At 71.0% G+C, this 56,784-nt stretch carries 53 protein-coding genes (2 of these 53 cut by a window edge); 18 read left to right on the top strand and 35 right to left on the bottom strand.

Translation table 11 applies throughout. The features are described 5' to 3' along the window. The 3 genes from infB to nusA form a co-directional block, all read right to left on the bottom strand. On the bottom strand, positions 1-2,537 hold the 5' portion of the coding sequence (gene infB / locus KY498_RS16280; protein WP_191008810.1) for a translation initiation factor IF-2. Its footprint begins 238 nt before the window's first position; 2,537 of the gene's 2,775 nt are visible here — the first part of the coding sequence; the start codon lies at positions 2,535-2,537; the stop codon falls past the left edge of the window. A gap of 92 nt (positions 2,538-2,629) precedes the next feature. Then, entirely contained in the window at positions 2,630-2,881 is a 252-nt protein-coding gene (locus KY498_RS16275; RefSeq protein ID WP_060960481.1) for a YlxR family protein, read from the bottom strand. 64 nt (positions 2,882-2,945) lie between these two features. Beyond that, on the bottom strand, positions 2,946-3,932 hold the full coding sequence (gene nusA, locus KY498_RS16270) for a transcription termination factor NusA (RefSeq protein WP_060960482.1): 987 nt from the start codon (positions 3,930-3,932) through the stop codon (positions 2,946-2,948). A 108-nt stretch (positions 3,933-4,040) separates the two neighbouring features. On the opposite strand from nusA, the gene KY498_RS16265 reads away from it, so the two are divergent. Next, positions 4,041-4,670, top strand: coding sequence for an acetate uptake transporter family protein (locus tag KY498_RS16265; RefSeq protein WP_191008811.1), 630 nt, complete (start codon positions 4,041-4,043; stop codon positions 4,668-4,670). Positions 4,671-4,732: 62 nt separating this feature from the next. Continuing rightward, on the top strand, positions 4,733-5,233 hold the full coding sequence (locus KY498_RS16260) for a pyridoxamine 5'-phosphate oxidase family protein (protein WP_060960483.1): 501 nt from the start codon (positions 4,733-4,735) through the stop codon (positions 5,231-5,233). Between the two features lie 18 nt (positions 5,234-5,251). Here KY498_RS16260 and KY498_RS16255 read toward each other — a convergent pair whose 3' ends face one another. Beyond that, on the bottom strand, positions 5,252-6,307 hold the full coding sequence (locus KY498_RS16255; protein ID WP_101306606.1) for a TIGR00730 family Rossman fold protein: 1,056 nt from the start codon (positions 6,305-6,307) through the stop codon (positions 5,252-5,254). A 97-nt stretch (positions 6,308-6,404) separates the two neighbouring features. Between KY498_RS16255 and KY498_RS16250 the strand changes: the two genes are divergently transcribed. Further along, on the top strand, positions 6,405-7,754 hold the full coding sequence (locus KY498_RS16250; RefSeq protein WP_191008812.1) for an HNH endonuclease signature motif containing protein: 1,350 nt from the start codon (positions 6,405-6,407) through the stop codon (positions 7,752-7,754). Positions 7,755-7,794: 40 nt separating this feature from the next. Here the strand turns inward: KY498_RS16250 and KY498_RS16245 are convergent, their stop codons facing one another. The 3 genes from KY498_RS16245 to KY498_RS16235 are packed head-to-tail and all read right to left on the bottom strand — an operon-like array spanning position 7,795 to position 11,254. Next, positions 7,795-9,552 carry a proline--tRNA ligase gene (locus KY498_RS16245; RefSeq protein ID WP_101307253.1) on the bottom strand — a complete coding sequence of 586 codons (1,758 nt, stop codon included), beginning with the start codon at positions 9,550-9,552 and terminating at the stop codon, positions 7,795-7,797. Between the two features lie 29 nt (positions 9,553-9,581). Beyond that, the gene (locus tag KY498_RS16240; RefSeq protein WP_061782487.1) at positions 9,582-10,784 is read right to left on the bottom strand and encodes a hypothetical protein; all 1,203 of its coding nucleotides are present in this window, start codon (positions 10,782-10,784) and stop codon (positions 9,582-9,584) included. Continuing rightward, positions 10,775-11,254, bottom strand: coding sequence for an RNA polymerase sigma factor (locus tag KY498_RS16235; RefSeq protein WP_060960487.1), 480 nt, complete (start codon positions 11,252-11,254; stop codon positions 10,775-10,777). Before KY498_RS16235 ends, KY498_RS16240 begins: the two co-directional genes overlap by 10 nt. Before the next feature lie 117 nt (positions 11,255-11,371). On the opposite strand from KY498_RS16235, the gene KY498_RS16230 reads away from it, so the two are divergent. Next, positions 11,372-12,820, top strand: a complete 1,449-nt coding sequence (locus KY498_RS16230) for an RNB domain-containing ribonuclease (protein ID WP_191008813.1) — start codon at positions 11,372-11,374, stop codon at positions 12,818-12,820. A gap of 39 nt (positions 12,821-12,859) precedes the next feature. Here the strand turns inward: KY498_RS16230 and KY498_RS16225 are convergent, their stop codons facing one another. Further along, on the bottom strand, positions 12,860-13,552 hold the full coding sequence (locus tag KY498_RS16225; protein WP_191008814.1) for a hypothetical protein: 693 nt from the start codon (positions 13,550-13,552) through the stop codon (positions 12,860-12,862). Between the two features lie 220 nt (positions 13,553-13,772). On the opposite strand from KY498_RS16225, the gene KY498_RS16220 reads away from it, so the two are divergent. After that, entirely contained in the window at positions 13,773-14,447 is a 675-nt protein-coding gene (locus KY498_RS16220) for a GntR family transcriptional regulator (RefSeq protein WP_082808090.1), read from the top strand. Then, a complete protein-coding gene (locus KY498_RS16215) occupies positions 14,444-15,481 on the top strand; it encodes a 1-aminocyclopropane-1-carboxylate deaminase (RefSeq protein ID WP_060960490.1) in 1,038 nt (345 codons plus the stop codon). The genes KY498_RS16220 and KY498_RS16215 overlap by 4 nt, the downstream gene beginning before the upstream one ends. Here the strand turns inward: KY498_RS16215 and KY498_RS16210 are convergent. Further along, positions 15,435-15,962, bottom strand: coding sequence for an Lrp/AsnC family transcriptional regulator (locus tag KY498_RS16210; RefSeq protein WP_060960491.1), 528 nt, complete (start codon positions 15,960-15,962; stop codon positions 15,435-15,437). The two genes, KY498_RS16215 and KY498_RS16210, sit on opposite strands and share 47 nt — an antisense overlap. Positions 15,963-16,076: 114 nt before the next feature. On the opposite strand from KY498_RS16210, the gene KY498_RS16205 reads away from it, so the two are divergent. Continuing rightward, complete coding sequence (locus KY498_RS16205; RefSeq protein WP_191008815.1) at positions 16,077-17,273, top strand: PLP-dependent aspartate aminotransferase family protein; 1,197 nt, start codon at positions 16,077-16,079, stop codon at positions 17,271-17,273. A 19-nt stretch (positions 17,274-17,292) separates the two neighbouring features. On the opposite strand, the gene KY498_RS16200 is transcribed toward KY498_RS16205, so the two are convergent. Further along, positions 17,293-18,360 carry a hypothetical protein gene (locus KY498_RS16200; RefSeq protein ID WP_060960493.1) on the bottom strand — a complete coding sequence of 356 codons (1,068 nt, stop codon included), beginning with the start codon at positions 18,358-18,360 and terminating at the stop codon, positions 17,293-17,295. A 112-nt stretch (positions 18,361-18,472) separates the two neighbouring features. After that, complete coding sequence (ispG, locus tag KY498_RS16195; protein ID WP_060960504.1) at positions 18,473-19,603, bottom strand: flavodoxin-dependent (E)-4-hydroxy-3-methylbut-2-enyl-diphosphate synthase; 1,131 nt, start codon at positions 19,601-19,603, stop codon at positions 18,473-18,475. A 231-nt stretch (positions 19,604-19,834) separates the two neighbouring features. Here ispG and KY498_RS16190 point away from each other — a divergent pair, with 231 nt between their 5' ends. After that, positions 19,835-21,751, top strand: a complete 1,917-nt coding sequence (locus KY498_RS16190) for an anthranilate synthase family protein (RefSeq protein ID WP_191008816.1) — start codon at positions 19,835-19,837, stop codon at positions 21,749-21,751. 18 nt (positions 21,752-21,769) lie between these two features. Here KY498_RS16190 and KY498_RS16185 read toward each other — a convergent pair whose 3' ends face one another. Further along, positions 21,770-23,083, bottom strand: a complete 1,314-nt coding sequence (locus KY498_RS16185) for an RIP metalloprotease (protein ID WP_191008817.1) — start codon at positions 23,081-23,083, stop codon at positions 21,770-21,772. A gap of 71 nt (positions 23,084-23,154) precedes the next feature. Here KY498_RS16185 and KY498_RS16180 point away from each other — a divergent pair, with 71 nt between their 5' ends. The 5 genes from KY498_RS16180 to pflA all read left to right on the top strand — a co-directional run bounded on the left by KY498_RS16180 (position 23,155) and on the right by pflA (position 29,718). Continuing rightward, complete coding sequence (locus tag KY498_RS16180; protein WP_223848953.1) at positions 23,155-23,745, top strand: hypothetical protein; 591 nt, start codon at positions 23,155-23,157, stop codon at positions 23,743-23,745. 87 nt (positions 23,746-23,832) lie between these two features. Beyond that, positions 23,833-24,534 carry a DUF1775 domain-containing protein gene (locus tag KY498_RS16175; RefSeq protein ID WP_191008818.1) on the top strand — a complete coding sequence of 234 codons (702 nt, stop codon included), beginning with the start codon at positions 23,833-23,835 and terminating at the stop codon, positions 24,532-24,534. A 130-nt stretch (positions 24,535-24,664) separates the two neighbouring features. Then, positions 24,665-26,314, top strand: coding sequence for a Mur ligase family protein (locus KY498_RS16170; protein WP_191008819.1), 1,650 nt, complete (start codon positions 24,665-24,667; stop codon positions 26,312-26,314). Between the two features lie 194 nt (positions 26,315-26,508). Next, positions 26,509-28,770, top strand: coding sequence for a formate C-acetyltransferase (gene pflB, locus KY498_RS16165; protein ID WP_101306617.1), 2,262 nt, complete (start codon positions 26,509-26,511; stop codon positions 28,768-28,770). Positions 28,771-28,791: 21 nt separating this feature from the next. Continuing rightward, complete coding sequence (pflA, locus tag KY498_RS16160) at positions 28,792-29,718, top strand: pyruvate formate-lyase-activating protein (RefSeq protein WP_060960499.1); 927 nt, start codon at positions 28,792-28,794, stop codon at positions 29,716-29,718. 156 nt (positions 29,719-29,874) lie between these two features. Here the strand turns inward: pflA and dxr are convergent, their stop codons facing one another. Together dxr and KY498_RS16150 are read right to left on the bottom strand one after the other, a co-directional pair. Beyond that, positions 29,875-30,957: a 1-deoxy-D-xylulose-5-phosphate reductoisomerase gene (gene dxr, locus KY498_RS16155; protein ID WP_060960500.1), complete on the bottom strand. Its 1,083-nt coding sequence runs from the start codon at positions 30,955-30,957 to the stop codon at positions 29,875-29,877. A gap of 29 nt (positions 30,958-30,986) precedes the next feature. Next, the gene (locus tag KY498_RS16150) at positions 30,987-31,943 is read right to left on the bottom strand and encodes an FKBP-type peptidyl-prolyl cis-trans isomerase (RefSeq protein ID WP_061782506.1); all 957 of its coding nucleotides are present in this window, start codon (positions 31,941-31,943) and stop codon (positions 30,987-30,989) included. A gap of 94 nt (positions 31,944-32,037) precedes the next feature. Between KY498_RS16150 and KY498_RS16145 the strand changes: the two genes are divergently transcribed. Then, positions 32,038-32,871 (top strand): 1-acyl-sn-glycerol-3-phosphate acyltransferase, encoded by an 834-nt coding sequence (locus KY498_RS16145; protein ID WP_191008820.1) that lies wholly within the window; start codon positions 32,038-32,040, stop codon positions 32,869-32,871. Here KY498_RS16145 and KY498_RS16140 read toward each other — a convergent pair. Next, on the bottom strand, positions 32,840-33,343 hold the full coding sequence (locus KY498_RS16140; RefSeq protein ID WP_191008821.1) for an OsmC family protein: 504 nt from the start codon (positions 33,341-33,343) through the stop codon (positions 32,840-32,842). The genes KY498_RS16145 and KY498_RS16140 overlap by 32 nt on opposite strands. Positions 33,344-33,405: 62 nt before the next feature. On the opposite strand from KY498_RS16140, the gene KY498_RS16135 reads away from it, so the two are divergent. Further along, positions 33,406-34,431 carry an asparaginase gene (locus tag KY498_RS16135; protein ID WP_191008822.1) on the top strand — a complete coding sequence of 342 codons (1,026 nt, stop codon included), beginning with the start codon at positions 33,406-33,408 and terminating at the stop codon, positions 34,429-34,431. On the opposite strand, the gene KY498_RS16130 is transcribed toward KY498_RS16135, so the two are convergent. The 5 genes from KY498_RS16130 to KY498_RS16110 form a co-directional block, all read right to left on the bottom strand. Next, complete coding sequence (locus KY498_RS16130; protein WP_191008823.1) at positions 34,312-37,230, bottom strand: FtsK/SpoIIIE domain-containing protein; 2,919 nt, start codon at positions 37,228-37,230, stop codon at positions 34,312-34,314. The genes KY498_RS16135 and KY498_RS16130 overlap by 120 nt on opposite strands. 66 nt (positions 37,231-37,296) lie before the next feature. After that, positions 37,297-38,085: a PP2C family serine/threonine-protein phosphatase gene (locus KY498_RS16125; protein WP_101306622.1), complete on the bottom strand. Its 789-nt coding sequence runs from the start codon at positions 38,083-38,085 to the stop codon at positions 37,297-37,299. 21 nt (positions 38,086-38,106) lie between these two features. Next, positions 38,107-40,056: an ABC transporter ATP-binding protein gene (locus tag KY498_RS16120; RefSeq protein WP_191009558.1), complete on the bottom strand. Its 1,950-nt coding sequence runs from the start codon at positions 40,054-40,056 to the stop codon at positions 38,107-38,109. A 35-nt stretch (positions 40,057-40,091) separates the two neighbouring features. Then, positions 40,092-41,825, bottom strand: a complete 1,734-nt coding sequence (locus KY498_RS16115; RefSeq protein ID WP_101306623.1) for an ABC transporter ATP-binding protein — start codon at positions 41,823-41,825, stop codon at positions 40,092-40,094. Between the two features lie 133 nt (positions 41,826-41,958). After that, the gene (locus KY498_RS16110; RefSeq protein ID WP_191008824.1) at positions 41,959-42,627 is read right to left on the bottom strand and encodes a DUF5684 domain-containing protein; all 669 of its coding nucleotides are present in this window, start codon (positions 42,625-42,627) and stop codon (positions 41,959-41,961) included. Positions 42,628-42,804: 177 nt separating this feature from the next. Between KY498_RS16110 and KY498_RS16105 the strand changes: the two genes are divergently transcribed. Further along, complete coding sequence (locus tag KY498_RS16105; RefSeq protein ID WP_191008825.1) at positions 42,805-43,275, top strand: DUF4282 domain-containing protein; 471 nt, start codon at positions 42,805-42,807, stop codon at positions 43,273-43,275. A gap of 13 nt (positions 43,276-43,288) precedes the next feature. Here the strand turns inward: KY498_RS16105 and KY498_RS16100 are convergent, their stop codons facing one another. The 13 genes from KY498_RS16100 to prmC form a co-directional block, all read right to left on the bottom strand. Beyond that, entirely contained in the window at positions 43,289-44,041 is a 753-nt protein-coding gene (locus tag KY498_RS16100) for a YaaA family protein (protein ID WP_101306625.1), read from the bottom strand. Between the two features lie 88 nt (positions 44,042-44,129). Then, positions 44,130-44,393, bottom strand: a complete 264-nt coding sequence (locus KY498_RS16095; RefSeq protein WP_060958887.1) for a F0F1 ATP synthase subunit epsilon — start codon at positions 44,391-44,393, stop codon at positions 44,130-44,132. A 1-nt stretch (position 44,394) separates the two neighbouring features. Next, complete coding sequence (gene atpD, locus KY498_RS16090; protein ID WP_060958888.1) at positions 44,395-45,849, bottom strand: F0F1 ATP synthase subunit beta; 1,455 nt, start codon at positions 45,847-45,849, stop codon at positions 44,395-44,397. A 24-nt stretch (positions 45,850-45,873) separates the two neighbouring features. Beyond that, positions 45,874-46,788 (bottom strand): F0F1 ATP synthase subunit gamma, encoded by a 915-nt coding sequence (locus tag KY498_RS16085; protein WP_191008826.1) that lies wholly within the window; start codon positions 46,786-46,788, stop codon positions 45,874-45,876. A 29-nt stretch (positions 46,789-46,817) separates the two neighbouring features. Then, a complete protein-coding gene (atpA, locus tag KY498_RS16080) occupies positions 46,818-48,458 on the bottom strand; it encodes a F0F1 ATP synthase subunit alpha (protein WP_061782495.1) in 1,641 nt (546 codons plus the stop codon). A gap of 15 nt (positions 48,459-48,473) precedes the next feature. Beyond that, positions 48,474-49,262, bottom strand: a complete 789-nt coding sequence (locus KY498_RS16075) for a F0F1 ATP synthase subunit delta (RefSeq protein WP_061782496.1) — start codon at positions 49,260-49,262, stop codon at positions 48,474-48,476. Then, on the bottom strand, positions 49,262-49,798 hold the full coding sequence (locus KY498_RS16070; RefSeq protein ID WP_060958892.1) for a F0F1 ATP synthase subunit B: 537 nt from the start codon (positions 49,796-49,798) through the stop codon (positions 49,262-49,264). Before KY498_RS16070 ends, KY498_RS16075 begins: the two co-directional genes overlap by 1 nt. A 26-nt stretch (positions 49,799-49,824) precedes the next feature. Beyond that, positions 49,825-50,058 (bottom strand): ATP synthase F0 subunit C, encoded by a 234-nt coding sequence (gene atpE, locus KY498_RS16065; RefSeq protein WP_060958893.1) that lies wholly within the window; start codon positions 50,056-50,058, stop codon positions 49,825-49,827. A gap of 49 nt (positions 50,059-50,107) precedes the next feature. Then, the gene (atpB, locus tag KY498_RS16060) at positions 50,108-50,977 is read right to left on the bottom strand and encodes a F0F1 ATP synthase subunit A (RefSeq protein WP_101306628.1); all 870 of its coding nucleotides are present in this window, start codon (positions 50,975-50,977) and stop codon (positions 50,108-50,110) included. A 45-nt stretch (positions 50,978-51,022) separates the two neighbouring features. Beyond that, on the bottom strand, positions 51,023-51,559 hold the full coding sequence (locus KY498_RS16055; RefSeq protein ID WP_101306629.1) for a hypothetical protein: 537 nt from the start codon (positions 51,557-51,559) through the stop codon (positions 51,023-51,025). After that, positions 51,556-52,743: an MraY family glycosyltransferase gene (locus tag KY498_RS16050; RefSeq protein ID WP_060958895.1), complete on the bottom strand. Its 1,188-nt coding sequence runs from the start codon at positions 52,741-52,743 to the stop codon at positions 51,556-51,558. Before KY498_RS16050 ends, KY498_RS16055 begins: the two co-directional genes overlap by 4 nt. Then, complete coding sequence (locus KY498_RS16045) at positions 52,740-53,438, bottom strand: L-threonylcarbamoyladenylate synthase (protein WP_061782497.1); 699 nt, start codon at positions 53,436-53,438, stop codon at positions 52,740-52,742. The genes KY498_RS16050 and KY498_RS16045 overlap by 4 nt, the downstream gene beginning before the upstream one ends. A gap of 156 nt (positions 53,439-53,594) precedes the next feature. Next, positions 53,595-54,491, bottom strand: coding sequence for a peptide chain release factor N(5)-glutamine methyltransferase (gene prmC, locus KY498_RS16040; RefSeq protein WP_191008827.1), 897 nt, complete (start codon positions 54,489-54,491; stop codon positions 53,595-53,597). Positions 54,492-54,667: 176 nt separating this feature from the next. Here prmC and cysK point away from each other — a divergent pair, with 176 nt between their 5' ends. Together cysK and epsC are read left to right on the top strand one after the other, a co-directional pair. Then, positions 54,668-55,606, top strand: a complete 939-nt coding sequence (gene cysK, locus KY498_RS16035; protein WP_191008828.1) for a cysteine synthase A — start codon at positions 54,668-54,670, stop codon at positions 55,604-55,606. Between the two features lie 8 nt (positions 55,607-55,614). Further along, positions 55,615-56,220 carry a serine O-acetyltransferase EpsC gene (epsC, locus tag KY498_RS16030; RefSeq protein ID WP_191008829.1) on the top strand — a complete coding sequence of 202 codons (606 nt, stop codon included), beginning with the start codon at positions 55,615-55,617 and terminating at the stop codon, positions 56,218-56,220. Positions 56,221-56,227: 7 nt separating this feature from the next. Here the strand turns inward: epsC and KY498_RS16025 are convergent, their stop codons facing one another. Both KY498_RS16025 and prfA read right to left on the bottom strand, forming a co-directional pair. Next, on the bottom strand, positions 56,228-56,632 hold the full coding sequence (locus KY498_RS16025) for a phage holin family protein (protein ID WP_060958900.1): 405 nt from the start codon (positions 56,630-56,632) through the stop codon (positions 56,228-56,230). Between the two features lie 45 nt (positions 56,633-56,677). After that, positions 56,678-56,784, bottom strand: the 3' portion of a protein-coding gene (gene prfA, locus KY498_RS16020; RefSeq protein WP_060958901.1) for a peptide chain release factor 1. Its footprint extends 970 nt past the window's final position; the window shows 107 of its 1,077 coding nt (coding positions 971-1,077); its start codon lies beyond the right edge, outside the window — the gene reads right to left on this strand; its stop codon occupies positions 56,678-56,680.

Here is a 56,784-nt window from a genome sequence, read left to right as displayed (position 1 = left end):
TTGCCGAACTTCGAGGAGCGGAACACCTCGCGGATCTCGGCGACACCCGACTGCACCTCTTCGAACTCCGGCTTGAGCAGGCCCTTGAGCGACTGCTCGACGTCGTCGATCGCGTTGTAGATGACCGAGTAGAAGCGCACGTCCACGCCCTCGCGGGCGGCGCGCTCGCGCGCCTTCGTGTCGGGGCGGACGTTGAAGCCGATCACGATCGCGTTGTCGATCGTGGCCAGGTTGATGTCCGACTCCGTGATGGCGCCGACGCCGCGGTGGATGATGCGCAGCTGCACCGAGTCGTCGACCTCGATCTTGAGGAGCGACTCCTCCAGCGCCTCGACGGCACCGGACACGTCGCCCTTGATGATGAGGTTGAGCGACTCGACCTTGCCCTCTTCGAGAGCGCGGGTGAAGTCCTCGAGCGAGATGCGCTTGCGGGCCTTGGCCAGCTGGGCGTTGCGCTCGGCGGCCTCGCGCTTCTCGGCGATCTGGCGAGCCGTGCGGTCCTCCTCGGTGACGATGAACACGTCACCGGCACGGGGCACGGAGTTCAGACCCTGCACCTGGACGGGACGCGAGGGGTAGGCCTCGTCGACCGCGTCGCCGTTCTCGTCGATCATCGCGCGGACGCGGCCGTAGGCCGTGCCGGCCACGATCGCGTCGCCGACGCGCAGCGTTCCCGACTGGATGAGCACGGTCGCCACCGAGCCGCGGCCCTTGTCGAGCTTCGCTTCGATCGCGACACCGCGGGCGGCCTTGTTCGGGTTCGCCGTGAGGTCGAGTCCCGCGTCGGCCGTCAGCAGCACGGCATCCAGCAGTTCCTGGATGTTCGTGCCCTGGCGTGCGGACACGTCGACGAACATGACGTCGCCGCCGTACTCCTCGGCCACGAGGCCGTACTCGGTGAGCTGCTGGCGCACCTTGGCCGGGTTCGCGTCGGGCTTGTCGACCTTGTTGACCGCGACCACGATCGGCACACCGGCCGCCTGGGCGTGGTTCAGGGCCTCCACCGTCTGCGGCATGATGCCGTCGTCGGCGGCGACCACGAGGATGGCGATGTCGGTCACCTGGGCACCACGGGCACGCATGGCGGTGAACGCCTCGTGACCGGGGGTGTCGATGAAGGTGATCGCGCGCTCGATGCCCTCGTGCTCGGTCCACACCTGGTACGCACCGATGTGCTGGGTGATGCCGCCGGCCTCGCCCGCCACGACGTTCGTCTGGCGGATGGCGTCGAGCAGTCGCGTCTTACCGTGGTCGACGTGACCCATGACGGTCACGACCGGAGGACGGATCTCGAGGTCGTCCTCGCTCTCCGCCTCCAACTCGGCCTCGAGGTCGAGACCGAAGCCCTCGAGGAGCTCCTTGTCCTCGTCCTCGGGCGAGACCATCTGGATCTTGTAGCCGAGTTCGGCGCCGAGCACCTCGAAGGTGGCCTCGTCCAGCGACTCGGTCGCGGTGGCCATCTCACCGAGGTTGAAGAGGATCGTCACCAGCGTGCCGGGCTGCACGGTGTAGCCGCGCAGGGCCTCGAGCTTGTCGGCGAAGTCGGCGATCGACGCGCCGCGACGCAGGCGGATGATCTCGCCGTTGCCCTTCTGGACGTTGACGCCGCCGACGACGGGCGCCGACCGCATCTCGAATTCCTGCCGCTTCGCACGACGCGACTTGCGCTGCTTGCTCTTGCCGCCGCCCTTGCCGAAGGCACCCGCGGTGCCACCGCCGGGACCACGGCCACGACCACCGCCGCCACCGGGACGACCCGCGAAGCCGCCACCGGGCGCTCCGGGACCGCCGGTGCCGCCGGGACGCTGGAAGCCGCCGGCACCGCCGGGACGACCGGGACCGCCGGGACGCTGCTGGAACGGCGCGCCGGGACGACCGCCGCCTCCGGGACGACCGGCGCCGCCGGGACGCGGGGCGCCGGGGCGGGGAGCGCCGGGGCGCGGAGCCTGCGGGCGCGGGATGTTGCCGGGCGTCGGACGCTGACCCATCCCCTGCGCGGACGCGAACGGGTTGTTGCCCGGACGCGGGCCGGCGGGACGCTGGCCCATCCCCTGCGACGAGGAGAACGGGTTGTTGCCGGGACGCGGAGCGCCACCGGGGCGCGGCGCCTGCGGCGTGGCCGCACCGGGCGCGGCGGCGGCCGGCGTGGCGGGCGTCGGAGCCTCGGCTGCGGCGGCGGCCGCCGGAGCCGGAGCGGCCGGCGCGGCGGGCGCGCTGGGCGCCGGTGCCGCCGGAGCGGATGCCGCGGGCGCCGCCGGAGCGGGAGCCGCCGGCTTCGCCGGGCCGGGACGCGCCGCGGGGCGCGCGCCGGGGGTCGGCGCACCGGAGGCCGCACGAGGGGCGGCCGGGGCGGCGTCATTGGACTTCTTGGCGGCGCCGTCGGCCTCGAGGGCCGCGCGGAGCTTGCGCGCCACGGGGGGCGCGATGGTGGATGAGGGGCTCTTGACGTATTCGCCGAGCTCCTTCAGCTTCGCGAGGGCGACTTTGCTGTCGACGCCGATCTCGGAGGCGATTTCGTGCACGCGTGGGTTTGCCACAATTCTCCTGTCTGAGGTCTCCCCCGGACAGGGCAGACCGTTACTTGCGGACGGGTCTCATTTCGAGCCGTTCACTTTGTGTCCATAGCCGTTCAGCCGTTTCGCTGGTGGGTGTTCTGAAAGGTCTGCGTGTCGAGCGGGCCCGACACACGCAATGCTCGTCCGAAGGCGCGGCGCCGGATGGCGGTATCCACACACCCGTGCGTGTCGTGCACCCACGCGCCCCGCCCGGGAAGGACGGCCTTCTCATCGGCGATGAGGACACCGTCTCGCTCCACCACTCGCAGGAGGGCGGACCGGAGGTCGCGCGCGCGGCATCCCACGCACGTTCGAACGGCTTCCATCCTACCCCCACTCGCCGCGTCGGGATTTCGGCGCGGTCGCGGCGCCCCCTCGCTCACCCTCGCGTCACGACTCGAGGATCGAATCCGGCTGGATGTCGATCTTGGCGCCCGTGAGCTTGGCCGCGAGGCGGGCGTTCTGCCCCTCCTTGCCGATGGCGAGCGACAGCTGGTAGTCGGGGACGAGGGCGCGGACCGCCTTGGTGCCGGCATCCAGCACGAAGCTGGAGGTGACCTTCGCCGGAGACAGGGCGTTCGCGACGAACTTCGCCAGCTCGGGGTCGTAGTCGACGATGTCGATCTTCTCCCCGCCGAGCTCCTCCGTGACCGCGCGCACACGCCGGCCGAGCTCGCCGATGCAGGCGCCCTTGGCGTTGATGGCGGGATCCTTCGCCGTCACCGCGATCTTGGTGCGGTGACCGGCCTCGCGCGCCAGCGACGTGATCTCGACCAGACCGGAGGCGATCTCGGGGACCTCGAGCGCGAACAGCTTGCGCACGAGACCCGGGTGGGTGCGCGAGACCGTGATCTGCGGCCCCTTGGTGCCCTTGGACACGGAGGTGACGTAGACGCGCAGCCGGGAGCCGTGCGGGTACTGCTCGCCCGCGACCTGCTCCTCGGGCGGAAGGATCGCCTCGACCGTGCCGAGGTCGACGTGCACCATCCGCGGGTTGGGGCCCTGCTGGATGACGCCGGCGACGATGTCGCCCTCCTTGCCGCGGAACTCGCCCAGGATCGCATCGTCGGCGATGTCGCGCAGACGCTGGCCGATCACCTGCTTGGCCGCGAACGCGGCGATGCGTCCGAAGTCCTCGGGGGTGGACTCCTCCTCGCCGATGACGACCCCCTCCTCGTCGCGGAGCGGGATGAACACGGCGACGTGCCCCGTCTTGCGGTCGAGCTCGGCGCGGGCGCCCTCGGGCAGTTCGCCGGTGGGCGAGGTGTGCTTGGCGTAGGCGGTGAGGATCGCCTGCTCGATGATCCCGACGAGTTCGTCGAACGGGATCTCCTTCTCGCGCTCGACCGTTCGCAGCAGTCCCAGATCGATGTCCACAGGTGCCTCCCTATTCAGCTCTCGACGCGAGGTCACCCTCGGTCATCTGCACGATTTTAGCCGATCGTCCCGCGGCGGCGGACGTGCGCGGACGTGCATACTTGCCAGATGGATGCCGCCTCACCCGCCGTCGACCGAGCGATCCCGCAGCCGCGGCGCGCCGATCCCGGTCTGATCGGTCTGCTCGGGTTCGTGATCGCGACCTTGACCGCGCAGCTGGCGCACCTCGGCGTTCAGAACGAGAGCGCCGTGTTCTGGGTCGGCGCGGTCTTCGGCGGCGTCGTGCAGGTCACCGCGGGCATGCTCTCGTACTTCATCGGCGACGACTTCCACTTCATCGTGTACAACGCGTTCGGGTGGTACTGGATCTGCATGCCGGGGTTCCTCCTCGGCGGGGAGCTGGGCTTCTTCGAGGTGTCGGGACCGGCGCGGCCGCTCTTCTCCATGATGTTCGCGGTGCTCGCACTCGGCTTCATGTTCGCCGGGGCGATGCACAACACCGCCCTGCCGCTGACCTTGTTGTTCGTCGCGATCGGGCTGGCCCTGGAGTCCGTGGGCTCCTTCGCGTCCTCGCCCGCGCTCGGCACGGTCGGTGCCTGGTTCCTGCTGGGCGCCTCCGCGCTCGCGTTCTACCTGCTGATCGAGAAGTTCGCCTGGCGGACGATGGGACGCCGTGTCGTCCCCCTCGGGCGGCCGTGGATCGCGCCGCACGATGGGCACGGCGACCCGGAATCGTGAGCGCGGCAGCGGCGTCTGTCAAGGCCCTGGGGCGTCATCCCGACGGCGGGCAGGGTCGAGTCATGACCGAACTCACTGGAATCGAGGCGCGCGACCGCGTCAAGGAACTCGTCGAGGACATCGACATCACCATGCTCACGACCGTGGACGCCGACGGGCGCCTCGTCAGCCGTCCGATGAGCACCCGCGAGATGGACGACGACGGCGTGATCTGGTTCTTCACCTCCGACGAGACGAAGAAGGCCGACGAGGTCGAGGCGGACCACGACGTGAACCTCGCCTACTGCGACGCCAAGGGCATGCGCTACGTGTCGGTGGCCGGTCGCGCGACGATCGTGCACGACCGCGCACGGATGGAGCAGCTGTGGTCGCCGTCGCTGGACATCTGGTTCGAGGAGGGCCTGGACACCCCCGACATCGCACTGCTGACGGTGACTCCGATCGTGACCGAGTTCTGGGAACCGGCGCACGGCACGCTCGCGATGGCCGCCGGCATGCTCAAGGCTCTCGTCACGCGGGAGACGCCGGACGACACCATGAACCACGGCAGGCTGGTCCGCTGACGCGCACCTCGAGCCGACTCAGGCCGGGCGCGCCTCGGCGGGGGCGCTCGGCAGCGCGTTGACGGCGCGGATGAGGTGGTGCAGCTCACCCACGCGCCGCTGCGCGTAGCGCATGACGAGACGGGGCGCGGCGACATCGTCGTCGTCCTCCCGCTCGGCCTTCAAGGGACCGCGGCGTTCGATCACGCCTTCGGCCAGCAGCGATCCGAAGCGAGCGTTCAGCGCGTCCACCTCCGCGTCGGTGGGCTCCGCACGCAGGCGGAGCACGAGCCGACGGCCGACCCACCGCAGCGAGACGTAGTTGCGGTAGAAGCCCGTGAGCTCGTCCACGGCGGCATCCACGGAGTCGGTCACGACCACCCGGTCGAGGTCGTCCGGAGAGATGACGCCCTCGGGGATGAGCTGGTCGTCGGCGAAACGCTGCAGCCCGTGCCAGAAGCCGCCGCCGGGACGGTCCAGCAGCACGATCGGCGTGGGCGCGGCCTTGCCGGTCTGCTGCAGCGTCAGCAGCTCGAACATCTCGTCGAGCGTGCCGAAGCCGCCGGGCATGCACACGAAGCCGCTGGACTCCTTGACCAGCATGAGCTTCCTCGTGAAGAAGTACTTCATCGCGACGTTGCGGGCGTGCGCGGCGATGATCGCGTTCGGCTTCTCCTCGAACGGCAGGCGGATGGAGACCCCGAGGGAGTGCTGCGGGCCCGCGCCTTCGGCCGCCGCCTGCATGATCCCGGGGCCCGCCCCCGTCACGGTCATCCATCCGCGGGCGGCGAGCGCCGCGGTGAGCTCGACGGTCAGGCGGTAGAGCGGCGAGTCGGGGGCGGTGCGGGCCGAACCGAACACGGTGACCTTGGGCACACCGCGGAAGGGCGCGAACAGCTCGAAGGCCGCGCGCATCTCGGTGAGGGCGGCCGAGGTGATCTTGAGGTCGAGGCGGTCGGCGCCGTCGAGCCCCATGCCCACGCCCGTCGCGAGGATGCGGGCGATGAGATCGGCGTCGGTCGTGATGCCGGCGTCGTCGAGCAGCCGGCGGATGCCGTCGGTGACGGTGGACGGGAGCGTGGAGCGATCTGACATGGCTCCAGCCTGACATCCCGGACGCAGTTCGGGTGAACGCGGCGAGAACGTCTCCTTCCCTCTTCCCACATTCGAATCTTTGTTCTAGGATCGACGTATGGACGATGACATCGAGACGGAGCCCTATCCCGGGTACTGGTCGGATGTCGCGGCCTTCGAGACGGCACTCCTCCCCCGCGATCCGGTCGATCAGGTGGCCGACATCGCCACTCTCGTGGCGGTGCACACGGCCGAGCAATACGTGTGCGTCGCGGCCGCCCGCCGCGATGCGATGGCGACGGCCTCCTCCCGTGCCTGCGCCGACGAGATGATCGACCGCTCGCTGCGCCTCGAGCTCGCCGCCGCGCTGCGCATCACCGAGTACGCCGCGGGCGACCTGGTGGCGCGCTCGACGGCGCTGGTCGAGCGCTACCCGCGGGCGCTCGAGGCGTTGGGGGCGGCGCGCATCACCGATCAGCACGCGCGATTCTTCGTCGACGTGCTGGATGCCGCGGATCCGGCGGTGCGCGCACGGCTCGTCGATCGAGCGGTTCGGCTGGCCGAGGACCTCCCCGCGGGGACGTTCCGGCGTCGCCTGCGCGACCTCGTCGCGGCCGAGGCGGTGCAGACCCTCGCCGAGACGCACGAGCGCGCCCTCGCGCAGCGCCGCGTGCACGTCGTCCCGGCCGCCGACGGCATGTCCGTCCTGACCGCGCATCTGCCCAGCGTCGAGGCCCACGCGATCTTCGACCGGCTGACGCGGATGGCCGCGGCGATGACCGGGCGCCGGGCCGTCCCCGACGCGTCCGCCGACGCCACGCCCCCACCCGCCGACGACCGTTCCCTCGACCAGGTGCGTGCCGACGTCCTCTGCGATCTGCTGATCGACGGTCGCTGCGACGGCCACTCCCCCTCGGCGCGGGGAATCCGTCCGACCGTGGTCGTGACCGTTCCGGCGCTGTCCTTGCGGGAAGACGCGCACGGCGCCGGAGAACCGGCGCAGGTCGAGGGCCTCGGTCCGATCCCGATCGAGCGGGCCCGCGAGCTCAGCGGCGGCGCCAGGGGCTGGATGCGCGTGCTCACCCATCCCGAGACCGGCGCCGTGCTGTCCGTCGGGCGCCGCAGGTACGACCCGCCGCCCGAGCTCCGGCGCCTCGTACGGTGGCGGGCCGAGCGCTGCATGGCACCCGGGTGCGTCATGCCGGCCTCACGGTGCGAGATCGACCACACGCTCGCCTGGTCCGAGGGCGGAGCGACCGCGGCGGACAACCTCGCTCCCCTGTGCCCGGGCCATCACAAGGTGAAGCATCACGGCGGGTGGACGGTGGTCCAGGTTCCCGACAGCGGAGGCGTCCTGGAGTGGACCTCGCCGTACGGCCGACGCTACCTCGTGGAGCCGGAGCGTCGAACCCCGGTGTTCCGACCCGTCGCCGAGCGTGCGGACGACACCGGACCACCACCGTTCTGACCCGCGGCCGCGGGTGGGGGGTGTCGGTGCCGGCGCGCCGTCAGCGCACCGACAGGCGGGCGACGGCGTCGGCCGCCGAGACGAGCGTGCGCTCTCCGGACCGGCGATCCCACAGCTCGACCTCGCCGTCGGCCGCCCCGCGGCCGACGATGACGATCTGCGGAACGCCGACGAGCTCGGCATCGCCGAACTTCACACCCGGCGACACCTTCGGCCGATCGTCGTAGAGCACGTCGAGTCCCGCACCCTCGAGGTCGGCCGACAGCTTCTCGGCGAGCTCGAAGGCCACGGCATCCCGCCCCGTCGCCACGACCTGCACGTCGAACGGCGCCACGGATGCCGGCCAGATGAGGCCCTTGTCGTCGTTGTTGAGCTCGGCGATGATCGCGAGGATGCGGGTGACGCCGATGCCGTAGGAGCCCATCGTGACAGTCACGAGCTTGCCGTTCTCGTCGAGCACCTTGAGACCGAGCGCGTCCGCATACTTGCGCCCCAGCTGGAAGACGTGGCCGATCTCCATGCCGCGGGCGAGCTCGACCGGGCCGGAGCCGTCGGGCGCCGGGTCGCCGGCGCGCACGGTCGCGACCTCGACGTACCCGTCGGCGGCGAAGTCGCGACCGGCGACGAGCGAGTGCACGTGCTTCTGGTCGATGTTCGCGCCGGTGATCCATCGCGTGCCGTCCACGACGCGGGGGTCGAGGACGTAGCGGATGCCGGTGGCCGACTCCTCGCCCAGGATCGCGCCCTGGGGCGACCACGGCCCGATGTACCCCTTGACCAGCAGCGGGTGCTTCTCGAAGTCCTCGGGCGTGGCGGGCTCGACCTCGGCGGGCGCGAACGCCACCTCGACGCGCTTGTCGTCGACGTCGCGGTCGCCGGGGAGGCCGACGACGACGAGCTCGCGGGTGCCGTCGAGGTGCGTGAGAGCGAGGACGACGTTCTTGAGGGTGTCGGCGGCGGTGTACTCGCCGTCGAGCACGGCGTTGGTGTGCGCCACGAGCGTGTCGATCGTGGGCGTGTTCGGGGAGTCGAAGATCACCGGCTCGCCGAACCCGTCGAACGCGATGGGCTCGGGCGCCAGGGTCTCGAACGCCTCCACATTGGCCGCGTAGCCGCCGGCCGAGCGCACGAACGTGTCCTCGCCGATCGCCGTCGGGTGCAGGAACTCCTCGCTGCGCGAGCCGCCCATCGCCCCGGCATCCGCCTGGACGATGACGTACTCCAGCCCCAGGCGCTGGAAGATGCGCTCGTAGGCGTCGCGCTGGGCCATGTAGCTGGTGTCGAGCCCGGCGTCGGTGTAGTCGAAGGAGTAGGCGTCCTTCATCGTGAACTCGCGGCCGCGCAGGAGACCCGCACGCGGGCGGGCCTCGTCGCGGTACTTGTCCTGGATCTGGTAGATCGTCAGCGGCAGGTCTTTGTAGGAGCCGTACAGGTCCTTCACCAGCAGCGTGAACGCCTCTTCGTGGGTGGGGGCGAGCAGGTAGTCGGCGCCCTTGCGGTCCTTGAGGCGGAAGATGCCGTCGCCGTACTCCTCCCAGCGCCCGGTCGCCTCATAGGGGTCGCGCGGCATGAGCGCCGGGAAGTGGACCTCCTGCGCTCCGGCCGCCGTCATCTCCTCACGGATGATGGTCTCGATGCGGGCCTTCACGCGCAGGCCCAGCGGCAGCCACGCGAAGATCCCCGGCGCCTGACGGCGGATGTAGCCGGCGCGCACGAGCAGGCGGTGGCTCGTGACCTCGGCATCCGAGGGGTCTTCGCGAAGCGTGCGGAGGAAGAAGTTCGACAGACGGGTGACCACGAGCGTCAAGCCTAGTCCGCAGCCACTGGCTATCCCCTCGCACCCTTCATCGCTGCCAGGAGGGCGGCGGCGGCGGCCAGCGGATCTGGTGCGCTGAAGACCCTCACGACGTTCACACCGTCCGACGCGTAGACGTTGCTCAGCGGAGAGGTGGTCTCCGACCGCGTCGCCACTGCGGCGCGAGCACCGTCGACGTTCACCGGCACGACATCACCGACCGGATCCGTCGCGGTCGCGATCCGCTCCCAATCCCAGGCGCCGCCCGGATACAGCATGATCATCATGCTCGATCCCGATGCCGAGTCATCAGAGGGCCGCCAACCGCATTGGAGGCCAAAACCCTGCGCACCGGCAACCCGAGAGTCGACATCGGCGCTTGCCTCGCCACCAAATCCCGTCTGATAGCCGGATGATCCCAGGAGCTGAGCCAACGGAATCTTCGTTGCAAGATCGTCGCACGTCACTTGTGGCCACCACTCGTCGGTTCTCGTCGCCGCAGACGGGGCTCCGGCGCGCGCGAGTGCGTCGAACAGCAACGGCGTCAGCGCGTCGAGCCGTTGACGCACAGCGGCCTCATCGAACTCTCCGTCGACGAACTGGTACACATCGCCCGAAACTGTAGCCAGAAGCCAGGTCTTGTCATCCTCCACGGCTTTTCGGCATCCTGTCGAAAGCCACGGCACCGGCTCACAAAGAGCCGATTCGTACGTGCTCCGGAGACTGCTATCTACGACCGAAGACGGCATTGCCGAGACGCGGAGAGTGGTGCCGTCAGCGAAGCGCCAGTCGCACGTGATCCCCCCAGCCGTTCGCACGTCGACAAAGAAGTAGCTGCGCGCTTCCGCGGTGGCTTCGGACCCCCACGCAGCCGAGAGGGCGACGGTGCTCATCACCGCGGCGCAGTCGTCATCGAAAGCGATGGACGGCGACGATGAAGCAACGGGTGGCATGCTGCCCGATGCCGACGGCGACGGTTCCGGCGTCGGCGCACGCGTCGCCGAGGGCGAGGGCGAGGGCGACATGGTCTCGATCGGCGTGGTCACCCGGTCGGGCTGCCGCAGCGTCGTGAACGCGACCGCCGTGACGACGACGGCAACCAGAGCGGCGGCGGCGACGCCGGCGACGATGCGCGACCGCCGCGCGCGTGCTGCCCGCAGACGACCGACGCCGGTGACCACACTCTCGCGGAGTTCGGCGTGCTCGCGCGGGGTGAGTTCTTCGTTCAGGTCCACGATGCCTCCAGTGCCGCCATCCCGTCCCGCAGTCGGCCCTTCGCGCGAGACAGCCTCGATTTGACGGTGCCGACGGGGATGCCGAGTGCATCCGCCGCCTCACGCTCCGAGTAGCCCTCCAGCACCACGAGGACCACGACGCTGCGCTCCACGCCCGGGAGCTGGGCAAGAGAGGCGAGCACGCCGCTCTCATCCGGCGCCACGGGGGGATCGACGGCCGCCGCCGCGGGCGTCCGTGCCAGCAACGCACGGTAGCGCCGGCGAGATCGCTCCACGTTCCGGGAGGTGTTGACGACGGTGGTCAACAGCCAGGGCAGCGGAGAGCCGTCGACGAGGCGCACGGCGGCCTTCTTCCGCCACGCCTCGAGGAAGGCGATCGCCACGGCATCCTTGGCGTCCTCCCGATCGGCGAGCAGACGACACGCCTGACGGAAGAGACGGGCCTCGTGGAGATCGAAGAGGTCGCGCATCGCCGTATCGTCACCGGCGCACAGCCTCCGCCATGCGTCCGCATCGTCATTGCTCACACTGTGTAGTGTCCAGCACCGGCCGAAAGGTTCGCGCCCGTCTCCACCTACACTGGGCGCGTGGTCCAGCGTCGCTCCCGGCTCATCGGCAGCTCCATCGGGGGTCAGCTCGCCGCGTCGCTGCAAGCCCTGCGCCGCGCGCTCGATCTCCCGGACGGCTACCCCGCTGATGCGCAGGCCGAGGCGGAGCGTGCCGCCGACACCGTGCCGGTCGCGCCCTCGGCATCCGGGCTGGCCGATCTCCGCGACATCCCCTTCCTCACGATCGATCCCGCCGGATCCACCGACCTCGACCAGGCGCTGCACCTCGAACGCACCGCGAGCGGGGCGATCCTGCACTACGCGATCGCCGACGTCCCCGCGTTCGTGAGCGCCGGCGGCGCGCTGGATGCCGAGACGCGCCGCCGCGGCCAGACCCTCTACGCTCCCGACGGCCGCATCCCGCTGCATCCGGGGGTGCTCGGCGACGGCGCCGCCTCGCTGCTTCCCGGGCGAGTTCGCCGCGCGTTCGTCTGGCGATTCGTCCTCGACGACGGCGCGCGGCCCGTCGAGACGACCCTCACCCGCGCGGTGGTGCGCTCGCGGCGGCAATGGTCGTACGTGGACGCGCAACGCGCGATCGATGCGGGCGACGCGCCGGCCACGCTCCTGGCGCTCCCCTGGTTCGGTGCGGCGCGCGCCGACCGCGAGCGGGAGCGCGGCGGCGCGAGCCTGAACCTGCCCGAGACCCGCGTCGTCTCGCCACCGGCCGGAGAGCCCGGGGAGTACGCCCTCGATCGCAGCGACGGGGTACCGCTCGAGGACTGGAATGCCGATGTGTCGCTGCTGACGGGCATGGCCGCGGCGCAGATCATGATCGACGGTCGCATCGGCATCCTGCGGACCATGCCGCCCGCCGCCGCGGAGGATGTGGCGTCCTTCCGCTCACAGACCGTCGCGCTCGGGATGCCATGGGCACCGGAGGTGGCGTACGGGGACTATCTCCGCGGTCTCGACCGCTCCCCCGTCGCACGGGTGGTCCGCGAGTACGCGGCAGCCCTGTTCCGCGGCGCGGGCTACACGACGTTCGACGGCGACGTGCCGACCGAGACGATGCAGGCGGCGATCGGCGCTCCGTACGCCCACACGACCGCGCCGCTGCGGCGCCTCGTCGACCGCTGGTCGCTGGTCATCTGCGACGCGCTCGCGAACGGCCGCGAGGTGCCCGAGTGGACGCGTTCGTCGCTGGCCGGGCTGCCGTCAGCGATGGCGCGGAGCGCCGCCGTCGCGGGCCGTCTGGACGCGGGGTCGATCGATCGCATCGAGGCGGCGCTGCTCGCCGGGCACGAGGGAGAGGTGTTCGACGCGCTCGTGCTGAACGTCCGCGGCACGACGGCCCGCGTCCAGATCGATCGGCCTCCGGTCGAGGCGACGGTCACGGGCCTCGACGCCGCCCCCGGGACGAGCGCCGCGCTCCGGCTTCTCGCGGCATCCGTCCCGGACGGGACCATCGCGTTCGCACCCGCCTGAGACCCGCGGTCATCCGCGGCAGGCGGGGCCGCGCGACGGTCAGGAGTCGAACGGGACGAGTCGATTGCTCTGCAGCGTCTGCAGCGTCGGGGTGAGCGCGCGCCCGAAGGTCTGGGGATCGGCGAGACCGTCGTGGTGGGAGGTCTCTGCGATGTGGCGGAGCCCCTCGACGGCGTCGCGGTCGTTCGCACCGCACACGTGGAGGAAGGCCCGGGTCCCCGCGGCGAACACCGGGGGTCCGTCGATGCGGTCGAGATCGAGCCAGGAATCGGCCACGAGCATGAACGATGCGGTCAGATCCGGTTCGCTCCGCAGATGGAGACGGAACTGCCCGGCTCCGCCCTCGGTGAGCAGACCCCCCACGGCCATCCGCAGCCGGGCCAAGGCGCCGGCGCGGGCGAGCTCGGCGGTCAGGCCCCTCGCGGCGAGCGCGTTGCGCGTGAGGGTCACATGCCGATCGCCCTCATCCAGCCCGAGCACAGCGAAGAGCCCGGACCCTGCAGGCTCGGACCAGGGCAGGTCGTCGTCACCGGCGCCGCGCTCGAGGAGGGCCGCGGTGATCTGCGCCTGATCTTCGGCGCTGCGCAGCAGCAGGTTGACAGCGGGGAACAGTGCGGTCGTCCCCGCAGCTTCGTCGAGCAGGACGAGTACCCGTTCGTCACCGTTCCTCGCTTCGACGAGCTTCACCGCCGGCGGCGACGCGGAGGGGCGCTTCCGGCGGAACAGACTCATGGGCCCATGCTATTCAGAACGGCTCGTCCGTCTCTCCGACCGCACCGGCCGCGGTGACGCAGGTCCGCCCCTCCGTGGGCCGCGGGGGCGCGATTCTCGGTGGCTCGTGCTCCTGTGCGATGTCCGTCGTGCGGAGGGGTCAGAGACGGCGCCGCGGAGCAGGGGACGAGGTCATGCCCATCGCGGCAGCCAGAGAGCGCGATGCGATATATTGCATATCGTGTCTCTCTCGCTCACGCCCGTACCGCGCGCCCTCCTGCGCGACGACGTGCACGCCCGCTTGCGCGACGCCATCGTCGACGGCACGCTCGCGCCCGGCGAACAGCTGCGCGACGTCGAGCTGGCCGAACGACTCGGCGTCAGCCGGACGCCCGTGCGCGAGGCGCTGCTCGAGCTCGCCCGCGCCGGACTCGTGACGGCCACGCCCGGCCGCTCCACCGTCGTCGCCCCCCTCGACCCCCGAGCGATCCGCGATGCTCAGGCCGTCGTCGGCGCTCTCCACGCCCTCGCCGTGCGGACGGCCGTGCCGCTGCTGACGGCGGCGGATCTGTCCGCCATGCGCGACGCCAACGCGGCGTTCACCGCCGCGCAGCGGGCCGGCGACACCGACGCCGCCCTCGCCGCGGACGAGCGCTTCCATCGCGTCGCGCTCGATGCCAGCGGCAACGCGGCCGCCGTCGCGGTCATCGCCCAGTACGAGCCGGTCCTGCGTCGCGTGGAGCGGCTGCGGTTCGCCTCGCACGAAGGAGCAGAGTCGGCCGCTCGGCATGAACGACTCATCGCGCTGTGCGCCGACGGCGACGCCGACGGGGCTGCCCGCCTGGCCGAGCAGACGTGGCAGAGCCTCGGCATCCCGACCACCCGGACCACCCCGATCGAACAGGACCCCGCATGAAGCTGCACGAGTTCCCGCGCCACCCGCTCACGTTCGGCCCCAGCCCGTTGCAGCACCTGGCGCGGCTCAGCGATCACCTCGGCGGTGCGCAGATCTGGGCGAAACGCGAAGACGTGAACAGCGGCCTCGCGTTCGGCGGCAACAAGGTACGCAAGCTCGAGTACATCGTCCCCGACATCCTCGCCTCCGGCGCCGACACGATCGTCTCGATCGGCGGCTACCAGTCCAACCACACCCGACAGGTCGCGGCCGTCGCGGCGCACCTCGGGCTGAAGGCGCGGCTCGTGCAGGAGAAGTGGGTTCCGTGGGACGACCCCACCAACGACAAGGTCGGCAACATCCTGCTCTCGCGCATGATGGGCGCGGACTCGCGCCTCGACGACGCCGGGTTCGACATCGGCATCCGCGATTCCTGGAAGCAGGCCCTCGCCGAGGTCGAGGCGGGCGGCGGAACGCCCTATCCGATCCCGGCCGGCGCGAGCGAGCACCCGCTCGGCGGCCTCGGTTTCGCGAACTGGGCGTTCGAGGTCGCCGAACAGGAGAAGCAGCTCGGGGTGTTCTTCGACACGATCATCGTGTGCACCGTGACCGGCTCCACCCACGCGGGCATGATCGCCGGGTTCGCGGCGCTGGAGGAGGCCACCGGGGTGAAGCGCCGCGTGCTCGGGATCGACGCGTCCGCCACGCTCCAGAAGACCCGGGACCAGGTGGCACGCATCGCCCGCCACACCGCGGAGCTCATCGAGCTCGGCCGCGACCTCCGCGACGACGAGATCCAGGTGCTGGAGGGCTGGGCGGGCGAGCTGTACGGCATCCCCGTCGACTCGACGATGGAGGCGATGGCCATCGGCGCGCAGCTGGAGGCGATGATCACCGACCCCGTCTACGAGGGGAAGTCTCTCGCGGGACTCATCGATCTCGTCGGCTCGCGCGACATCCCGGCGTCGTCGACCGTGCTCTACGCGCACCTGGGCGGACAGCCGGCGATCAACGCCTATCACTCGCTGTGGGACCCGACGGTCGCTCCCCGGTGACGCGAGCGAGCGGCCCGACGCCCTCGCGCCGCTCGAAGACCAGGTGGGTCTCGGTCGTGCGCACCGACTCGTGCACGGTGATGTGCTGCAGCACGATGTCACGCAGCGCCGCGGCATCCTCGACCGCGACGTGCACGAGGAAGTCGTCCTCGCCCGCGACGTGGAACGCCTCGATCACTCCGGGCGTCGCGACGATCGCATCGAAGAGCCGGCCGACGCCCTCGCGGGTGTGACGGCCGAGCCGGACGCGGATGACCGCCTGCAGCGGCAGACCGAGGGATGCCGGGTCGACGAGCACCCGCACGCCGGTGAGCACGCCGCGCGAACGCAGCGTCCGCACGCGGTACGCGCACGTCGACTCGGCGATGCCGAGATCATCGGCGAGCGCCTTGTTGGAGCGCCCGGGAGCGCGCACGATCGCCGCGAGCACACGGAGGTCGAGCTCGTCCAGAGCGGATGCGGCGCCTTGTGATTCCGGCAAGGGCGGCTCCTCACGGTCGCGCGGGATTGATGACAGCGGCACAATTCGATCACCCGATTGCTCTTTCCGCAATCACGCAGGCGGTCTGCCGCTCTTTCCTTCATACTCGCGGGCATGACGCACCCCGACACCCTCGCCGTCCACGCCGGTCGTGACGACTTCGCCGCCCTCGGCGTGCACACTCCGCCGCTGGACCTGTCATCCACGTACCCCCTGCCGGACGTCGAGCGCGGCGGAGACTCCTACGAGGCGCTGGCCACCGGGGGCACGCCCATCGACGGGGGCAGCCACGTGTACGCGCGGCTGTGGAACCCCACCGTGGCGCGCTTCGAGGAAGCCCTCGCGGCACTCGAGCACGCCGAGGCCGCTGTCGCGTTCGCGTCCGGGATGGCCGCGCTCACCGCCGCCGTCCTCTCGCACACGGTGTCCGTCGGTCGCCCGCACGTCGTGGCGGTGCGACCGCTGTACGGCGGCAGTGACCATCTGCTGGCGACGGGCCTGCTCGGCACCGACGTGACCTTCTGCTCCGCGGACGAGGTCGGAGCGTCGCTGCGACCGGACACCGGTCTGGTGATCGTCGAGACGCCCGCGAACCCCACCCTGGACCTCGTCGACATCGCCGACGTGGTCGCGCAGGCGGACGGCGTGCCGGTGCTCGTGGACAACACCTTCGCCACCCCGGTGCTGCAGCAGCCGCTCCACCACGGCGCGGCGATGTCGCTGCACAGCGCGACGAAGTACCTCGGCGGCCACGGCGACGTCGTCGGCGGGGTCATCGCCTGCGGCCCGGAGTCCGCGGCGGCCCTACGACGCGTGCGCGCCATCACCGGCGGCATCCTCCATCCGCTCGGCGCGTATCTCCTCCACCGCGGGCTGCCGACGCTGCCGCTGCGCATGCGCGCTCAGCAGGGGTCGGCGGCGCACATCGCTCGGCATCTGCAGGAGGACGATGCGGTCGTCGACGTCTTCTACCCCGGACTGCACGGTGATCCGCAGGGACTCCTGGCGCGCCAGCAGCACGGCGGCGGCGCGATGCTCGCTCTGCGCCTGCGGGACGGCTACGACGCGGCGGCACAGGTCGCGGCATCCCTGCGCCTGTTCACCCACGCGGTGTCCTTGGGCGGCGTCGACTCGCTCGTCCAGCATCCCGCGGCGCTCACGCACCGCCCCGTCGCGCCCGAGGCGCGCCCCGCCGCCGACATCCTGCGACTGTCGATCGGACTCGAGCACGTCGACGACCTGATCGCCGATCTGTCGCGGGCCCTGGCGCGGACGCGCGAGGGCCTGCGGGCGGTGAGCGTCGCGCGCTGACGCCGCCCGCCGGCCGCGCTCAGCCCTGGCTCAGTGCGGCGATCACGGACGCCGTCGCGTCGGCGGTTCGGGGCGCCTCCGCGACCTGGATGAGGTTGATCCCGTCGGTGGCGGCCACGAACGAACTCTCCGGACGAATGGCGCCGGTGCCCTCGATCGCCTGCTGCGCACCTGCGACGACGACGGGCGTCACCGGTGTCCGCGACGACAGGTCGTTCTCGAGTTGCTCCCACTCATCCGCGGCGCCGGGATAGGCGGTGATGACGATCGCCGTCATCCCCTCTGCGGACGACGAGTACCACTTGCAGTCGATCATCGTCCCGCGCGCGATCGCCAGCTCCGACGCGATGTCGGTGGCGAATCCCGACGGATACCCGGACTCGAAATCGGCTGAGTCGAGAATGCCCGCGAGATCGAGTCGGCTCCCCAGGTCCTCACAGGTGGGCGCCGCCCACCATCCCGCGCTCGGGGTCGCAGCTCGCGGAGCGGGCGATGCCGCCAGGGACTCCTGGAAGAGCGGGGCGAGCTTTCCGGCGTCCTCGCTCAATTGAGCCTTTGACGCCGACCCCTCGACGCCCACTTCGCCGTCGATCGTGACCAGGAGCCAGGTCGTGTCGTTGCGGACCGCGATCCGGCACCCCCAACCGTCGTAGAGGTATCCCTCGCAGACCACGCTGCCGTAGCGGGACTGGGTGGTTTCCGGGACGACATCGACGGGAGCGGCAAAGCTGCGCACGGCCGAACCGCTCCCCGTCCGCCAGACGCATTCCAGGCCCCCGAGCGTACGCACGCCGGTCGAGGTCTCCTCGGAAGCCTGCCCGAGCTCTCTGCCCAGAATCGAGGAGAGCCGCGCCGCGTCCACGACGGAGGCGCAGTCGCCTCCGAAAGCGGGGCGCGCGGTCGTGTCGATCGCCGAGCTGGGGGTGGGGCTCTCGGGCGCGGAGGCCGCAGCCTCGCTGGTCGAAGGGGAGCTCGCGACAGAGCCGCCGGACGCACAAGCCGGCAGCGACACGACGGTCGCCGCCAGCGCGATCAGAAGTGCCGCGCGCCGGACGACGTCCTTGGTAAACGTAGGAAGGGGGGCCATGAACCCATCGTGGCACGCGCACGATTCGTCGCTCGAACGGAGCCCACAACGATCTGGTCACGCCCATGCCGATGGCGGCATATGGTGCGCCGCCGAGGAAGGGGGACCGCCGTCAGGCCGTGACGACCTGCGCCGTTCCGAGCGGGGCGTCGGGGCCCATCTCGTCGGCGATGCGGTTGGCCTCTTCGATCAGGGTGGCCACGATCTCGGCCTCCGGGACGGTCTTGATGACCTCGCCCTTGACGAAGATCTGTCCCTTGCCGTTGCCGGACGCGACGCCGAGGTCGGCCTCGCGCGCCTCACCGGGGCCGTTGACGACGCAGCCCATGACGGCGACGCGCAGCGGCACGGTCATGTCCTTGAGGCCTTCGGTGACGTCGTTGGCGAGGGTGTAGACGTCGACCTGCGCCCGCCCGCACGACGGGCACGAGACGATCTCGAGCTTGCGCTCGCGGAGGTTCAGCGACTGCAGGATCTGGTGACCCACCTTGACCTCTTCGGCCGGCGGCGCCGACAGCGAGACGCGGATCGTGTCGCCGATGCCCTCGCCGAGCAGGATGCCGAAGGCGGTCGCGCTCTTGATCGTGCCCTGGAACGCGGGACCGGCCTCGGTCACACCGAGGTGCAGGGGCCAGTCGCCCCGCTCGGCGAGCATGCGGTAGGCCTTCACCATGACGATCGGGTCGTTGTGCTTGACCGAGATCTTGAAGTCGTGGAAGTCGTGCTCCTCGAACAGCGAGGCCTCCCAGACGGCGCTCTCCACGAGCGCCTCCGGAGTCGCCTTGCCGTACTTCTCCAGCAGCCGCTTGTCGAGCGAGCCGGCGTTCACGCCGATGCGCAGCGACACACCGGCATCCTTCGCCGCCTTCGCGATCGCGCCGACCTGGTCGTCGAACTTGCGGATGTTGCCCGGGTTCACGCGCACCGCGCCGCAGCCCGCGTCGATGGCCTGGAAGACGTACTTGGGCTGGAAGTGGATGTCGGCGATCACGGGGATCTGACTCTTCTTCGCGATGATGTGCAGCACATCCGCGTCATCCTGGCTCGGGACGGCGACGCGCACGATCTCGCAGCCGGATGCCGTGAGCTCCGCGATCTGCTGGAGCGTGGCGTTGATGTTGGTCGTGGGCGTCGTGCACATCGACTGCACGCTCACGGGCGCGTCGCCTCCGACGAGCACCTTCCCGACCTTGATCTGACGGCTCTTGCGGCGCGGGGCGAGGACGTCCGGCACACGCGGCATCCCGATGTTCACTGCTGGCACTGCACCAGCCTACGCCGCACGGGCCGCGCGGGGGCGGTGCGAAGAGGCGCACCGTTGGTTCTGATATCGTGACCGCATGTTCGCGAACACCTCCTGGTGGCCCACCCGCTGAGGCGGTGTGCTCGCGACCCACGACCACAGACCGCCCTCGAGGCGGTCTTTTCGTTCCCGGACGAACCCAGCCCGCCCGACCTGAAGAAAGGCCCGGCGATGACCCCGAGCCCCGCCCTCCTGGAGTCCGTGCTGCGCGCGGATCGCCCCTTCGCCCTGATCGCGCGGGATCCCGACACCGTCGAGCTGCTCGTCGGCGATGTCGTCGACGTCGCCCTGCTCGCCGACATCCCGCTGAGGGATGCGACCGGCGCCCCGCGAGAGGTGCTGGCGCTGGTGCCCTACCGGCAGGTCGTCGAGCGCGGCTTCGCGTGCCACGACGACGGCGCGCCGTTGCGCTGCCTCGTCGTCGAGGAGCACACCACGCTCCCCCGCGCCGACGTGCTGGCGGCGCTGCCCACCGCGGCGGTGCCGCTGGCCGACGCCGGGTTCGACATCTCCGACGACGAGTACGCCGCGATCGTGCGCACCGTCATCGCCGATGAGATCGGTCGCGGCGAGGGCGCGAACTTCGTCATCCGGCGCGACTTCACGGCATCCGTCGACACCGATGCCCTCACCGCCGGCCTGACCTGGTTCCGCGCTCTGCTCGAACACGAGCGCGGCGCCTACTGGACCTTCCTCGTCTCCACCCCCGGCCACCTCGCGGTCGGGGCGAGCCCGGAGGCGCACGTGAGCGCGCAGGCCGGGGCTCCCACCGGGCCCGGCCACAGCACGGTGACGATGAACCCGATCTCCGGCACGTTCCGCCACCCGGCCGGCGGGGCCACGGCAGAGACCCTGACGGAGTTCCTCTCGTCCACCAAGGAGACCGAAGAGCTCTTCATGGTGGTCGACGAGGAGCTCAAGATGATGAGCGCCGTCTGCAGCGACGGGGGCCGCATCACCGGTCCGCATCTCAAGGAGATGTCGCGGTTGACGCACACCGAGTACATGCTGCGCGGGACGAGCACGATGGATCCGCGGGACATCCTGCGCGAGACGATGTTCGCCCCGACGGTCACCGGATCGCCCATGCAGAACGCGTGCACCGTCATCCAGCGGCACGAACGCGCTCCGCGCGGCTACTACTCGGGCGTCGCCGCACTGTTCACGCCCACGCCCGGCGGCGGACACGACCTCGACGCGCCGATCCTCATCCGCACGGCGTATCTCGTCGACGGCACGCTGCGCGTGCCGGTCGGCGCGACGCTCGTGCGTCACTCCGATCCCGACGGCGAGGTCGGTGAGACCCATGGAAAGGCGGCGGGCGTGCTGGGCGCCATCGGCGCGGTCGCCCGCGACGTCGTCGCGGAGGCGAGCGCGCTCGACGAGGACGCGCCCGCCGCCCGGCCTCCCCGCCTCGCCGACGTGCCCGAGATCGCCGCACTGCTGGCCGCGCGCAACGAACGCCTCGCGTCGTTCTGGCTCGAGCCGCAAGCCGGGGAGATCGCGGGACCGTACTCCGGGCGCACCGCGGTCGTCGTCGACGCCGAAGACCGCTTCACGACGATGCTCGCGCACCAGCTGCGCCACCTCGGCTTCGCGGTCTCGATCCTCCCGTGGAACGACGCGGATGCCGCGACCCTCGCGGCCGCCGACCTGGTGGTCGCCGGGCCCGGGCCCGGCGACCCGCGTGACGACGCCAACGCACGGATCCGGACGATGCGCGCCATCGTGGCCGACCGGCTGGAGAGCGGCCGGCCGCTGCTGGCCGTCTGCCTGAGCCACCAGATCCTCGCCGATCGGCTCGGCATCTCCCTGGCCCCGTTGGACGCGCCGCATCAGGGCCTGCAGAAGACGGTCGACGTCTTCGGGGTGCCGGCATCCATCGGCTTCTACAACACCTTCACGGCGCGTGTCGAGCCGGGCACCGACGAGATCGGCCGGACGCGGATCGCGGCCGACCCGGCATCCGGCGACGTCTACGCGCTCCGCGGGCCGGGCTACGCCTCGGTGCAGGGCCACCTCGAGTCGATCCTGTCGCGCGACGGGCTGCGGACCCTCGAGAGCCTCATCGCCGACGCGCTGTCCTGAACCGGGGCGCGAGGGCGCTCAGCCGAAGATCTTCATCGGGTTGACGATGTCGGCCAGGATGAGGATGCCACCCATCACGATGAGCGCGATGACGACGACGAAGGTGACCGGCACGAGCCGTGTCGCGTCGACGGGAGCGGGCGGCGGCCGCCGCCACAGCTTCGCCCAGGCCCGCTTGAGTCCGTCCCAGAGCGCGACGACGACGTGCCCGCCGTCCAACGGGAGCAACGGGATGAGGTTGAAGACGAACAGCGCGAGGTTGAGCGATCCGAGCAGACCGAGGATCGTGGCCACCCGGTCGAGGACGGGCGCGTCGATGGCCGCCGCCTCTCCGGCGAGCCGGCCCACGCCGACGACCGAGAGCGGGCCGTTGGGATCGCGCGGCGCTCCCGTGACCAGGTCGGACGCCGTCTGGTAGACCCGGACCGGGAGCTGCCACATGATGCCGGCGACCTGGCCGGCCTGCTGCAGCGCGGCGGCGGGCCCGTCCCACAGCGGCTGGCGCACATAGGCGGTCGCGGCCGTCATCCCGACGAAGCCGACCTCCGCGGTCACCGCCGTGCCGTCCGGACCCGCGATCTGGCGCTGCGCGAGCATCGGCGTCACGCGCAGGGTCTGCTCGACGCCGTCGCGACGGACGACGACGTCGATCGTGCGGTTCGGGGCGGCCTGGATGATCGCCGACGCCTCCTCGAAGGTGGCGACGGGGGTCCCGTCGACCGACACGAGCTCGTCGCCGGGGCGAAGGCCCGCCGCCGCGGCCGGCGACTGCGGGTCGTCCGCGGTGCAGGCGGACTGGGTGGAGCCGGCAGGCAGGACGCATTCGTTGACGGCGGCGACCGTCGTGGTGGCCGTCTGCACCCCGATCCCGCTGAACACGATGGCGAACAGCAGCATCGCGAGCAGCAGGTTCATGACGGGGCCGCCCAGCATGATGACGACCCGCTTCCACACGGGCAGCGCGTGGAACGTGCCCGTGCTGTCGTCTCCGGCGATCGTCTCGTCATTGGCGGCGCGGGCGTCCTGCACCATCGTGGCGAAGAACCCGCCCCCCGCCTTGCCCGCGGCACCGCCCACCGCGGCGCGGGCACGCGACCGCGGGTACATCCCCGCCATCGAGATGTAGCCGCCCAACGGCACGGCCTTCACGCCGTACTCGGTCTCGCCGAAGCGACGCGACCACAGCGTCGGTCCGAAGCCCACCATGTACTGCCCGACGCGGACGCCGAAGCGCTTCGCGGGCACGAGATGACCGATCTCGTGCAGGGCGATGGATGCGGCGAGTCCCACGACAAGCAGCAGGACGCCGACGATGAAGGCGATGACGGTCACGAGCGAACAGGCTACCCGCCACCGCTTTGAGTTTGCTCAGTCCGCGCCCCGGCCCCCGGTAGGCTCGACGTGTGCCCGAACGCCCGATGACCCGCCGGCTGCGGGCCCTGCGCGGGACGGCGGCGGCGGCGATCGCGACGACCCTCGCCTCGACCGGGCACACGTTCGGCGGCGGGGCCGCGCCGTCGCTGTGGCTGCTGGTCGCCGTGACCGTCCTGGCGGCGCCGCTCGCGGTCGCGATGGTCGGACGACGGCGCAGCCTTCCACGGCTGGCGGCCGCCATCGCGACGGCCCAGATCGCCCTGCACACGGCGTTCGCCGTCGTCGGCGGCGCCGCACCGGTCACCCCCGCCGGGCACGAGCACGTGATGCCGGGCGTCGCGATCGGGGTCGCGACGACCCACGCCGGCGGGCATCTGACGGCCGCCATGCTGATCGGCCACCTGGTGGCCGCCCTCGTGACGATCGCGCTCGTCGCCTACGGCGAACGACTGCTCGCGATGATCGCGCGCGGCGTCCGTCGCCTCCTCGCCCGGGCCGCCGTGACGGCGCCCGGACCGCGTCCCCGCGCGCACGCCGCCCCGACCGACCGGCGCATCGCCCTCCCGCTCTTCCTGCTGTCCGCTCTTCGTCGACGGGGGCCGCCGGCGTTCGCACGCTGAGCACCGCCGCACACGCGGCACCCGCGGCGCACGCGCCGCCCCGTCACCGCGGCATCCCGCCGCACCACGTACAGAAAGAGCACCCTGATGACCGTCACCACCCGTTCGCGCCGTCGCACCCGCCTCGCCGCCGGCCTCATCGCCGGCGCAGCCCTCGTCCTCGCCGCCCCGCTGGCCGCGTCCGCGCATGTCCACGTGACCCCCGACGAATCGTCGGCCGGCACGACCACCCGCCTCGCGTTCTCCTTCAGCCACGGCTGCGAGGACTCCCCGACCACCGCCGTGAAGATCACGGTGCCGCAGGGCATCGACGGGGTGAAGCCCGTGCTGGACGGCGCCTGGACGATCTCCCGTGAGCTGAACACCGACGGCATCCCCACGAGCGTCACGTTCACGGCCGTGACCCCCGTCGAGTCGGGCGTCGCGGCATCCGTCGCCCTCGACGTGATCTTCTCCTCCAGCGCCGCGAACACGTCGGTCGCCTTCCCCGTCCTGCAGACCTGCGCGACGGGATCGACCGACTGGTCGGAGGTCGCCGCCGAGGGACAGACCGAGGACGACCTGGCCGCCCCGGCACCGGTCGTCGCGGTCGGCGCCGTCTCCGCGGACGGCGGAGAGCACGGCCATGACGCCTCGACGGCCGAGGAGCACGCCGACGCCGACACGCACGCGTCGACGGATGCCGCGGCACCGGCAGACGCCGATCCCGTCGCCCGCTGGCTGAGCGGAGGGGCCCTGGTCGCGGCGCTCGCGGCCCTCGCCGTGGCCCTCTTCCGACGCCGCGCCTGACCCCCGGTCGGCGCGACCTCTCACCCGCGGCCGGGCGGCGGATTCGACCCCGTTGCCCGGCCGCTCTCAACGAGCCGCGATAGAGGGCACATAGTTTTCACATAACTCCATGCGCGAGCATGGGGGGATCATGACACCCGACATCGAGAGCACCCTGCCCCCGACGCTTCGCCCCGATCAGCCGCCGCAGAGGAGACTGATCGACCTCGTCGATCGCTTCGGCGGAGAGCTGCGCGCCGGAGACGGCGACACCGTGTTGCGCGGGATCACGCTGTCCACCAACGATCTGCGCCCCGGTGAGGCGTTCGTCGCCCTGCCCGGCACCCATCAGCACGGTGCCGAGTTCACGAGCGCGGCGGCCTCCCTCGACGCGGCGGCGATCATCACCGACGAGGAGGGTGCGCGCCTCGTCCGCGATGCGGCGCTGTCTCCCACGCTGCCGGTGGCCGTCTTCCCCGATCCCCGCGGCACCCTCGGTGCCATGTCGGCATGGGTCTACGGCACCGACCGCGACCTGCCGACCCTCCTCGCCGTCACCGGCACGAACGGCAAGACCAGCGTCTCGCACCTGCTGAAAGCGATCCTCGAGCAGATGGGGGTGGTCGCCGGACTGTCGTCCACCGCCGAGCGCCACATCGGCCCCGAGGTGATCACGTCGCGCCTGACCACGCCCGAGGCCAGCGAGTTCCACGCCCTCCTCGCCCTCATGCGCGAGCGCGGCGTCGAGGCCGTGGCCGACGAGGTCAGCGCTCAGGCCCTCGACCGCCACCGCGTGGACGGCATCGTCTTCGACGTCGCGGGCTTCACCAACCTGACCCACGACCACCTGGACGACTTCGGCGACATGGAGACCTACTTCCAGGCCAAGCTCCCCCTGTTCACCCCGGAGCGCAGCCGGAGGGCGGTCGTCAGCCTCGACTCGGAGTACGGGCCGCAGCTGGTCGCCGCCGCGACGGTGCCGACGACGACCATCACGACACCCGCGATCGCGGCCGTGCCGGCATCCGCCGATTGGACCGTGGAGATCTCCGCGGAACGCCAGAACGGCACGACCTTCTCGCTGCGGGGTCCCGGCGGGCAGGCGCTGGAGACGACCGTGCCGGTGATCGGGCGGCACATGGCGTCCAACGCGGGGCTCGCGATCGTCATGCTCGTCGAGGCCGGGTACGAATGGTCGCGGATCCACGCCGCGCTCGACGGTCGCCGCATCGAGGCCGCCGTCCCCGGACGCACGCAGCGCGTCTCCGGGGATGCCGGGCCGGCGGTCTACGTCGACTTCGGGCACTCCCCGGACGCCTTCGACAAGACGCTGGCCGCGGTCCGGAGGGTCACCCCCGGGCGGGTGCTGATGCTGTTCGGCGCCGACGGCGACCGCGACACGACCAAGCGCTTCGACATGGGCCGCACGGCGGCGCTGGGCAGCGACATCCTCATCATCACCGATCACCATCCGCGTCACGAGGATCCGGACCAGATCCGCGCGGCGCTGCTGACGGGGGCCCGGGCGGCGATGTCCCGCGCCGAGATCCTGGAGATCTCCCCGCCCGAGCGCGCGATCGTCGAGGCCGTGAGCCGGGTCGGCGACGGCGACGCGATCCTCTGGGCGGGACCCGGCCACCAGGACTACCGCGACATCCGCGGCGTCCGCACGCCGTACTCGGCGCGCGAGCTCGCCCGCCGAGCGCTCGACGCGGCGGGCTGGCCCGCCCCCGCACCGACGTGGACGGTACCCTACCCCGCCGACTCCATCACACCATCGGACCCCACGCGGCCGTTCTGAGCTCCGCTCGGGCTCTCTCGCGAGGCGCTTCCCCTTTGTGGCCTGACCACATTGCGGGCGGCGCCTCGCGCGCTTCTCCTGTCGACTTCCTCCACAGTCCCGTTGTGGTCTGACCACAGGTCGTATGCTGGGGTCACGACCCGACCACGGATGGGTGGACGGGCCGCTCCCACGAGGATCTGAGGAAGCGAATCATGACCACCGTCACCCCCTCCGCACAGGACACGCAGCCCGCCGCCTGGAACGGTTTCACCGCCGGCCCCTGGCAGGACGCGATCGACGTGCGCGACTTCATCCAGCGCAATTACACGCCCTACCTCGGGGACGCCTCGTTCCTGACGGGAGCGACGGCGCGCACCACCCGGGTCTGGGACACGCTGTCGGCGATGTTCCCCGTCGAGCGTGAGAAGGGCATCTACGACGTCGACGCGCACACGCCCGCCGGCATCACGGCCCACGGTCCCGGCTACATCGCGAAGGACGACGAGGTCATCGTCGGCCTGCAGACCGACGCGCCGCTCAAGCGCGCCATCATGCCCAACGGCGGATGGCGCATGGTCGAGGGCGCGCTGAACACGTACGGGTACGAGGTCGACGAGACGCTGAAGGAGATCTTCACGACGTACCGCAAGACGCACAATGAGGCGGTCTTCGACGCGTACTCCCCCAACGTCCGCGCCGCCCGCAGCTCGCACGTGATCACCGGACTGCCCGACGCGTACGGCCGCGGACGCATCATCGGCGACTACCGCCGCGTCGCGCTCTACGGCGTGGACCAGCTCATCGCCGCGAAGCAGGTCGACAAGCTCGGGCTCGACACGACGCCGTTCAGCGAGGAGGTCGTCCGCATGCGCGAGGAGCACGCGGAGCAGATCCGCGCGCTCGGCGAGCTGAAGCAGATGGCCGCGTCGTACGGCTACGACATCTCCGGTCCGGCGACGACGGCGCGCGAGGCCGTGCAGTGGCTGTACTTCGGCTACCTCGCCGCCGTGAAGGAGCAGAACGGCGCCGCGATGTCGCTCGGGCGCACCTCGACGTTCCTCGACGTGTTCATCGAGCGCGATCTCGAAGCCGGGCTCATCACCGAGTCCGAGGCCCAGGAGATCATCGACGACTTCGTCATCAAGCTGCGCATCGTCCGCTTCCTGCGCACCCCCGAGTACGACAGCCTCTTCTCGGGCGACCCGACATGGGTCACCGAGACCATCGGCGGCATGGGCGAGGACGGGCGCCCGCTCGTCACGAAGAACTCCTTCCGCTTCCTCCAGACGCTCTACAACCTGGGCCCGGCCCCCGAGCCCAACATGACCGTGTTCTGGAGCCCCGAGCTGCCGCAGGGGTTCAAGGACTACTGCGCCCGCGTGTCGATCGACACCTCGGCCGTGCAGTACGAGTCCGACGAGATCATCCGCCCGGCGTGGGGGGATGACGCGGCCATCGCGTGCTGCGTGAGCCCCATGCGCGTCGGCAAGCAGATGCAGTTCTTCGGCGCCCGCGTGAACCTCGCCAAGACGCTCCTGTACGCGATCAACGGCGGACGCGACGAGGTGACCGGCAAGCAGGTCTCGCCGGTCGCGGCGCCCGTCGGCGACGGCCCCCTCGACTTCGACGACGTCATGGAACGCTTCGACAAGACGATGGACTGGCTGGCCGAGACGTACGTGGAGGCCCTCAACTGCATCCACTGGTCGCACGACAAGTACGCGTACGAGCGGATCGAGATGGCCCTGCACGACAAGGACGTGCTGCGCACGATGGCCTGCGGCATCGCCGGACTCTCGGTCGCGGCGGACTCGCTGGCGGCGATCAAGTACGCCACGGTGACCCCCGTCCGCGACGAGCGCGGCATCGTCGTCGACTACCTCACCGAGGGTGACTTCCCGAGCTACGGCAACGACGACGACCGGGCCGACCAGATCGCCGTCGGCCTCGTGGAGAGCTTCATGTCGAAGATCCGCCGTCACCCGATGTACCGGGGCGCCCTGCCCACGCAGTCGGTGCTCACGATCACCTCGAACGTCGTCTACGGCAAGGCGACGGGCAACACGCCCGACGGTCGCCGCGCCGGCGAGCCGTTCGCCCCGGGCGCCAACCCGATGAACGGTCGCGACACGCACGGCATGCTGGCGTCGGCACTGTCGGTCGCCAAGATCCCGTACGCGCAGGCGCAGGACGGCATCTCGCTGACCAACACGGTCGTGCCGAGCGGGCTGGGACGCACGACGGACGAGCAGGTGCGCAACCTGGCGGGCCTCCTCGACGCCTACGTCGGCTCGCACGGCTACCACATGAACGTCAACGTGCTGAACCGCGAGACGCTCGAGGACGCCATGGAGCACCCGGAGAACTACCCGCAGCTGACCATCCGGGTCTCCGGCTACGCCGTCAACTTCGTGCGCCTCACCCGTGAGCAGCAGTTGGACGTCCTGTCGCGGACCTTCCACGGCTCGATGTGACCCCGAGAGAAGCTGAGGACCATGGCCAGGGCGATGCTCCGCCACCCGTGCAACACGGTACCGGCCTCCCTCCCCGATGACGCGGTGCGCCTGGAGGTCCCCCTCCAGGCGCCCGCCCATCGGCGCACGGGCGCCGGCGTCGACGGACTCGAGGTCTCCGACGTCGACCGTCACGAACGCCTCACGGCGATGCGCGAGGGCCGCCTCGGCTCCGTGCACTCGTGGGAGCTGGTCACGGCGGTCGACGGACCGGGGACGAGACTGACCACGTTCCTCAGCGGATGCCCGCTGCAGTGCCTGTACTGCCACAACCCCGACACGCTCGCGATGAAGGACGGCCAGCCCGTCACGAGCGATGAGCTGCTGGCCCGCATCTCCCGGTACACCGCGGTCTTCCGCGCCACCGGCGGCGGCATCACCCTCTCCGGCGGAGAGGTGCTCATGCAGCCCGCCTTCGCCGCACGGATCCTCCGTGGCGCGAAGGAGCGCGGCATCCACACGGCGATCGACACCTCCGGCTACCTCGGCGCGGCGGCGTCGGACGCGATGCTGGACGACGTCGATCTCGTCCTGCTCGACGTGAAGAGCGGCGACCCGCAGGCCTACCGGGAGATCACCGGTCGCGATCTCGAACCGACCCTCGCCTTCGGTCGGCGCCTGGCCACCCGCCCCGAGGGCCCCGAGATCTGGATCCGGTACGTCCTCGTGCCGGGCCTGACGGACGACGTCGAGGGCATCGAAGCGGTCGCGGCCTACGCGGCATCCCTCAACGAGATCCGACCCGGCGCCGTGACGCGCGTCGAAGTGCTGCCGTTCCACCAGATGGGCCGCGACAAGTGGGACGCCCTCGGCCGCGAGTACCGTCTCGCCGACACCGAGCCGCCCTCCGTCGCCCTCGTGGAACGGGTGCGCGCGCAGTTCCGCGCGCACGGCCTGGTGACCTACTGACGTCGGCTCGTCTCGCGAACGCGGACCGCTGCTTCCCCTCCGCGGCCGCGCGGCCGGGTCATCGACGACCGGGCCCCGGACCGGACCGCTCTCCCCCATCCCCTGTGGGCGGTCCGGTCCTCTTCTCCGCCCGGGCGCACGGCCGGGGCGGCGACCTCACGCGGAGGCGATGATCCGGTCGGCGCTCCTGCGCGCCCACGCCTCCGCCTCGGTCAGGGCGTCGCGCGACAGCATCGACGGCGCCTCGTGCGCCTCCACGGTCCGTCGCACGGTGTCGAGGATGCCGGGAAACGAGAGCCGCCCCTCGTGGAACGCGTCGACGGCCTGCTCGTTGGCCGCGTTGAACACGGCCGGATACGTCGCACCGGCGCGGCCGACGCTCTTGGCGAGCGCGACGGCGGGGAACGCGTCCTCGTCGAGCGGTTCGAACGTCCACGAGCCGGCACGCGTCCAGTCCAGCGGCACGCCGACGCCGCCGACCCGGTGCGGCCAGTCCAGGCCGAGCGAGATCGGCAGGCGCATGTCGGGCGGAGACGCCTGCGCGATCGTCGATCCGTCCACGAACTCGACCATCGAGTGGACGATCGACTGCGGATGCACGACGACGTCGATGGCGTCGTAGTCGATGCCGAACAGCAGGTGCGCCTCGATGACCTCCAGGCCCTTGTTGACCAGCGTCGCGGAGTTCGTCGTCACGACGCGGCCCATGTCCCAGGTGGGATGCGCCAGCGCCTGCGCCGGGGTGACGTCGGCGAGGTCGGCGCGGCTGCGACCGCGGAACGGACCGCCCGAGGCGGTCAGCACGAGCCGGCGCACCTCGTCCGCCGCGCCGGCGCGCAACGCCTGCGCGATCGCCGAGTGCTCCGAGTCGACCGGGACGATCTGCCCGGGAGCCGCCCGCGCGGTGACGAGCTCGCCGCCGACGATGAGGGACTCCTTGTTGGCGAGCGCGAGCGTGCGCCCGCACTCCAGCGCCGCGAGAGTGGGACCCAGCCCGACGGATCCGGTGATGCCGTTGAGCACGACATCGGCATCCACGTCGCGGACGAGCTGCTCGGCCTCGACCGCGCCGAGCGCGGTGTGCTCCACACCGAACTCCGCCGCCTGCGCGGCGAGCGCGTCGGCGCTGCTGCCGGCCGCGAGCCCGACGACCTCGAACCTGTCGCGCCGTCCGCGGATCACGTCCAGCGCCTGCGTGCCGATCGAGCCGGTGGAGCCGAGAATCAGGATGCGGCGCATCCCGTCAGCCTACCGGCGACCGATCGGGGCTACTGGTTCTGCGAGGTCTGCGCGCCGAGGATGTCGACGACGAACACGAGCGTCTCGCCCTTCAGGTCGGTCGTGTTGATCTCGCCCTCGCCGTACCCGTCGGCGGGGGTCATCACGACCAGCACCTGCGAGCCGACGGTCTGACCCTCGAGCGCCTTGCGGAAGCCCTCGACGACCCCCGTCGTGCTGAAGCTCGTGGGGACACCGCCCTTGTCCCAGGTGGAGTCGAAGGTCTCGCCGTTCGACCAGCGCACGCCGGTGTACTGCACCAGCACCTGGTCGCCGCTCTGCACGGTCGCGCCGTCGCCCTTCTTGAGCGTCGCGATCTGCGTCTCGGCCGGCGGGTTCCCGCCCGGCAGCGTGATCGTGGGGGCGCCGTTGTCGGCCAGCGCGACGGTGGGCATGCCCGCGACGGGCTCCTGGGAGGCCCCCCACGCGGCGCTCGGCACCACCGAGAGCAGATCGACGACGTAGACCTGTGCCGCGCCCTGCTCGCTGGCCGGGAAGGTCGCGACGACGCGCTCGCCCGGCGCGCCGCAGCCGAGCACCTGGCCGAGCGGGCTCGACGCGGAGATCTGGGCGGGCAGCAGCTGACCGGCCTGGTAGCCGATGTCGCCCATCTTCTCGCCGGTCTCGGCGTCGTAGGCGGTCATCGCGTAGGAGATGAAGTCGCCCGCGGCGACGGGGGTCCCGGTGCCCTTGTCGATGGTCTTCGCCTCGAGCTTGTCGATCTGCAGCGGGGCGGTGAAGGACAGGGTCGGAGACGTACCCGCGTCTCCGCTGACGGTGACCGCGTCGACCGCGGTGCCGGCGGCGACCTGGGCCGAGCAGAGGTCGGCCGCAGCGTCGGCGCTGGGGCTCTGCGTGGCGGCGTCGCCGCCCGAACCGGAGCATCCCACGAGAAGGACGGCCGAGACGGCGGCGATGGACAGAGCGGCGAGCGGGCGCAGGCGCACGATGAGGACCTCACAGATGGGAGACGGGACCCGCCCATCCTCTCGCACTTTGTTCTGTGCGCGCTGGGAGATCGTCGGCGAGCCCTGGCGGGGCATGCGTGATCGGGCATGCGATCGGGAGTACCCTCGTCTGGTGACATCCGCCGAGCCCGCCCCCGACGCCGCCGGCGAACAGGCGCCGCCCGAGACGGGCCCCCACGACGTGACCGGCATCGGCCCGACCTACGTCATCGGCCGCTGGGTCGTGGCGCCGCTCGCCCGCCTCGTGTACCGGCCGCACATCGAGGGCCGCAAGAACTTCCCCCGCAAGGGCGCGGTCATCATCGCGAGCAACCACCTGTCGTTCATCGACTCCTTCGTCATCCCGATGGCCGCCCCGCGCCCCGTGCGGTTCCTCGCGAAGTCGAGCTACTTCGACGGCACCGGGATCAAGGGATGGTTCTCGCGGCAGTTCTTCTACGCCGTCGGCGCGTTCCCCGTCCAGCGCGGCGCGGGACAGGCCGCCCTGGACGCCCTGGATCAGCAGCGCCGCATGCTCGAGGAGGGCTGGTCGACCGCGCTGTACCCGGAGGGCACCCGCTCGCTGGACGGACGCCTCTACAAGGGCCGCACGGGCGTCGCCTTCCTCGCCCTGCAGACCGGAGCGCCCGTCATCCCCGTCGGCCTCGTCGGCACCAACGAGATCATGCCGGTCGGCGCGAAGTTCCCGCGTCTGCGGCCGCGGGTGACCGTGCGCTTCGGCGAGCCGCTCGATCTGTCGCACCACGGCTCGGCCGACTCGGGCCGCGCCCGACGGCAGGCCACCGACGAGATCATGGCGGCCATCCACGCCCTCTCCGGCCAGGAGCTGGCGGGTGCCTACAACGAGGCTCCCGCGTCGAATCCCGTCGAGCGGCTCAAGCAGGTCCTGCCCCACGAGCGTCGCTGACACCCGCGACGACGACCACGGCCTCGTGCCGCACGGGGAAGTTGACGGAGTTCGCGATGAAGCACCACTCGCGCGCCTGCGCGTGGGCTGCCTCGGCGGCGGCGACCATGGATGCCGCGGCCACCTCGACCCGGGGGTGCAGGGTCACCTCGGAGAACGACCCCCCGCCGCGGCCGTCCTCCGTCATCAGGCCGGTGGCGCTGTCTTCGTAGGACACGACGACGACGCCGGCCTGGACGCACGCGTGCAGGTACGACAGCAAATGGCATTCGGACAGCGCCGCCAGCAGCAGGTCCTCGGGGTTCCACTTCGCCGGGTCGCCGCGGAACGGCCGGTCGCTCGAGGCGTCGAGGGCGGGTTTGCCGTCGACCGAGATCGTGACCGAGCGGTCGTAGTCCCGGTATCCGCTCGTGCCGGTGCCCCGGTTGCCGGTCCACCTGCTGTGCAGCGCGTAGCGATGCTCACCGTTCATGCGGCCAGTCTGCCATCCGCGACCGCCGCGGCCGATGCGCGCAGGGAAGTAGGCTCTTCTGCGTGTCAGATCCTCACGCCTCCGCCCGATCGTCCGCGCGCAACGGAACCATCGCGGTCGGCGACGCCGTCGAACTCGCCGTCGTCGAGCGCAGCGGCTTCGTCGAGTCGCGGCACGCGGGCGCGGCGATCGTGCTCGACGCGGAAGGCGTCGTCCGGCTGAGCCTCGGCGACGTCGAGGCGCCCATCCTGCCGCGCTCGAGCATGAAGCCGCTGCAGGCCCTGGGCTGCCTGACGGCGGGCGTGACGCTGGAGGGCGAGCAGCTCGCGCTTTCGACGGCGAGCCACAGCGGCACCGACCGGCACGCCGCGGTGGTCCGGGAGATCCTGGGACGGGCCGGCCTCGGCGAGGACAGCCTGCAGTGCCCTCCGGCATGGCCCGGCGACACCGCGACGCGCGACGAGCTCGTGCGCGAGCTCGGCCAGCCCGAACGGGTGCGGATGAACTGCTCGGGCAAGCACGCGACGATGCTGCTGGCCTGCACCGCGAACGGGTGGGACCCGGGCAGCTACCTCGACCCGCAGCATCCGCTTCAGGTGCACATCCGTGAGGTGATCGAGCGCCTGACGGGCACGAAGGTGTCGACCATGGCCATCGACGGGTGCGGGGCGCCGGTGTACGCCATGAGCCTGACCGCCCTGGCGCGCGCGGCGCACCGGATCGGCACGGCGTCGGAGCGATCCCCGTTCGCGCTGCATCGCCAGGCCGGCGCGCTCGTGCGCGCGGTGCGGGAGAACCCGTGGGCGATCGACGGCCCGGGGCGGCCCGACACGATCGCGATCGAGCGCCTCGGAGTGTTCGCCAAGGGCGGCGCCGAGGGTGTCATGATCATGACGGCTCCCGACGGCACGACCGTCGCGCTCAAGACCCTCGACGGCAGCGGTCGGGTGGCGACCGCGGTGGCCCTCTCACTGCTCGCCCGCGTCGGTGCCCTGACCGCGGAGGACGCCGCCGCCACGATGGCGCAGCTCCCCCTCGAGGTCACCGGCGGGGGCCGCGAGGTGGGACGCATCCGCCCGACCGTCTGATCGGCGCCCCGGCGGCAGGCGGACCCGCACGCACTCCCGTCCGGGAACGACCCGCCACGCGCGCCCGGCCGCGGACGCGGCGAACGGCGGCAGCTCTCGCCGACCCGTCACGGCGCGGAACTCGGGGAGACACTCCGCGCCGATCAGCAGCTCGTGCGCCGACCTGACGCGCGCCAGCAGACGCCATTGCGCGAGCCACTCGTCGGCGGCGCCGTGGACGACCAGGGTCTCGCGCGGGGCACCCGGCGGCGGCGCCGCCGGGTCGATCAGGTCGGATGCGGCCGCCTCCGCGACGGTCAGCAGACGCGCTCCGCGGGCGGCGCAGGCCGCGGCGAGGCCGCGCGGGTCGGCGCCCGGACCCGCCACGACGGCGGTGACACCGCCGACGGCGCCCGCCGGTGACCACACGGGCGGCGCGGGGCCCGGCGCGGGCATCTCCGGCGCGTCGGTGTGGGCGAACTGGACGAGGAGCCGGCCCCAGCGTCCGCGCCCCACCGGCTGATCGGGAAGGAAGTGGGCGGAGTCGCCGCCGGCGGCGACGTGGTCGGCGCGCGTCGCGAGCGACAGCAGGGCGCGATGCGGGAGGAGCTCGATGATGCGCGCCGAAGGGCCCGAGATCCGGGCCGCGGAGACGACGACGAGCCGGTCCGCCCGGCGCGCGTCACGGACGATGCGCTCCAGACGGGCGACGAACTCGACGGCGTACTCGGCGGAGAACCGGCCGACGAGGGCGTCGACGTCGTCGATCAGCACGGCGCCGCCGGTCGCGGAGCGCAGCAGAGCGTCGACCGCGTCCCACGCGCCCTCCGCGTCTGCCGGAACCCACAGCGGAGCGACGCGAAGCTGGCGCGCGACCGTCTGGAGCACTCCCGTGCGCCCGCTGGCGGCGGCCCCGACGACGGCGAGACCCGCGGCATCCTCGGGGAGGACCACCGCCTCCTGACGCTGCCGGTCCGGCTCGTCCGCGAGCCCCAGGACGATCCGTCCCGGGCGGGTGATCCGTTCGAGAGGCACGGATGCCGCGAGCGGCGGAAGCCAGGGCGCCCGCGCACGCTGCGCTCCCGCCCCGAGCCGGATCGCCTCCAGGGCGCGCACGGTGCAGCGGGCGACGCGCACGCGCCGCGGCTCATCGTCCGCCGCGCCGCGGATCAGCGCGATCCCCCGCCCCTCCGGGCGCCCCGACAGCCGCACCGCGTCGTCGGTGCCGAGCACGAGGCGGGAGTCGGCCGCATCGGTGGTGCGCAGCGCGATCCGCAGCGGCGCGTTGGCCAGGACGGCGTCGCGGAAGGCGCCGGTCGCCCGCTGCGACGCGAGCACGAGGTGCATCCCGAGCGCCCGCCCGCGCGCCGCCACATCGGCGAAGAGCTCATGCAGCTCGGGATGGGCGTTGATGAGGGCCGCGTACTCGTCGACGACGATGACGAGGCGCGGGAGGGCACCGGCCGCCTCGTCGATGTCCTTCGCCGCGTGCGCGGCGAGCGTCCGCTCCCGATGCCGTATCTCGGCACGAAGGCTCTCCACCGCCCGCACCGCGGCCTGCTCGTCGAGATCGGTGAGCACGCCCGTCACGTGCGGGAGGGCCGCGAGCGCGTCGAATGCGCGCCCTCCCTTGAAGTCCACGAGGAGCAGGGCCACCTCGGTCGCATCACGGCCCCGGCACATGCCGGCTGCCCACGTGCACAGCAGCTCGCTCTTGCCGCTGCCGGTCGTGCCGATCACGACGGCGTGCGGACCGTCGGTCACCAGATCGAGGGAGACGACCTCGCCCGCGCTCACTCCCAGCGGACAGCGCAAGCTGCCCGGACGGGGCTCGTCGACGGCGAGGTCGTCGACGGTGGTCGCCTCGTCCGTGCGGTGTCCGAGGCCGTGCGCCCGCGCCGCGAGCGCCGACGCGATCTCGGCGGCCTGGGCGGCCGAGACGGCCTCGACCTGCACCGAGCGGGTGCTCCCGTCGTGATCCAGCCGCCCCCGGTCTCCCCCGGCGAGCGTGAGCACCGCCGCGCACCGCGGCGGCACGGGATCGTCTTCACCGATCACGACGATGGGGATGTCGGCGCCGGCGGGAACGCGCGCAGCGGCATCCGTCACCACGACGGCCGCCCCCGCCGTCGCGTGGGCGTGGGGCAGCTCGCCGGCGACCGCGAGGACCGTGCTCAGCGCCGCGGGGTCGGCGACCCGCACTCGACCGGGAGGGTGGACCAGGCACACCTGCAGCAGCAGCGCCCGGGCCACGGATGCCGCGAGCACGGCCGGCCCGCGCACGGCGATGCCCGCGTCCAGCGGGATCGTCACGGGCACGTCCTCGATCTCGCGGGCGCGACGGCGCAGCGCACGCGCCGCCTCGTCGGCGGCGTCGCCCTCGATGCGCAGACCGCTGACACCGGCTCCGCGCCCGACCACGAGGCAGCTCTCGCGGCCGGGGACCGCCCGCCAGATCTCGGCGTCGTCGCCGCACAGCGCCGCGACGTCGGGAGTGCGGCCCCACGCGCGCGCACGTTCCTCGGCATGGCGCGTCTCGACCTCGCGGCCGAGGCGGGTCAGCTCGCCGCGCGCGGCGCGACGGGCCGCCTGTCGTGCGCGGCGCGCGGCGCGCAGCCCGTCACCGAAGGAGGCGACGGCCAGCAGCGGTCCGAGCGCCGCGAACCACAGGGCGTACGTCGAGCCCGTCACCCGCCACAGGACGAGTGCGCCGACGACCGGGACGATCGCCGCCAGCACGGGCACCGGTGCGCGCACCGGCGGAGGCGGCACCGACGGCAGGCGGAGGAGATCGTGCTCACGGGCGGCGACATCGCTCATGCCGGCAGTCAACCGGCCCGTGGACAGCGCCGACCGCGGATGTGGACGATCGGTGGAGGGAAGGCGTCAGTCGGCTGCCGGGGAGGAACCCGTGCGGTGGACGTCGAGGACGATGATCGAGATGTTGTCGCGGCCGCCGTTCTCCAGCGCCGCCTCGAGCATGTCGTCGGCCGCCGCACTCGGGTCGTCGTGCTGCAGGAGGAAATGCAGGATGCCGTAGTCCGTGAGTTCCTTGGTGAGCCCGTCGCTGCAGATGACGAAGCGGTCGCCGTCGATGACCTCGAGGCGGACGTAGTCGGGCGCGACGCCGTCGGAGGGGCCCACGGCGCGGGTGATCACATTGCCGTAGGGGTGGTTCTCCGCCTCTTCCGGGCTCAGCCGTCCCGCGGCGATGAGCTCCTGCACGACGGAGTGGTCCGTCGTCACCTGGGCGAGGCCGCCGTCACGGAAGAGGTAGACCCGGGAGTCGCCGATGTTGAGGGTGACCCAGGTCGGCTCGGGCGTCGAGGTGTCGAGGTACACGCCGGTGACGGTCGTGCCCGTCCCGTCGTCGGTCGCATCGGGGTGCGAGGCGATGTCGGCGACGGCCCGTGCGAGCGCCTTCTCGATGCTCTTGGGGGTCACCTCGCCCTTGGCGGCGATCGACTCCAGGCGCGCGACCGCGCTGCTGCTGGCGATCTCCCCACCGATGTGCCCGCCCATGCCGTCGGCGACGACGAAGAGCGGATACTCGGCGAGGACCGCATCCTGATTGACCTCGCGCCGCCGACCGCGGTGGGTCAGTTCCGACCACTGCAGTTCGAGCACACCGTCCGCGAGAGGGATGGTGCGCGAATGGGTCGCGGCTTCGGGCACGGTCCCACTCTAGTGGACGCCTCAGCCCCGCACCCCGCCGACAGGCGCACCGCTCGGCGGAAGGTCGGCGATCCCCTCGTCGTCGACGGGCGCCTCGAACTGCGCGTCATAGAGCCGGCGGTACGCACCGCGCGCGGCGAGCAGCTGCTCGTGGGTGCCCTGCTCGACGATCGAGCCCTCCTCCATCACGAGGATCAGGTCCGCGTCGCGGATGGTCGAGAGCCGATGCGCGATCACGAACGCGGTCCGGTCGGTGCGAAGGCGCGACATCGCCCGCTGGATGAGCAGCTCGGTGCGGGTGTCGACCGAGCTGGTCGCCTCGTCGAGGATGAGGATGCGGGGATCGGCGAGGAAGGCGCGGGCGATGGTGATGAGCTGGCGCTCACCGACCGACAGGTTCGTCGCCTCGTCGTCCAGCACCGTGTCGTAGCCTTCCGGCAGGGCGTGCACGAACCGGTCGACATAGGCGGCCGTGGCCGCCGCGACGATCTCCTCCTCCGACGCCTCCGGACGCCCGTACGCGATGTTCTCGCGGATGGTGCCCGAGAACAGCCACGTGTCCTGGAGCACCATGCCGGTGCGTGCCCGCAGGTCGTCGCGGGTCATCCGCCGGGTGTCGACCCCGTCGAGCGCGATCGCGCCGGCATCCACATCGTAGAAACGCATGATGAGGTTCACGAGCGTGGTCTTGCCCGCACCCGTGGGCCCGACGATCGCGACGGTGCTGCCCGGCTGCGGCTCGAGCGTCAGCCCGTCGATGAGCGGCTTGTCGGCCACGTAGCGGAAGCTCACGTCGTCGAACTCGAGGTGGGCGGCGTCGGCGGGCGCGGTCGCCGCCGGATCGGGATCGGGCTCCTGCTCGGGCTCGTCCAGCAGCTCGAACACGCGCTCGGCGCTGGCGACGCCGGACTGCAGCAGGTTCGCCATCGACCCCAGCTGGCTGAGCGGCTGGGTGAACTGGCGCGAGTACTGGATGAAGGCCTGCACATCGCCGATCGAGAGCAGTCCCGCGGCCACCTGGAGACCGCCGACGACGGCGATGCCGACGTAGACGAGGTTGCCGATGAACATCATCGCGGGCATGATCACGCCGGAGAGGAACTGCGCGCCGAAGCTCGCGCGATACACCTCCTCGTTCTCGACCGCGAAGTCCTGCTCCACCGCCCGCTGGTGCCCGAAGACCTTCACGACGGCGTGGCCCGAGAAGGTCTCCTCGACGCGTGCGTTCAGGATGCCGGTGGCCTTCCACTGGGCCACGAAGAGCTTCTGCGAACGGCGGGCCACCAGCACGGTGACCAGGACGGTCAGCGGGATCGTGACGAGCGCGATGACGGCGAGCAGCGGCGAGATCACGAACATCATCACCAGCACGCCCACCACGGTGAGCAGCGACATGATGACCTGCGACAGCGTCTGCTGCATCGTCTGGCCGATGTTGTCGACGTCGTTCGTCACGCGGCTGAGGAGCTCTCCGCGCTGCACGCCGTCGAAGTACGACAGGGGCAGGCGGTGGATCTTCTCCTCCACGCGGACACGCAGCCGGTGCATCGCACGCTGGACGATGCCGTTGAGCAGGCGGGCTTGGAGCCAGTTGAAGACCGCCGCGAACACGTAGATCGCGAGGACGGCGAGCAGGATGGTGCCGAGCCGGCCCATGTCGATGCCGGCGCCGGGCGTGAAGTCCATCGCGGAGAGCATGTCGGCCTGCTGCTGATTGCCGCTGGCGACGAGCTGGTCGATGACCTGCTGCTTGGTCGCCCCGGCCGGCACCTGCATCGAGATGAATCCGGCGAACACGACGTTCGTGCCCTCGCCGAGGATCTTCGGTCCGAGCACCGAGAGCCCCACCGACAGCACACCCAGGATCAGGACGACCACGAGCTTCGCGTTGTCCACGCGCAGGGTGGCGAGCAGGCGACGCGCGCTCGGGCCGAAGTTCTGCGCCTTCTGCACCGGCGCGCCCCCGGCCATCGGGCCGCCGCGCGGGCCGCGGGGCCCCGGGCCGCTCACGATGCCTCCTGCGCGGCGAGCTGCGACTCGACGATCTCGCGGTAGGTCTCGCTGGTCTCCAGGAGCTCCTCGTGCGCGCCGATGCCGACCATGCGACCGTGGTCGAGGACGATGATCTGGTCGGCGCTCTGGATCGTCGAGACGCGCTGGGCGACGACGATGCGCGTGGCGCCGGGCAGATGCATGTCCAGTGCTCGGCGCAGCGCCGCGTCGGTCTGCAGGTCGAGCGCCGAGAACGAGTCGTCGAAGATGTAGATCTCCGGCTGCTTGGCGAGCGCACGGGCGATCGCGAGGCGTTGACGTTGGCCGCCGGAGACGTTCGTGCCGCCCTGCGCGATCTGGGCCTCAAGTCCTCCCGGGAGCGCCGTCACGAAGTCCTTCGCCTGGGCGAGCTCCAGCGCCCGCCACAGCTGTTCGTCGGTGGCGTCCTCGTCGCCGTAGCGGAGGTTGGAGGCGACGGTGCCCGCGAACAGGAACGCCCGCTGCGGCACCAGCCCCACCCGCTCCCAGAGATCATCCGGATCCATCGTGCGCACGTCCACCCCGTCGACCGTGAGACTGCCCCCGGTCACGTCGAAGAGGCGCGCGATGAGCCCGACGAGCGTGGACTTGCCCGACCCGGTCGAGCCGATGATCGCGGTGGTGGTGCCCGGCTCGGCCTGGAAGCTGATGCCCTGCAGCACCGGCGCCTCGGCACCGGGGTAGGTGAACTCCACGTCGTCGAACACGACCCGGCCGCCACCGCGCGCGGCCGGCACCGGCGTCTGCGGGGCACGGACCGAGGGCTCGGTGTCCAGCACGGCGCCGATGCGGTCGGCGCACACCGCCGCGCGCGGGATCATCACGAACATGAAGGTCGCCATCATGACGCCCATGAGGATCTGCATCATGTAGCTCAGGAACGCGAAGAGCGTGCCGATCTGCACGCCGTTGTCCTGCACCTCCGCAGCGCCGAACCAGATGATGGCGACGGAGGAGAGGTTCATCACGAGCATGACCGCGGGGAACATCAGCGCCATCAGGTTGCCGGCGCGAAGCGCCGTCTCCATGACGTCTTCGCTCGCGCGGGTGAACCGGGCGCGCTCCTCGTCCTCGCGCACGAAGGCGCGGACCACGCGGATGCCGGTGAGCTGCTCGCGCATGATCTGGTTGATCCGGTCGATGCGGGCCTGCATCTTGGTGAAGGCCGGCACCATCCGCACCACGATGAGCGACACGATCACCAGGAGCACGGGGACCGACACCGCGACGAGCCAGGACAGCCCGGCATCCTGTCGCACCGCCATGACGATGCCGCCGATCGCCAGCATGGGAGCGGCCACCATGACCGTCGCCGACATCTGCACGAGCATCTGCACCTGCTGCACGTCGTTGGTGTTGCGGGTGATCAGCGACGGCGCGCCGAACTGGCCCACCTCCCGCTGCGAGAAGGCCACCACGCGATGGAACAGGTCCGCGCGCAGCGCCCGGCCGAGTCCCATCGCGAGCCGCGACCCGAAGTACACGGCGATGAGCGAGCACACGATCTGCACCAGGCTCACGCCGAGCATGACGCCGCCGGTCTGCCAGATGTAGCCGATGTCGCCGGTGATGACACCTTTGTCGATGATGTCGGCGTTGAGCGTGGGCAGCAGCAGCGAGGCGACCGACTGGCCGAGCTGGAAGACGACGACCAGCACGAGCAGCGGCCATGACGGTGCGATGTAGCGCACCAGGATCCTGCCGAGCACGGCACCACCTTCCCGCGCCCCACGAGATGAGCGTGAGATGAGCGCGAGACGACGCTACGCCCGCGCGCCGTCCACGCTCAACCGCCCGGGTGCGCTGTGAGCGAACCCGGGCGGTCGAGATGAGAAGGTGCGATCAGGAGCGCGGCGGCTCCGGAGCCGCGGGGGGCTCCGTCGTCGGAGGCTCGGGCGCCGCGGGCGGCTGCGTGGCCGCGGGCGGCTGGTACGTGGGCGGCGCCGGCGGCTGGTATCCCGCGGGCGGTGCCGGCGGCTGATACCCGGCCGGAGCGGCGCCGGCGGCCTGGACGGGAACGCCCTGCCACACGGTGCGGTCGGCGAGGAAGCCGTTCGCGGCCCACGGTGCCGGTGCGACGCTCGGGTTCCAGCGCGACTTGTCGAACGCGAGGATGCCGAGCCAGACGATGCCGAGGAGCACGTAGAGGATGACCCAGGGGGTCTCCTTCTGGAGCTTGAGGCCGACGCGCCACGCGGCCAGCGCCCCGACGACGATGGGGAGCAGGGCGATGATCCATCCGAGGACGGGGATCTGGCTCAGCAGGCCCGACGCCAGGATGGCCCCGAGCATCACCCACGGGCTGACGTCGCCGAGCTTGGCGAACACCATGAAGTTGTAGATCGGGACCCAGGCGCGCCACTTGCCCTGGACACCGGCCTTGTCGAAGATCTTCATCAAGAAGAAAGCGCTGATCACGTAGCCGATCACCGCGAAGATGAAGATGAAGAATGCGAGCGCGATCAGGGCAGCCGCAGCCGCAGCCGCGCTGCCTCCCGAGTAGTCATCCATGAAAACCTCCCCCGGCGAGTCTCGCCGTCGAGCACGACCACCCTGGCCCGCTCGGCTCACATCGTATTGGTAGTGCCCCGACGAGCGCGACGTCTGTTGCGGTGGGTCTTCCCGGGGCGGTCGCGCCGATCGATAGCCTGTCCCCATCCCGCCCACCGCCATCCGGAGGAAGACGCCATGACCGATCCGTCCGCACACACGCCGCCGCCCCTGCCCGAGCGACCCGCAGAGGAGGCCGCCCGCGAGGTGCCCCGCCCCGAGGGGATCGCCGGCGTCGACGACACGGGGGTGCCCCGGCTCGTGGGCGATCTCGACGACATCGGCCGCGGCTTCCTCTCCGCCCTATTCGACCTGTCGTTCACGCGGTTCATCACCCGCCGTCTCGCGAGCGTCTTCTACCTCGTGGGGCTGGTCGCCATCGGCATCGCCTTCATCGCGAGCTTCCTCGGCGGGATCATCTCGGGAATCGGCTCGCTGTGGTGGAACCCGGGCGGCGGCATCGCCCTGATCCTCTCGACGCTCATCGTGGTCCCCGTGCTCGCGTTCCTCGCGGTCGTCGTGCTGCGGTTCGTCATCGAGGCCGGCGTCGCGCTGGTCGCGATCGCCGAGAACACCGAGCGCACGGCCGCGAACACCTCACGCGACTGACGGCACGGGGCCGTCAGACGACGAGCTCGATCTCGCCCGCCGCGCCCTCGCGCAGGACGACGTCGTTCGCCGTCGCCCAGCGCAGTAGCGCGTCGATCGTGGAGATGCGCGGCCGGGTCTGGGCGAGGGCGCGTACGAGGGCGCCCTTGCCGGCCTTGTTGAAGTGGTTGAGGGCCCGAGCGGTCCCGTCGTCGCCGACGGTCACGACCCGCAGGTAGGCGCAGCGGAGTCCGGACGGGACCGGCCCCAGAGCCGCGTAGGCCTCCGAGCGCAGGTCGAGGACGAACGCGGGAGCCTCGGCCGCCAGCGCGGACGACACGGCGCCGGCCCAGTGGCGACGCAGCGGCGGGATGCCGGGGAGCGCGGTGCCCGCGGCGAGACGGTAGGCGGGGATCGCGTCGAGCGCGGCGACCGGGCCGAACGGCGCGGAGTGGATGAGGACGTGCGCGCCGAGCCAGCGGCGCGCCGCGGGCTCCAGCGTCGCGGCATCCAGGGCGTCGAAGAGGACGCCCGTGTAGCGGTCGATCGCCGGCATCGTCGGCGCGCGGCGCAGTGCGGCATTGTCGGCGATGTCGCCGCGCTGGCGCGCGGAGAGTCTGAGCACGGCGGCCGCCGCGTCCTCGTCCGCGCTGAGGGCGATCAGCGCATCGATCACGGCCTCGCGGGCGTCGGTCAACGCGGGCAGGGCCAGCGACCCGACATCCAGCGGCCGGGACGCCCGTCCGCCGGGACGCTTCGTCTCCGACGGCGGCAGCAGGATCAGCATCACGCCTCCCAACAGTGAGAAACCACTCCCCTGCCGACGAACCACCGGAGCGGTGGTTTGTCGAGAGGGAAGTGGTTTCTCGAGGTTTTCAGCGAGACGCGAGTGCGGCGTGGCCGGCCACGATGGTGAGCTCGTCGCCCTCCATCGACAGGAATCCGTCCTGCGCGCTGGCGACGACCTTCGTCCCGTCGGGCTGCGTGATGCGCACCTGCCCTTCGGCGAGGATCGCGAGCACGGGCTCGTGACCGGTCATGAAGCCGATCTCGCCCTCGACGGTCTTGGCGACGACGAGATTCGCCTCGCCGTGCCAGACCTCCTCCTCCGCGGAGACGAGGGTGACGGTCAGCGCCATGTCAGCTGTTCTCCTTCTGGATCTTCGCCCACTTCTCCTCGACGTCGGAGATGCCTCCGACGTTGAAGAAGGCCTGCTCGGCCACGTGGTCGAAGTCGCCCTTGACGATGGCGTCGAACGACTCGATGGTCTCCTTGATCGGGACCGTGGAGCCCTCGACACCGGTGAACTTCTTCGCCATGTAGGTGTTCTGCGAGAGGAACTGCTGGATGCGGCGGGCGCGCGAGACGACGATCTTGTCCTCTTCGGACAGCTCGTCGACACCGAGGATCGCGATGATCTCCTGCAGCTCCTTGTTCTTCTGCAGGATCTGCTTCACGGCCGTCGCCACCCGGTAGTGGTCCTCGCCGATGTAGCGCGGGTCCAGGATGCGGCTGGTCGAGGTCAGCGGGTCGATGGCCGGGTAGAGGCCCTTCGACGCGATCTCGCGGGAGAGCTCGGTCGTCGCGTCGAGGTGCGCGAAGGTCGTGGCCGGCGCCGGGTCGGTGTAGTCGTCGGCCGGCACGTAGATCGCCTGCAGCGAGGTGATCGAGTGACCGCGCGTGGAGGTGATGCGCTCCTGCAGCACACCCATCTCGTCGGCGAGGTTCGGCTGGTAGCCCACGGCCGACGGCATGCGACCGAGAAGGGTCGACACCTCGGAGCCCGCCTGCGTGAAGCGGAAGATGTTGTCGATGAACAGCAGCACGTCCTGCTTCTGCACGTCGCGGAAGTACTCCGCCATCGTCAGCGCCGACAGCGCGACGCGAAGACGCGTCCCCGGCGGCTCGTCCATCTGGCCGAAGACGAGCGCGGTCTTGTCGAAGACGCCCGCCTCCTCCATCTCGCCGATGAGGTCGTTGCCCTCACGGGTACGCTCACCGACACCGGCGAACACCGACACACCGCCGTGGTCCTGCGCGACGCGCTGGATCATCTCCTGGATGAGGACGGTCTTGCCGACACCGGCGCCGCCGAACAGGCCGATCTTGCCACCCTGCACGTAGGGCGTCAGCAGGTCGATGGACTTGATGCCGGTCTCGAACATCTCGGTCTTCGATTCGAGCTGGTCGAAGTTCGGCGCCTGGCGGTGGATGCCCCAGCGCTCGGTGATCTCGACGGTCTCGCCGGGCTCGAGGTTCAGGATGTCGCCGGTGACGTTGAACACCTTGCCCTTGGTGACGTCGCCGACCGGGACCGTGATGGGGCCACCGGTGTCGCGCACCTCCTGGCCGCGGACCATGCCGTCGGTGGGCTTGAGCGAGATGGCGCGCACCAGGTCGTCGCCGAGGTGCTGCGCGACCTCGAGGGTGATCTCCGTCGCGTCGTCGCCGATCGTGATGGTCGTCTTCAGCGCGTTGTAGATGTCGGGGATCGCATCGTGCGGGAACTCGATGTCGACGACCGGGCCGGTGACGCGTGCGACGCGCCCGACGACCGTCGTCTCGGCCTGTTCGGCGGTGGCGGTGGCAGTCATTGTCTGTCTCTTTCGGTGTGGGCGTTATTTGCCGGATGCCAGGGCGTCGGCACCGCCGACGATCTCGGCGATCTGCTGAGTGATCTCGGCCTGACGCGCGTTGTTGCGCAGGCGGGTGTAGTCGGTGATGAGCTTGTCGGCGTTGTCGCTGGCGCTCTTCATCGCCTTCTGGGTCGCGGCGTGCTTCGCGGCCGACGACTGCAGGAGCGCGTTGAACACGCGGCTCTGCACGTACACCGGCAGCAGCGCGTCGAGGACGACCTCGGGGCTGGGCTCGAACTCGTACAGCGGGTAGACCTGGGTGCCCGCGCCGGCGGACTCGACGACCTCGTCCGCCTCGACGACCTCGAGGGGCAGCAGACGAACGGTCTGCGGCTCCTGGGTCATCATGCTGACGAAGCGGTTGAAGACGAGATGGATCTCGTCCACGCCACCCTCCTCCTCGCCGCCGCGGTCGTAGGCGTCCAGCAGGGCGCCCGCGATCTGCTCGGCGGTGTTGAAGTGGGGGGTGTCGGTGTCGCCGACCCACTCGCCGGCCGACGCCATGCGGCGGAACTGGAAGTAGCCCACCGCCTTGCGTCCGACGAGGAAGTACTCGACCTCCTTGCCCTGGGAGCGCAGCAGCTCACCGAGCTGCAGGCCCTCGCGCAGGATCTGCGAGTTGAAGGCACCGGCGAGCCCTCGGTCGGAGGCGAAGATGACGACCGCCGACCGGCGGATCGTCTCCCGCTCCGTCGTGAGGGGATGCTGGACGTTCGAGTGCGTCGCCACGGCGGAGACGGCCCGTGTCACGGCGCGCGCGAAGGGCGAGGAGGCGCGCACGCGCGCCATCGCCTTCTGAATGCGCGAAGCCGCGATGAGCTCCATCGCCTTCGTGATCTTCTTGGTCGTCTGAGCAGAAGAGATCTTCTGCTTGTAGACCCTGAGTTGTGCTCCCATGGATTCTCTGTCTCAGATCGCGCCGGGCGTCAGCCGCGGCGGCCCTTGACGATCTGCTCCTGGTTCACATCCTCCTCGTGCGCGGCGGCGACCTCTTCGTGACCGGGCTTGTTGATGGCCTGGCCCTTGCCGCCCTGGAACTCGAGGATGAAGGCGTCGGTGACCTTCTCGAGCTCGGCGACCGTCGCGTCGTCGAGCACGTTGGTGTCGCGGAGCGTGTCGAGGATCGTCGTGTTGCGCTTGAGGTAGTCGAGCAGGTCGCGCTCGAAACGGAGCACGTCCTCGACCGCGATCGTGTCGAGCTTGCCGTTGGTGCCGGCCCAGATCGACACGACCTGCTCCTCGACGGGGTACGGGTCGTACTGCGGCTGCTTGAGCAGCTCGGTCAGACGCGCACCGCGCTCGAGCTGACGGCGCGATGCCGCGTCGAGGTCGGAGGCGAACATGGCGAACGCCTCGAGCGAGCGGTACTGGGCCAGCTCGAGCTTGAGCGTTCCCGAGACCTTCTTGATCGACTTGACCTGGGCGTCGCCGCCGACGCGCGAGACCGAGATGCCCACGTCGACCGCGGGACGCTGGTTGGCGTTGAACAGGTCGGACTGCAGGAAGATCTGGCCGTCGGTGATCGAGATCACGTTGGTCGGGATGTAGGCCGAGACGTCGTTGGCCTTCGTCTCGATGATCGGAAGACCCGTCATCGAGCCGGCGCCGAGCTCGTCGCTCAGCTTCGCGCAACGCTCCAGCAGACGCGAGTGCAGGTAGAACACGTCGCCGGGGTACGCCTCACGGCCCGGCGGGCGGCGCAGGAGGAGCGAGACGGCGCGGTAGGCCTCGGCCTGCTTCGACAGGTCGTCGAAGATGATCAGGACGTGCTTGCCGCCGTACATCCAGTGCTGGCCGATGGCCGAGCCCGTGTAGGGCGCGAGGTATTTGAAGCCGGCGGGGTCGGATGCCGGGGCCGCGACGATCGTCGTGTACTCCATGGCACCGGCATCCTCGAGCGCACCCTTGACGGAGGCGATCGTGGAGCCCTTCTGACCGATGGCGACGTAGATGCAGCGGACCTGCTTGTTGACGTCGCCCGACTCCCAGTTGGCCTTCTGGTTGATGATCGTGTCGATCGCGATGGCCGTCTTGCCGGTCTGACGGTCGCCGATGATGAGCTGACGCTGACCGCGGCCGACGGGGATCATCGCGTCGATGGCCTTGATACCGGTCTGCATGGGCTCGTGCACGCTCTTGCGCTGCATGACGCCGGGCGCCTGCAGCTCGAGGGCGCGGCGCCCCTCGGTGGCGATCTCGCCGAGGCCGTCGATCGGGTTGCCGAGCGGGTCGACGACGCGGCCGAGGTAGCCGTCGCCGACGGCGACCGACAGGACCTCACCGGTACGGGTGACCTTCTGGCCGGCCTCGATGCCGGAGAACTCGCCGAGCACGACGACGCCGATCTCGTTCTCGTCGAGGTTCAGCGCGAGGCCCTCCACGCCGTTGTCGAAACGCACGAGCTCGTTCGCCATGACGCCGGGAAGACCCTCGACGTGCGCGATGCCGTCGGCGGCGTCGACGACCGTGCCCACCTCGGTGGCGGCGGCGCCGGCCGGCTCGTAGGCGGCGACGAAGTCTTTCAGCGCGTCACGGATGACGTCGGGGCTGATGGTCAGATCTGCCATGGTGTTCCTTCTGTTCTAGCCAGCGAGGCGCTGGCGCAAGTCGTTGATTCGGGAGGAGACGGTCCCGTCGATGACGTCGTCACCGATCTCCACGCGCATTCCGCCCAGCACCTCCGGGTCGACGACGACGTTCACGGTGACGTCGGCGTCGTAGCGGGCGCTCAGCGCGGCCGCGAGGCGATCCTGCTGCGCGGCGTCGAGCGCGCCGGCCACCCGCACGGTGGCGACCTTCTTGCCGCGCTGGTCGGCGACGAGCTGGAGCGCGCGGTTCAGAAGGAAGCGCACACGGCGCTCCCGGGGCTGCTGCACCAGCTGCGAGGCGATGAGGGCCGTGGCCTCTCCCGCCCGGCCGCCGAGCAGCTTCTCGATCAGCGCGCCCTTGGCCGACGCGTCGCCCCGCCTGCTGCCGAGCGCCAGCTCGAGCTCGGGGTTGGCCGCGACGAGGCGTGCGACCTGGAACAGCTCGCCCTCGACGTCCGTGCCGGGAGCCCCGATCGCGGCGGCGCGGATCGCGAGCTCCTCGATGCCGGAGATGAGGTCGTGCGTCGACGACCAGCGCTGCGAGACCGCGGAGGTCAGCAGCCGGACGGCGACGGGACCGTACCCGGCGAACACGGCGCGGGCGACCTGGGCGCGCGCCTCGGCAGGCGCGCCCCATGCGGAGAGCGCGCCGCTCAGCTGCGCCGAGTCGGCGATCTCGCGCGCGGCCGCGAACAGCTCGCGAGCGACCGTGAGGTCGCCCACGCCGGCTGCCGTCAGCTCCGCCGTGGTCGTCGCCAGTGCCTGAGTGGTCGCGCTGCCCATTACTTCGCCTTCTCGAGGTCGGCGAGGAAGCGGTCCACGACGCCCTTCGCCTTGGCGTCGTCCGAGAGCGACTCGCCGATGACGCCGCCGGCCAGGTCGAGCGCCAGGGTGCCGACCTCGCTGCGCAGCGACACGAGCGCCGTCTGGCGCTCCGCCTCGATCTGCGTGTGCGCGGCGGCGGTCAGGCGCGAGGCCTCGGCGGATGCCGTGTCCTTCGCCTCGGCGACGATCTTCTTGCCGTCCTCACGGGCGGCGTCGCGGATCTCACCGGCCTCCTTGCGAGCCTCGGCGAGCTGCGCCGTGTACTCCTCGAGCGCGGCTTCGGCCTTGCGCTGCGCCTCGTCGGCCTTCGCGATGTTGCCTTCGATGGCGGCGGCACGGTTGTCGAGCAGCACCTTCATCTTGGGAAGGGCGACCTTCCACACCACGACGAGGATGACGATGAAGCAGACACCCGACCAGATGATGTCGTACCAGGCGGGGATGAGCGGGTTGTGGCCCGCTTCCTCCGCGGCGTACGCGACAAGATTGCGCATCCTGTCTCCTTAACTGGTGCGGGCGATCAGACGAAGATGAAGCCGGCAGCGATGCCGATGAAGGCGAGCGCCTCGGTGAAGGCGATACCGATCCACATGAGGACCTGCAGGCGGCCGGCCAGCTCGGGCTGACGGGCGACGCCCTCGATCGTCTTGCCGACGACGATGCCCACGCCGATGGCGGGGCCGATGGCCGCGAGGCCGTAGCCCATCGTCGCGACGTTGCCGGAAAGCTCGGCGAGAACCGTAGTTGCGTCCACGGGGTTTTTCCTTTCGGGGTTGGGTGGGAGAGGCGGGAGCCTCGCCCGCTCAGTGCTCTTCTGCCACCGCGAGCTGGATGTAGACCGCGGTGAGGATGGTGAAGACGTAGGCCTGGAGGAAGGCCACCAGGATCTCGAACAGGGTGAAGGCCAGACCGAAGGCGAGCGAGCCCGCCGCCAGAGCCGACCACCAGCCGCCGAGGGTGATGAGGAAGAACTGCGTCGCCGAGAAGAACAGGACGAGCATGAGGTGACCGACGATCATGTTCATCAGCAGTCGCAGGGTGAGCGTCACCGGGCGGATGATGAACGTCGACAGGAACTCCAGCGGCGTGACGATGATGTAGAGGAACGGCGGGACGCCCGAGGGGAACAGCGCGTTCTTGAAGAAGTTCTTCGGGCTCTTCTTCATACCCGCGTAGATGAACGTCACGTAGCTGATCACCGCGAGCATCAGCGGGACGGCGATGATGCTCGTCCCGGCGAGGTTCATGAACGGGATGATGCCTGTGATGTTGAAGAACAGGATCATGAAGAACATCGTGGTGAGGATCGGCAGGAAGCGCTGCCCGTCCTTCTTGCCCAGGAGGTCTTCGGCGATGTTCACGCGGACGAAGTCCAGGCCCATCTCGGCGATGCTCTGGAAACGGCCCGGCACGATCCGCATGCGACGGGTTCCGGCCCACAGGAACAGCACGAGAGCGATCGTCGCGATGAACTGGATGAGGTGGATCCGCGTGACGGGGACGCCCAGGACGCTGAAGAGGACGTCCGGGAAGAACTCATCGATGGACGGGCCGTGGAAGCCGCCGTCTTCGGCGGTCTTGGCGATCAGTGTCGCAGCTTGGGTAAACAGCGCTGGCTCCAGCTTCGGGGCACCGGATGCAACCGGTGCGACGATGGTCGGTGTGAGCGTCACTGCGCACGCGTTTCGCGGAGCGCGAACGGGCGCAGAGACAGCCTATCAGCCCCGGGAGGGGTTATCGTCCGCGGGCCGCGGACCGTCCTCGGCATCCCCCCTTTCCGGGGGCGCCGGGCGTCGCGCCTCGTCGATGACGTCGGCGAGCGTGGGCAGCGAGGCGTCGCTGACGACGGGCACGCGCATGCGCACCATCACGATCGCGTCGATCGCGAGCGAGACCACCACGCTGATGACGAGCGCGATGAAGAACACGCCGGCATTCAGCCACGGCTGGCCCCGCAGCAGGAACAGCACGACGAGGAAGACGACGAACTTCAGCAGCCATCCGCCCATCACGGCGCCGAAGAAGATCGGCACGTACAGCGGATCGCCGAACCACCGGTTGGAGACGAGGATCGTGACCGCCGTGAACCCGAGGAAGACCGCCGCGAGGACGATCGCGACCAGCGCGCTCCACAGACCGGAGGTCCCGGCCACGGCGAAGCCGATCAGCGCGCCGACGACGGCCAGGATGCCGGTGGCGAGGGCCGACCACAGGAGGGTCGTGCGCAGGACGGTGGTGCTGGACAGGGAGCTCATGAGGTCCTCGGGGTCGGATCGGACGGGGGCGCCGCGGCGCCGTCGGCAGCGGTGGGGGCGGAACGCCGGGACGGCATGAAGGTGACGACGAGGCAGGCCGCGATGCCGACGAGGACGAACACCCCGCCGATCGCGTAGTCCCCCGGCCAGTTCTGGGTCGTCCCGATGTACATGAGCAGCACGCCCACCGACACCACGGCCGTCCAGGCGTAGAAGATGAGGACGGCGTCGCGGTCGCTGTGCCCCATGTCGAGCATGCGGTGGTGCAGGTGCTTGCGATCGGGAGAGAAGGGTGACTTCCCGCGCGCCATGCGGCGCACGATCGCCATCCCGAAGTCCAGCAGCGGCAGCAGCACGACGACGACGGGCAGCAGGATGGGGATGAACGCACCCAGCAGCTGCGAGCGGCCGAACACGTCGTTGTCGCCGAGCAGCGCCGGCGGCAGGTTGCCCGTGAACACGATCGCCGACGACGCCATGAGAAGACCGAGCAGGAGCGCCCCCGAGTCTCCCATGAACAGTTTCGACGGGTTCCAGTTCAGCGGCAGGAAGCCGACGCACACACCGATGAGGGCGACGGCGATGAACGAGGCGAGGCTCGAGTAGCTCGATGCGCCCGTGTCGCGCGCGACGAGGTAGGTGTACACGAAGAACACCGCGTTGGCGATGAGAGCGACCCCGGCCACGAGGCCGTCCAGTCCGTCGATGAAGTTGACCGCGTTCATGACGATGACGATCGCGATCACCGACATCGCGAAGCTCGCGAAGCTCGACACCACGAACTGCTGGCCGAACGGGATGAAGAAGATCTGGATGCCGCCGAAGCCCACCACGATGCCGGCGGCGAGGAACTGCGCACCCAGCTTGATCATCCAGTCCAGGTCCCACAGGTCGTCGAGCACGCCGACGACGACGATCAGGGCGGAGGCGCCGAGCAGCGACCAGATGACCGCCGGATCGGCCCAGAAGATCTGGAAGTAGCCGATCTGCGAGGAGATGCCGAAGGCCACCAGCACGCCGAGGAACATGGCCACACCGCCGACGCGCGGCTTGGGCGTGGTGTGGACGTCACGCTCACGGATCTCGGGGTACAGCTTGAGCCGCATCCCGATCCGCCAGACGACCCAGGTGAAGCCGAGGGTCGCCACGGCCGTCACGGCGACGGTGAGCAGATAGAACCTCATGGCGCGGGCGCGTCGTCGCCGAGCGGCTCGGGGTCGGGCTCGAGCAGCTCGCCCAGCACCTCGCGGAGCCGATCGCGCGGGACGGCGCCCTCGCGGAGCACCCGGACGGGACGCCCTCCCGGGACGGCGAGTCCCGTCGCGTCGACGATCGTCGACGCGACGCCGTGCGAGGACGGTCCCCCGTCGAGGTAGACGGAGACGCTGTCGCGCAGCATCGTGTAGGCGCTGTGCACGTCGACGGCCGCGGCCTTGCCGGTGAGGTTGGCGCTGGAGACCGCCAGCGGGCCGCAGTCCTCGAGCAGCTCGAGCGCGATGCGGTCGGCGGGCATGCGCACCGCCACGGTGCCGCCCGTGTCGCCGAGGTCCCACGACAGGGAGGGCTGCGACGGCAGCACGATCGTCAACCCGCCCGGCCAGAACTCCTCGACCAGTCGCTCCACGGGAGCCGGAACGTCCGAGACCAGGGCCCGCATCGTCGACAGGCCCGCGACCAGGACCGGAGGGGGCGACTGGCGCCCACGCCCCTTCGCCGCCAGGAGCGCGGCGACGGCGCTGGCGCTGAACGCGTCGGCTGCGATGCCGTACACGGTGTCCGTCGGCATGACGATGAGCTCACCGCGCCCGATCGCCTGCCGTGCCTTGCGCAGACCCGGAAGCAGCTGCTCCGTGTCGCGGGCGTCGAAGAACTCAGACATATCGTGTCCAGTCTACGTTTCACCCGCGCGACGTTTCGACTCGCTGCGCTCGCTCAACGACCGGAAGGCACGCGACGTTTCGACTCGCTGCGCTCGCTCAACGACCGGAAGGCACGCGACGTTTCGACTCGCTGCGCTCGCTCGACGACCGGAAGGTCAGGGGCGGAGGGCCGTCGTCGCCCGGTCGCGGAGGGTGAGGTCGGGATGCGTGGCGCACGCGCGCCAGCCGTCGGCCTCCAGCAGCGCGCGGATGGGGCCGCCCTGCCATTCCCCGTGCTCGATCACGAGGGTCCCGCCGGGGCGCAGCAGCCGCCGGCCGACCCGGGAGAGCACGCGGACGACGTCCAGGCCGTCCTCTCCCCCGTACAGCGCCGACGGCGGGTCCCAGTGGCGCACCTCCGGGTCGCGCGGCACGGCGGCGTCGGGGACGTAGGGCGGGTTGGAGACGAGCACGGCCACCGAGCCGTCGAGCTCCGGGAACGCGTCGGCGAGGTCGATGAACGCCAGGCGCGCCTGCGGCGCGTTCCGGGCGAAGTTCTCCTTCGCCCACACGAACGCGTCGAGCGCGTTCTCCGCCGCGTGCACCTGCGCGTGCGGCACCTCCGTGGCCATCGCCAACGCGATGGCGCCCGAGCCGGTGCCCAGGTCGACGGCGACGGGCTCGGCATCCGGCACGGCGCGCAGCGCGTCGATGGCGAGCTGGGCCACCATCTCGGTCTCGGGCCGCGGCACGAAGACTCCCGGACCCACCCGCAGCTCGAGATGGCGGAAAGGAGCCGTGCCCGTGAGGTGCTGGAGCGGCTCACGGGCGGCGCGGCGGGCGATCAGCGCCTCGAAGGCCGTCGTGTCGTCGGGGACCTCGTCGCCACGCAGGGCCGCGGCGAGCAGTTCTCCGCGCGTGCGGCCCCAGACGTGCGCCGCCAGCAGCTCCGCATCGACGTCGGGCGTCGGCACCCCCGCGGCGGCGAGCGTCTGCGTCGCCCGTCGGAGCAGGTCGGACAGGCCGGTGGCAGCGCGTCGTGCGGGCGCGCCGGAATCGTGCGGGGGGATCATGAGCCCTCCCACCCTAGTCGCGCCCGCCGGCGGATGCCGCGCGGGAGGCCCGTGCACCCGTGAAGAATCGTCACAATCGACTCCGGAGCAGATCGGGCGCTTAGGCTGGTGCGAGACGCCGACGGCGACGCGATCACGCACGACCGGGCGGCACCCGACCGCACGAAAGGCAGGCCATGTCCGGCATCCACCCCGACATCACGAGCGCATTCGGCAACACTCCCCTGGTGCGTCTGAACCGCATCGCCGAGGGCCTGCCCGGCACGGTGCTCGCCAAGCTCGAGTTCTACAACCCGGCGTCCTCCGTCAAGGACCGCCTCGGCATCGCGATCGTCGACGCCGCCGAAGCGGCGGGCGCGCTGCAGCCGGGCGGCACGATCGTCGAGGGCACGAGCGGCAACACCGGCATCGCGCTGGCGATGGTCGGCGCCGCACGCGGCTACAAGGTCATCCTCACGATGCCCGCGTCGATGTCGGTCGAGCGTCGTCTGCTGCTGAAGGCCTACGGTGCCGAGCTCGTGCTCACCGAGCCCGCGCTCGGCATGAAGGGCGCCGTCGCGAAGGCGGAGGAGATCGCCGCCGCGACGCCCGGCGCCATCCTCGCCAAGCAGTTCGCCAACGAGGCCAACCCCGCCATCCACCGCAAGACGACGGCCGAGGAGATCCTCCGCGACACCGACGGCGAGATCGGCTACTTCGTGGCCGGCATCGGCACCGGCGGCACGATCACCGGCGTCGGCCAGGTGCTGAAGGAGCGGGTGCCGGAGGCGAAGGTCATCGCCGTCGAGCCGGCCGACTCCCCGCTGCTGACCAAGGGCACGCCCGGGCCGCACAAGATCCAGGGCATCGGACCGAACTTCATCCCGGAGATCCTCGATCAGGGCGTCATCGACGAGGTCGTCGACGTCCAGTTCGACGACGCGATCCGCGTCGCCCGCGAGGTCGCGACCACGGAGGGCATCCTCGTCGGCATCTCCTCCGGCGCCGCGATCTGGGCCGCACTGCAGATCGCCGCCCGCCCCGAGGCCGAGGGCAAGAACATCGTCGTGATCATCCCGTCCTTCGGCGAGCGGTATCTCTCGACGGCGCTCTACGAGCACCTGCGCGAGGACTGATCCCCGACGTGACCCGCACCACCGGCCCCTCCGCCGCGCCGCGACTCGGGGCGTTCGCCCGCGTCCGCGAGGACATCGCGGCCGCGAAGCTGCGCGACCCCGCAGCCCGCGGCGCGGCGGAGATCGCCGTGCTCTACTCCGGGCTGCACGCGATCTGGTCCTACCGCCTGGCGAACGCCCTGTGGCGGCGCGGCTGGCGCTTCCCGGCCCGGGCCCTGTCGCAGCTGACGCGCTGGCTGACCGGGGTGGAGATCCATCCCGGTGCGAGCATCGGGCGCCGCTTCTTCATCGACCACGGCATGGGCGTCGTGATCGGCGAGACCGCCGAGATCGGTGACGACGTCATGCTCTACCACGGCGTCACCCTCGGCGGACGCACCCGCGACGCGGGCAAGCGCCACCCCACCCTGGGCGACGGCGTGGCGGTGGGCGCCGGCGCGAAGATCCTCGGCCCCGTGCGCATCGGCGCCGGATCCGTCATCGGGGCCAACGCGGTCGTCACGCGCGACGCACCGGAGGACTCGGTGCTGGTCGGCGTTCCCGCGAAGGCGCGCACGCGCCGCGCGGGCGAAGACACCCGCGCGCTGCTGACGACGCCGGAGTACTACATCTGACGCATCGTCAGGACGCGCGGCGGCTCTCGACCTTCTTCTTGAGGAGCACCGCGGGCAGCAGGAACGCCGCGATCGCGGTGACGACCCACACGATCATCGGGGCGACCACCCAGGTCCACCAGGGCGATCCGATCGTGAGCCCCGCCCCCGGGATGATCGCCGTCACCAACAGCGCGACGAAGGTCGACACGATGCCGATGCCGCCGAGGAAGGCCGGCGCGTTGCGCTGGGCGACGCGCGCGAGCCACGGGGCGAGGACGCTCTGCAGCACCGCGAAGATCACGATCGCCAGGATGAACCCGAACGGACTGCGCCAGTCGATCGTGAAGCCGGGCAGCACGATGTCGGCGACGATGAGGCCGACCGCCGCCGACGCGAGGAAGACGAGGGCGCGCAGGAGGAACGTGATCATGACGCGAGCGTAGCGGCATCCGTCGGCGCGCGACGACCCACGCGGTCAGTCGCCGCCGAGCGCCGCCAGCCGCGCCTCTTCGTCGGCGGCGATGGCCGACTCGATGAGGGGCCCGAGGGCGCCGTCCATGACCTGATCGAGGTTGTAGGCCT

Origin of the sequence: Microbacterium sp. PAMC21962, assembly GCF_019443465.1 — a bacterium.
GTDB lineage: Bacteria > Actinomycetota > Actinomycetes > Actinomycetales > Microbacteriaceae > Microbacterium > Microbacterium hominis.
The sequence above is the reverse complement of the archived record's forward strand: the minus strand, read 5'-3'. Positions and strand labels throughout refer to the sequence as shown.

What these genes read in the sequence shown, in the direction of transcription:
- KY498_RS16275 (WP_060960481.1), bottom strand. Translation starts at nt 2,881, where the DNA reads ATGGAAGCCGTTCGAACGTGCGTGGGATGCCGCGCGCGCGACCTCCGG.
- KY498_RS16265 (WP_191008811.1), top strand. Translation starts at nt 4,041, where the DNA reads ATGGATGCCGCCTCACCCGCCGTCGACCGAGCGATCCCGCAGCCGCGG.
- KY498_RS16260 (WP_060960483.1), top strand. Translation starts at nt 4,733, where the DNA reads ATGACCGAACTCACTGGAATCGAGGCGCGCGACCGCGTCAAGGAACTC.
- KY498_RS16255 (WP_101306606.1), bottom strand. Translation starts at nt 6,307, where the DNA reads ATGTCAGATCGCTCCACGCTCCCGTCCACCGTCACCGACGGCATCCGC.
- KY498_RS16250 (WP_191008812.1), top strand. Translation starts at nt 6,405, where the DNA reads ATGGACGATGACATCGAGACGGAGCCCTATCCCGGGTACTGGTCGGAT.
- KY498_RS16235 (WP_060960487.1), bottom strand. Translation starts at nt 11,254, where the DNA reads ATGCGCGACCTCTTCGATCTCCACGAGGCCCGTCTCTTCCGTCAGGCG.
- KY498_RS16225 (WP_191008814.1), bottom strand. Translation starts at nt 13,552, where the DNA reads ATGAGTCTGTTCCGCCGGAAGCGCCCCTCCGCGTCGCCGCCGGCGGTG.
- KY498_RS16215 (WP_060960490.1), top strand. Translation starts at nt 14,444, where the DNA reads ATGAAGCTGCACGAGTTCCCGCGCCACCCGCTCACGTTCGGCCCCAGC.
- KY498_RS16205 (WP_191008815.1), top strand. Translation starts at nt 16,077, where the DNA reads ATGACGCACCCCGACACCCTCGCCGTCCACGCCGGTCGTGACGACTTC.
- KY498_RS16200 (WP_060960493.1), bottom strand. Translation starts at nt 18,360, where the DNA reads ATGGCCCCCCTTCCTACGTTTACCAAGGACGTCGTCCGGCGCGCGGCA.
- ispG (WP_060960504.1), bottom strand. Translation starts at nt 19,603, where the DNA reads ATGCCGCGTGTGCCGGACGTCCTCGCCCCGCGCCGCAAGAGCCGTCAG.
- KY498_RS16190 (WP_191008816.1), top strand. Translation starts at nt 19,835, where the DNA reads ATGACCCCGAGCCCCGCCCTCCTGGAGTCCGTGCTGCGCGCGGATCGC.
- KY498_RS16175 (WP_191008818.1), top strand. Translation starts at nt 23,833, where the DNA reads ATGACCGTCACCACCCGTTCGCGCCGTCGCACCCGCCTCGCCGCCGGC.
- KY498_RS16170 (WP_191008819.1), top strand. Translation starts at nt 24,665, where the DNA reads ATGACACCCGACATCGAGAGCACCCTGCCCCCGACGCTTCGCCCCGAT.
- pflB (WP_101306617.1), top strand. Translation starts at nt 26,509, where the DNA reads ATGACCACCGTCACCCCCTCCGCACAGGACACGCAGCCCGCCGCCTGG.
- pflA (WP_060960499.1), top strand. Translation starts at nt 28,792, where the DNA reads ATGGCCAGGGCGATGCTCCGCCACCCGTGCAACACGGTACCGGCCTCC.
- dxr (WP_060960500.1), bottom strand. Translation starts at nt 30,957, where the DNA reads ATGCGCCGCATCCTGATTCTCGGCTCCACCGGCTCGATCGGCACGCAG.
- KY498_RS16145 (WP_191008820.1), top strand. Translation starts at nt 32,038, where the DNA reads ATGCGTGATCGGGCATGCGATCGGGAGTACCCTCGTCTGGTGACATCC.
- KY498_RS16140 (WP_191008821.1), bottom strand. Translation starts at nt 33,343, where the DNA reads ATGAACGGTGAGCATCGCTACGCGCTGCACAGCAGGTGGACCGGCAAC.
- KY498_RS16130 (WP_191008823.1), bottom strand. Translation starts at nt 37,230, where the DNA reads ATGAGCGATGTCGCCGCCCGTGAGCACGATCTCCTCCGCCTGCCGTCG.
- KY498_RS16120 (WP_191009558.1), bottom strand. Translation starts at nt 40,056, where the DNA reads ATGGCCGGGGGCGCGCCGGTGCAGAAGGCGCAGAACTTCGGCCCGAGC.
- KY498_RS16110 (WP_191008824.1), bottom strand. Translation starts at nt 42,627, where the DNA reads ATGGATGACTACTCGGGAGGCAGCGCGGCTGCGGCTGCGGCTGCCCTG.
- KY498_RS16105 (WP_191008825.1), top strand. Translation starts at nt 42,805, where the DNA reads ATGACCGATCCGTCCGCACACACGCCGCCGCCCCTGCCCGAGCGACCC.
- KY498_RS16100 (WP_101306625.1), bottom strand. Translation starts at nt 44,041, where the DNA reads ATGCTGATCCTGCTGCCGCCGTCGGAGACGAAGCGTCCCGGCGGACGG.
- KY498_RS16095 (WP_060958887.1), bottom strand. Translation starts at nt 44,393, where the DNA reads ATGGCGCTGACCGTCACCCTCGTCTCCGCGGAGGAGGAGGTCTGGCAC.
- atpD (WP_060958888.1), bottom strand. Translation starts at nt 45,849, where the DNA reads ATGACTGCCACCGCCACCGCCGAACAGGCCGAGACGACGGTCGTCGGG.
- KY498_RS16085 (WP_191008826.1), bottom strand. Translation starts at nt 46,788, where the DNA reads ATGGGAGCACAACTCAGGGTCTACAAGCAGAAGATCTCTTCTGCTCAG.
- atpA (WP_061782495.1), bottom strand. Translation starts at nt 48,458, where the DNA reads ATGGCAGATCTGACCATCAGCCCCGACGTCATCCGTGACGCGCTGAAA.
- KY498_RS16075 (WP_061782496.1), bottom strand. Translation starts at nt 49,262, where the DNA reads ATGGGCAGCGCGACCACTCAGGCACTGGCGACGACCACGGCGGAGCTG.
- KY498_RS16070 (WP_060958892.1), bottom strand. Translation starts at nt 49,798, where the DNA reads ATGCGCAATCTTGTCGCGTACGCCGCGGAGGAAGCGGGCCACAACCCG.
- KY498_RS16055 (WP_101306629.1), bottom strand. Translation starts at nt 51,559, where the DNA reads ATGAGCTCCCTGTCCAGCACCACCGTCCTGCGCACGACCCTCCTGTGG.
- KY498_RS16050 (WP_060958895.1), bottom strand. Translation starts at nt 52,743, where the DNA reads ATGAGGTTCTATCTGCTCACCGTCGCCGTGACGGCCGTGGCGACCCTC.
- KY498_RS16045 (WP_061782497.1), bottom strand. Translation starts at nt 53,438, where the DNA reads ATGTCTGAGTTCTTCGACGCCCGCGACACGGAGCAGCTGCTTCCGGGT.
- prmC (WP_191008827.1), bottom strand. Translation starts at nt 54,491, where the DNA reads ATGATCCCCCCGCACGATTCCGGCGCGCCCGCACGACGCGCTGCCACC.
- cysK (WP_191008828.1), top strand. Translation starts at nt 54,668, where the DNA reads ATGTCCGGCATCCACCCCGACATCACGAGCGCATTCGGCAACACTCCC.
- KY498_RS16025 (WP_060958900.1), bottom strand. Translation starts at nt 56,632, where the DNA reads ATGATCACGTTCCTCCTGCGCGCCCTCGTCTTCCTCGCGTCGGCGGCG.